Source organism: Cupriavidus sp. WGlv3 (assembly GCF_023952475.1).
In the GTDB taxonomy this organism is placed as follows: domain Bacteria; phylum Pseudomonadota; class Gammaproteobacteria; order Burkholderiales; family Burkholderiaceae; genus Cupriavidus; species Cupriavidus phytorum.
On record NZ_JALHRX010000017.1, the window covers coordinates 57,672 to 115,342 of the forward strand.

Sequence of the window (57,671 nt, forward strand, 5' to 3'; positions counted from 1 at the left end):
GAACCCGCAACCAGCCATTTGCGTGCAATTACGCGCCCGAGCAATTGCCGGAAGCGGTTGTAGCGCGGCGTATCGTAGATCGCTTCGTGGCCACCCTCGACCTGCTTGAAGTCGGGCAGCATCTTCACGCCCAGGTAAGGTGTGAACACCACGGCGACAACCCATGACGCAATCAGCGCAATGCCGACGATCCAGAACATGTTGCTGGTGTATTCCCCCGCGGTGGATCGGGCAAAGCCGTTGGGCATGAAGCCGACCGCGGTCACCAGCGTGCCCGACAGCATGGGCGCGGCGGTATGTCTCCACGCATAGGCCGAAGCCGCCACGCGGCTATAGCCCTGTTCCATCTTCACCACCATCATTTCGATGGCGATGATGGCGTCGTCGACCAGCAGGCCCAGCGCCAGGATCAGCGAGCCGAGCGTGATGCGGTCGAAGTTCTTGCCTGTGGCGGCCATCACCACGAACACCACCGCCAGGGTCAGCGGCACCGCCGCGGCCACCACCAGCCCCGCGCGCCAGCCCATGCTGACGAAGCTGACCAGCATCACCACCAGCAGCGCGGCGAAGAACTTGAGCATGAACTCGTCGACGGCGGCGCTGATGTTGACCGCCTGGTCCGTGACCTTGGTCAGGCTCATGCCGAGCGGCATGTCGGCGTTGATGGCGCGGACCTCCCGGTCCAGCGCCTTGCCCAGGTCCAGCCCGTTCCAGCCTTCGCGCATCACGATGCCCAGCAGCAAGGCAGGCTGCCCGCCGTTGCGCACCATGAAGGTGGCCGGGTCTTCGTAGCCGCGCCGGACGGTGGCAAGGTCCGACAGCTTCAGGGTGCGGCCCTGCGACACCACCGGCGTATCGCGGATCTTCTGCAGCTTGTCGAACGCACCATCCAGGCGGATGAAGACCTGCGGCCCTTTCGTCTCCACGGAGCCTGCGGCGGTCAGCGCATTCTGGCTGTTGAGGGCGGTGAATACGTCCTGCGGGCTCACGCCCAGTGTCGCCAGGCGCTCATGGGAAAACTCGACGTAGATGCGCTCCGGCTGCTCGCCGATGAGGTTGACCTTCTTCACGCCCGGCACGTGCAGCAAGCGCTGGCGCAGTGCCTCAGCGTCGCGCACGAGCGCGCGCTGCGGCTCGCCCTCTGCCTTGAGCGCAAACAGCGCAAAGGTCACGTCCGCATATTCGTCATTGAGCAACGGCCCGATCACGCCGGGCGGGAGGTTGGCCACCTCGTCGCCGGCTTTCTTGCGGGCCTGGTAGAACTCCTGCTGGACTTCGGCTGGCGGCGTGCTGTCGAGCAGGCTCAAGGTGGTGAACGCCAGGCCGGGCCGCGTGTAGGTTTCGGTGCGGTCGTACCAGCGCAGTTCCTGCATGCGCTTTTCGATTTTCTCCGCCACCTGGTCCTGCATTTCCTGCGCGGTGGCGCCGGGCCAAGCGGTGATGATGGTCATCACCTTCACGGTGAAGGCCGGGTCCTCCGCGCGGCCCAGCTTGAAGAACGAGACCACGCCTGCCAGGGAGATCAGGCAGATCAGGAACAGGGTGACGGCGCGCTCGCGCACGGCGAGTGCCGACAGGTTGAAACGGCCCTGGCTCACAGTCGCACCCCCGCCACGGCCGCTGCGGCACCCTGACCCGCCACGCGGACTGCCTGTCCTTCGCGCAGAAGTTGTGCGCCCAGCGCGACGATCCGGTCCCCTTGCCTGACCTGCCCTGCAACCCGGGCATCTTCGTCGCCGAGGCGCATGATGGTGACGGACCGCCACGACACCCTGGCCGGATCGCCGTGGATGACCCACACGCCCGGACCCTTGCCGGCATCGAACACGGCGCCCAGCGGCACCTGCAGTTCGCCTTGAGCGGCGGCAGGCCGATCCGCGAGCTGGATCGTGACGGTGGCACCCAGCGGGGCGTTGGCCAGTTCGCCCTCCAGCACATAGCGCGCTTCGAAGGTGCGGGTCAGCCGGTCCGCAGCGTCTGACAGTTGCCTCAGCTTCGCCATTACGCCGGCGCTTTCCTTGCCGAAAAGCGTGGCCTGTGCGACCGAGCCGAGCGCTGGCCGCAAGGTTTCAGGCAACTGGACCACGGCTTCACGGCGGCCTGCGTGGGCCAGCCGCACGACGGCCTGCCCTGCGTTGACAACCTGGCCGGGCTCGGCCAGCGTTTCCATGACCACGCCGTCGCCATCGGCAACCAGCTCGGCGTAGCGGCTGGCGTTGCGTGCGACATCGGCCTGCGCTTGCGCCGCGCTCAACTGGGCTCTGGCCGCGTCCGCCGCGGCCTTGGCCTGGTCATAGGCCGAGGCGGAAATTGCGCCCGTTCCGCGCAGATCGCGGTAGCGGGCCTCGTCTTCGGCGGTCTGTTGCGCGCGTGCCCGTGCGGCAATCACGGCGTCTTGCTGCGCCTGCGCGGCGAGCTTCAGGTCGACCGGGTCGATACGCATCAGCGGCTGCCCGCGCCTGACGGTCTGGCCGGCATCCACCAGCCGTTCCAGCACCTTGCCAGGCACGCGGAAGCCGAGATCGCTCTGCACCCGGGCCGCGACGATTCCCGTGAACGAACGCGACGCGGAAGCGACCGGCTGAACCAGCGCGGCCCGCACCAGCGGTGCCTCGCTACGAGGATCGGCAGTGGCCGGGTCGCCGCAAGCGCTCAAGGCGAGCGGCAACGCACAGGTAACGGCAGAGGTAACAAAGCGGCGCGAAAGCATGAAAGCCCCATCGACAAAAGGTCTGAGCTTTCATTCTTGTTCCAGTGACTAATTTAGTCAATAGTCACAGACGAAATATCTGCGCCTCAGGGAGAAAGGCTGCGCAGCACCAGGCTGGAAAGCAACCCGGGCGCACTTTCCGTGTGATCGAAGCTGTGCTGCAACAGCAACGGGTTCATGTACGGCCGCATCACCAGATAGATCGCCGTGGTGGCCTCATCCAGCGGGGTCTTGCGCTCGAAGTCTCCGCTCTCCCGGCCTTGCTGCAAGACATCGCGCAGCAGCCTCTGGATGCGTTCCTCGTAGGCGATCACCGCTTGCCAGCGCTCGGTCGCCGCCGACGCAGCGATCTCGTACAGCTTGCGCTCGTGCGAAAACAACCGAAGGCTGGCCTCGGTCAAGGCCTTGAACATGCGGCGGAGCTTCTCCGGCGGCGAGTCGGCAGCCGCCACGGCGGCATTCACCTCGGCCTCGATCTCGCGCAGGCAGTTGGCGCAGATCATCTCGCCAATGGCCTGCTTGGACTCGAAGAACTTGTAGATGTACGCCTTGGAGAAGCCGATGGCCTTGGCCAGGTCGGAGACGGCGGTCTTCTCGTAGCCGTAGCGGCTGAAGTGCTCGGTGGCCGCAGCGACGATCTGGTCGCGCACATCGTGGTCCGCCGGACCGCGGGCGGAGACGGGGTAAGGAGTGGCTTTCATGGGCACCAGCTTACGCGAGTCGCGATGGTTGAACAACTTGTGACCGTTTTGTACTATAGTCACTAAAATTCAGATTCCGCTGGAAGAACCAATGTTGCCAAAGCGTTCCTTTGCCGCCCTCTTCGCTGCCAGCCTGGCAAGCGCTTGTGCCGTCGGCCCGGACTTTGTGAAGCCCGACGTACCGGTCCCGCAGCGATTCCAGGGCCAGACCGCAGTCGACCAGCGAACGGCCGGTCCCACAGCCGATCTGTCCAGGTGGTGGGCCGGCTTTGGCGATGCGCAACTGACGCGGTTCGTACAACTCGCACTGGAACAGAACCTGGACCTGGCGCAGGCCTTCGCCCGCGTCACGCAAACCCGTGCCGGCCTTGGGGCAGCCAACGCCGCCCTGCTACCCTCCGGCAATATCACCGGCCAGGCGGCACGGGCATACCAGTCCGTCGAAACCCCTCTGGGCCGCGTGCTGAGTGCGACGCCGGGCTTCGACCGCTACGGCAACGCTTTTGAAGCCGATGCCAGCGCAAGCTGGGAGCTGGACGTATTCGGCGGCCTGCGCCGTGGGCGCGAGGCGGCCCTGGCCGACTACCAGGCTTCCCAGGCGGGCGCGGTCGCCACGCGACTGGCCGTGGCCGCACAGACTGCCGATATCTACATCGCCATCCGCGGCTTGCAGACGCGACTGAAGGTGGCGCGCCACCAGGCGCAGACGCAGCAGGATTTGCTCTCCACCGTCAACCTGCTGTACGGCAAGGGACTGGCGGCCGAGCTTCAGGTCAGGCAGGCCGAAGGCGCGCTGGCGCAGGTTCGCGCTGCCATCCCGCAGCTCGAAGCAGCCCTCGATGCGGCCATGAACGCGCTGGACGTGATGCTCGGCTCGCTGCCGGGCACGCATCGGGCTGAATTTGCGCAAGGCGCGGACATCCCAATCGCGCCGCAACTGACAACGACCGGAGCGCCTGGCGAGTTGCTGAGACGCCGCCCCGACCTGATCGTCGCCGAGCGTCGGCTGGCGGCTGCCAACGCGCGCATCGGCGTCGCCATGGCGGAGTACTATCCGAAGTTCTCGCTCGGCGGCCTGCTGGGCAGTGCCACCTCGTTGGGTGCCGGAAGCCTGTTCGGCAGCGGCGCCAGCCAGTTTGCCGGCGTGCTCGGCCTGCGCTGGCGCCTGTTCGATTTCGGCCGCATCGATGCGCAAATCGACCAGGCCAGGGGCCAAGAGGCAGAGATGCTCGCCGCGTACCGGCTCGCCGTGCTGCGCGCCGCGGAAGACGTGGAAAACGCCTTCTCTGCGCTGGTCAAGCGCGAGGAGCAGGCGGCCGTGCTCGCGCAAGGCGTGGACTCGCTTGGCCGCGCCCGGAATGCTTCGTTTGCCGCCTACCAGAAAGGCGTCGTCAGCCTGATCGAAGTCTTGCAAGCCGATGACAGCCTGTTGCGCGCGTCAGATGCGCGCGCGCAGGTGCAAGCGGAGGCGGCGCGCGCGGCCGTCGCGGCATTCAAGGCGCTGGGCGGTGGCTGGCAGCCGGACGAATCGGCAGCCGTTGCCAGCAACTAGCCCGCATACGGCAGCGGATCCCCGCGCAACGCACTCCGCCTTGGCTGCGGGTCACAGCGACTTCAGATACTCCGCCAGGTCGGCAATATCCTGGCTGCTCAGCCCCAGTCCCCGCTTGGTGTTGTAGGTCGTCACGACATCCGACAAAGTCGCCGCGGAGCCGTCATGGAAATAAGGAGGGTGTTGCCATGCCCCCTTGAGCGGCGTGGTCCGGTATTGCTTGGTTGCGGAGCGCGAGGCATAGCTTGGGCTCTCGGGTTCCGCCATCGAGTCGGCGGGCGGGTGAAGGAGCGAGTTGGCATCGGTAAATGCCGGGCCACTATGGCATGTGGCGCACCGGCCCGCGCCTTCGAAGAGAGCCTTGCCCCGCAGTGCCGCCACAGGGTTGAAACTGCCAGCCGGTGGCGGCGGAGCGCCCAGGGACAGCTGATACGCTTGCAGGGCCGGAAGCTTGCTGGTGACAAGGTCCACCGAGCCGTTCGTGATGGAGATATTCAGGCGCGGTTCGGATACGGAGCCAAGGCCGCCCATCTGGGAGACGGCGACATACCGGTTCCAGTACATGATGTCTTCGCCATCGCCGGTAAAGGTAATGCGATGAATGCCGGCCAGCCCGAAGGCGGGCGGTATCACGACCGGCTTGCTGAGGCCGTCGATATTGTTGCGAGGGTCATACTTGCCTGCCCCCCAGGCGTTGAGGACCTTTTTCATGGCCTCGTCAATGGCCGGGGACAGCGCGATGATGGCGCCGGGATTGAGATCCCGGTTGGGCCATCCGTCCAGCCGCTTGCCGATGCCCGGCGCGAACGAGTTGTCCACCGTCGAATGACAGAGCGCGCAGGTAGTGCCGACGCGGGTCAGCCTGTCGACCCCATTGACGGTCTCGACGGTCCCCTGGAGGCCGACGACCGCGTTCAGTTTCAGCAGCGCCACCGTCGTAGCCGGGCTCTTGAGGTCGATCGTGCCATTGCGGATCCCGTTTGCGATAGCCTCGGGCAAGGCCTCGGCGTCCACCTTGAGGCCGACGGAGAATGCGGTCAAGGGATCCACCGAGCTGGCGATGACCTCGTGCATCCTCAGCTGATCGGTCCACTTCGCTTCGTCCCCGAAGGTGTCGAAGCGAAAGATCTGCTTGCCCTGCTCGACCAGGGCCTTCTGCGCCGCTTCCGTGCTGGCCGCATCCGTTCCTCCCCCTCCAGAACTGCCGCCACATGCCGCGGCCGCCCCCACTGCGGCTGCCGTGATCAGTGCATTGGCCAGCCTCCGTCCAGCCATCTGCTGCCTCGCTGGCTGCCGCAGCGGTACCGGCTGCACTTCCGTTTCAGGTGTCAGTGCGGAGAGTTGCTTTTTCATGATCGACGTCCTTGTCAGGATGAGATGCGGCAACTGAAATAAAACAACCGACAGGTCTCCGACGGCAGTCGCTCGAATTTGTCCGTTGCATAGGCGTTAGACGTTGGCAGACGCCGGTAGGTGACACGAGGCCTGGGCCACATTGCGATGGGTCGTGGCTGCGTGCATTTGCCTATGATTGCTGACGCGTGGTTCGGCCCCAGGCGAGGGACGGCAGACGGGTATGCGCCCAGTCGACTGTCACCTTTTGGTAGCTGTGCCGTCTAATGATCTGCAACGGGAAAGGAGCCAGATCTCCAAATGGACAAGAACCGGGATCTCAGGCCGCCCATGCCGTCTGGCGCCAATGCCACCACAGACGCCGAACTGGTTGCCAGCGCCCGCGCCGGCGCCGCGTCTGCCTTCGAGGCCATCATGCGGCGCAACAACCGTCTGTTGTTCCGTACGGCCCGTGGCGTGGTTGCGGACGATGCCGAAGCCCAGGATGTCGTGCAGGAAACCTACCTGCGCGCCTTTACCAGCCTGGATTCGTTTCGCGGCGAGGCCGCGCTGAGCACCTGGCTGGCACGCATTGCCATCAATGTCGCCCTGACTGCGCAGCGCAAGAGACGCCGGCTCTTCCAGATCGAAGCCCGGAGCGAAGAGGAAGATCTTCCTGGCGGACTTTTACAGGAGAACATGATGTCCTTCCGCGCCGCTGACGACGAATCACCTGAAGCCATGGCCGAACGCGGCCAGGTGCGGGAACTGCTGCAGCTTGCGGTCGAAAAGTTGCCGCCGATCTACCGCTGCGTGTTCATCCTGCGGGCCGTTGAAGACATGAGCGTAGAGGAAACGGCTTATTGCCTTGGCGTTAGCGGCGACGTGGTCAAGACGCGCTTCCTGCGGGCCCGCATGATGCTGCGCGAATCCTTGGCCGCAGAGGTAAGGCCCTATCTGCAGGGCACGTTCAGTTTTGCCGGCGCGCGTTGCGATGCGGTGGTCAATCACGTGTTCACCGCCCTTGGCGAGCGCGGGCTGGTCCGATCGCAATGACGACCAGGCGGCCTGTCTTGGGCAGATTCCCCAGACCGTGAAAGGGCCAGCCCCATGCCGTTGATGGCGAGTCGGGGCTTCTTAAGTAATGAAACATTGCCCCGCCCGTGCCATGCCCTCGGAGTGACGCCGGCCCATCCGGGTCTTTGGCTTTGCGAATCCGGCCTAGTATGGAAGTGGTATGGCTCGGTGTATTGGGGTGGGTATGCTCAGGCACGATCCATGGAATATGCTGCAGCGCGAGCGGGAACAGCTGGGCGCCAGAAGCATGCCCTGGCGAACTTGATGACGATCTGGAGACTGCCGTGAAAAAGCTGGCCTTCGTTGCCGCCCTTTCGCTAAGCGTTGTGGCCCTGGCGCAGGGCGGTCGTTACGGCTCGCCTCCAACGCCAGGGACCGACACTGGCAGGCGCGCGGAACCTTCGGCGCAGGCTGCCAGCGATGCCGCCGGCCAGGGTGCGAAAAAGGCAGACAGCAAGGTTGACCGCAGTCCGGGGCGTGCTGGCAACAACCAAGGCGCATCTGCCGCAGCAACGCACAGGCACCCTGCTTCGGCACCCGAGAGTCGGCCTTGATGTGCTGAGGGGTTATGGTCACCGCCGGAACCACAGCAATGACAGACTACAAGCAGCGATCAGCAGCACAACTGACGTCCCGGCCAGCAAAGAACTGATTTCGGTCTGCCTGCGTTCGAGCGCGAAACGGGCGCTAAGCTGCCGATATACCCGCGTCAGATCCGCGGCCGAGCCGGCCAGGAAGTACTCGCCAGCAGTCAGCGTCGCGACCGTGCGCAAAGTCGGCTCATCGAGTTGCATGAAGGAGGACTGGGTCGACACCTCTTGGCCGTGCGGGGTACCGTAGCCTACGGTATAGACGCGAACCCCACGCTGGGCAGCCATGCGCGCGGCGTCTAGCGGATCTGGCCCAGTGGTCCGGCGGCCATCGCTGAGCAGGATTACCACTCCGTGCCGATAAGAGCCGGGCATCGTCGGTGGCTGTTCCAGTTCGCGCTTGCGAACGGCGTCCGCCGCAGCAGCTTCAGACCGCGTTCTTCCACCAGGTCCCGGAGCTAAGGTCTCGCCGCGGAAAAGGATAGCTTCCAGGTCGATGCCATCATCGTCGGGAAACAATACCGCCAGGGCCTGGATCAGTCCGCTGCCTGTCGCCGTGCCGTGTTGGAGTTGGAAGCGATCGATCGCATCGAGCATATCCTGACGATTGTCGGTTGGAGGCTGTACTACGGTGGCCGTGGCGGCAAACGAGACAATGCCCAGACGCACGCTTGCAGGCAGTCCGATGACCAGATCTCGTGCGGCCTGCTGCGCGGCACTGATCCGATTGGGCGCCACGTCGGTTGAATTCATGCTGAGGGAGGTATCGACAGCCAGTACCACTGTGATGATGTCTGACGGCAGGGTGATGGTCGCGGCAGGACGGGCGCACGCCAGCAGGGCCGCCCCCAACGCCAAGAGAAAAAGCACCGGCGGGATGTGACGCCGAAGGCGTAGGCTGTGCCCCAACGCGGCGCGCGGCAGAGCAAGACTGCCGTACAACAGAGCAGCTTTCTTGCGCCGTGCCATCAGGTAGAGGTAAGCACCTGCTAGCAAAGGGAGAAAGCACAACAGCCAGAGCAATTGCGGCCAGAGAAACTGCATGCCGTACTCCATGGCGCGTTGATAAAGCGATGATACTGCAGGCTTATGCGCCAGGAACAATGAGAATGTTTTCCGATCGGCAACGAAATGCGCACGAAAGGAAACTTACCGCACACGGAGTTCCGGCCTCTTCCCACCGTTTGTCGCGATAGCATTTTTTCGACAATCGCTTCGCCCGGTGCCGGCGCGAGTTCGCAAGGGTCCATGCCGCGTGCTGTGGGGCGCGGGCAAGCGGAACCGGGTCGGCAGATCGTTCAGGCTTTTAGCGGCGCACGGCCAGCCTCGGGACGCTTCTCCAGCACGATTGGCGCGACGAATAACGGGACCGCCATCGAGGCGGCATGCCGGGCGCATTGCTGCGCGCAGGGAAACGCTGAAAGCGCAGTTACGAATCTACTGCCGCATCGCCACGGCGCCTAACCTGCTAAGTATCGGCGTCCGGGCCGATCCAGTGGAGAGCACCATGTACCGTTACCGCTTCTGCATTTCTTTTGTCGGCTGGATTTCCATGGCAACCCTCAATATCGGGCTGGCGCTCGCGCTCTGCCGCAGCGGCGTGATCTGACCGGTCCCGCCGGTGTGACCGCCGCGCCGGACGCTTCCTGCGGCCGGCAACGCGCATGCCATGGGCTCCCGCCAGCTTGCGCAGTACGCGTATCAGCCAGTCACGAACGAGACGAACTCGTCCAGCTCCAGCTTGCTGAGATCCATGTTGTTCTCCGGCATGCTGTTGTCCGCATAGCCCAGCGACATGCCGGCCACGATCATCTCCTCGCCGGTAATGCGAAGGCCTTCGCGAAGCACTGCTGATTGCAGCGACCAGATCTGCTGCGGACAGGTATCCAACCCCCGCGCGCGCGCGGCCAGCATGATGTTCTGCAGAAAGCAGCCATAGCAGATGAAGCTGGCCCATTCCAGGCGCCGGTCCATGGTGAAGATCAGCCCCACCGGCGCATCAAAGAAGCGGAACTGCCGTTCGACGTCGCGCCGGCGCCCGACGATATCGCTCCTCTGAACGCCCTGCGCATCGCCCAGCATGCCGCGAAACGTATTGAAGCGCGAGGAAAACGGCGCCGGCAGTTCCTTGGGAAAGAACGGGTACTCGGGCGCAAGTTCCGTGGGCGCGGCGCGATACGCCTCGACCGCCGCTGCCGTGATCTTGTCGCGCGCCGCTCCGGTCAGCACATAGCAGCGCCAGGGCTGGGTATTGCTGGAACTCGGCGCGTATTTCGCGACGGACAGGATGTCCCTGACCGTCTCGACCGGTACCGGCCGGTCAAGGAAGCCGCGCTTGCTGTGGCGTCCGCGGATCAGCGCTTCCGTCAATTGGATTGCCTCCATCTTCATGTCTCCGTTCTAGTGGTGGGGTCGCTACGCTGGAAACGATCATAGATATCTCCCCTGCCTTGTGAAGACGGCAAGCCTGGAAAGCTCCGTCCGGAAACCACGAACGACCAGCGCCTGTCCGCGCAGCTCCGGCGTCCAGATTCCTGAACGCTGCGTTGCGCAATCTCGCGCGCACGCGCGCGGCCGATTGGCCTATCTTCCTACACGGATCAGAACCCCCGATCCCATACGAAAACACGGTGGAGATGTGGAATGAACCAGTTGAAATGCCTGCCGCAGGAAGAGATTGTCTGGGGACTCGACGTGCTGAAGACCGTCGCAGCGACCATGGGGAACTACGGCATCCGCCGCCCGATCACGTTCACCGTCGAGTTCCTTGACGCCGTGAACCGCGAGCACCTGCAGCCTGCCATTGGCGACAGCGTAGGCACCTTCACCGGCCTGCCGCCGCACGTTCCCGATTTCGCCGTGCAGGACGGGCTGCGCGCCTGCATCGGGGCCCGTGCCGAATCGATCATCGCGCTCGGCGGCGGCTCCGTGCTCGACGCCGCCAAGGCGGTCTCTCACCTGCATTTCCAGCAGACCGGCCGCTACCTGCCGATTGCGGCGATTCCGACCACGCTCTCGGGTTCGGAGTTCTCCCACTACTTCGGCGTGACCGAGACCGACGGCCCGCTCAAGTTCAAGCGCAGCCACGCCGTCCGCGAAACCACGCCGAGGCTGGTGGTGCTCGATCCGCGGATGATCGTCGACACCCCGCGCATGCTGCTGCTGAGCTCGGCCATCAAGGGCATCGACCATGCCGTGGAAGGCATGCGCCGGGTCGACGTGGATCACCCTCACGCCATCCTCGCCGCCAGGGGCGTGGAGCGCTTCCTGGCCGTGCTCGAGAAGTGGCCGCGCAAGCTCGAAACGCGCGAGGCTATTGCGGGCGGCCTGGTGTCGACCGACGACCTGCTGCAGCTTCAGCTCGCCGCGTGGCAGTGCTATTTCTATCCCGCTTCGGTGATCTACGGCCTGAGCCATCGCATCGGGCATATTCTCGGCGGGACCTTCGGCGTCCCGCACAGCCTGACATCCTGCATTGCGCTGGCGCCCGTCATCCGCGCCTGCGCCGGTGCCTATGGCCGCAAGCTCGAGATTTTCTCCCTGGACCGTGGCAGCCACACGCCCGCCGCCTTCCTCGCCAACCGCATCGAAGCAGCCGTGGACACGCTGCAACTGCCGAGCCGGCTCGGCGAGCTCGATTTCGACCGGGCCCGGCTGCCGGAGATGGCGGCGCTGCTCAGGCAGAACTATCCCGCCGAAGTGAGCGACCTTGGCGACAACGCAGGCACCAGGCTGGATGCATTGCTGGAGAGTCTGTGGTAATGACCCGCCAGCCCTCCGACAGCTTCCCGCAACCCGCCGGCCTGCGCAACGCCCTCGAGGCCCTCGCCACCGGGCAGATCACCGCGACAGGCTTGGCCGAAACGGCACTCCGCCGCGCGCAGGCCAGCAAGCAAGCGCTCAACGCGTTTGCCGCCATTGACGGGGAACGGGCCTTGCAGGCCGCGGCGGCAAGCGACCGCCGTTACCGCGAAGGCAGCCAGCGTCCGCTGGAAGGCCTGCCGATCGCCATCAAGGACCTGATCGACACCAGGGGCATCGAAACCCTGTACGGATCGGCGGCCTGCCGCGGCAACGTTCCCGCTGCCGATGCCGACATCGTGAAGATGCTGACGGCTTGCGGCGCCATCGTCATCGGCAAGACCACCACCCACGAATTTGCTTGGGGCGTGACCACTGCCAGCCCCAGCTTCGGCGACACCCTGAATCCCCTCGACCATGCCCGCATTCCCGGCGGCTCCAGCGGCGGCGCCGCCGCGGCGATCGCACATGGTGCGGTCATGGCGGGCGTGGGCACCGATACCGGTGGCTCGGTGCGGATTCCGGCCGCGCTGTGCGGTGTCGTCGGCTTCAAGCCGACGCTCGGCACGCTGTCCACGCGCGGCGTGTTTCCGCTGGCGCCCACCTGCGACCATGTCGGCCTGCTGGGCGCACAGGTCGACGACGTGCGGGTGCTCGCCGATGCAATTGGCATCGGGACTTCCCGAGCCGCCGCCAGGATTTCCCCTCGCCTCGGCATCGTCCGGCACATCGCGCCGGTGCCGCTGAGCGCGGAGATCGCCAGCGCTTTCGAGGGGGCAGTGCAGCACCTGGCCCAGGACTTTGCCTGCGAGGACCTCGGCGGGACCCGACGGTTCGACGCCATGTTTGACACCGTGTTCGATACCTTCGCGGCCATCGTCCTGATCGAGGGCGGCATCGAGCATCTGCGCCGCCACGACTGGAATCGCATCGCCGCGTATTACAACCCGGAAACGGTCGACCGGCTCAGGCGCGCGCAGGCCATGGACCTGCGCGCCTATGCGGCGGCCCAGCAGGCGCGGCGGGAGTTCACGGCGCGGCTGCATGCAGCGATGTCGGAAATCGACTTTCTCGTGCTGCCGACCTGTCCTTGCACCGCCCCGCGCCGCGACGCCGGCACGGTCGGCATCGGCGACTGGACCGGCACGGTCCGCGAAGCCCTGATGACCTACACCGCCCCGTTCAACCTCGCCGGCTTTCCCGCCATCTCGATTCCCCTGCCGTCCCGCCACGGCGGCCTTCCGGCGGCATTGCAGATCGTCGCCAGGCCCGGCGACGACGGCGCGCTGCTGCGGGTCGCGCAGCAGATGGAGTCGTTGCTGGGGACCGCCGGTGCTGCACCAGACTTGCCCTGACCACCACCGATCCCACCACCACGAGGAGACCAGCATGAACGACACCGTCAAGCCAGCATCCCTGGCGCCGGCAGAAGCGCCCGCCGGCCATACGCCATACAGCGACTGGTTGCAGACCGACCTGCTCCACTCGCTGCAGCATCCCGTCAGCGACCATCCCGGCGAGCAGGCCTGGATCGTGTCGGCGCAGGTATCCGAGCTCTACTGGATGCTGATCATCAAGGAAATCCAGGCCGCGCAGGCGCAACTCCGCGCCGACGACCTGGCCGGGGCCTGCCGCACGCTGCGGCGCGTCGTCGCCCACCACGAGCCGCTCAATGCCACTTGGCGCTCCATCGCGTGGATGACGCCGGTCGACTTGCTCGCCATCCTGTCCTGCGTCGGTCCCAGGTACGGCAAGGACAGCGCCCTCCAGGGCTGGACCTTCCGCCAGATGGTCTACCTGCTTGGCATCAAGCAGGGCGAGCACCTGCAGCACTTCCTGCCTCAACCCCGGCGCTGGCAGCAACTCAGCCAGGCGCTGGCCGCGCCGAGCCTGTACGACGACGTGCTTGCGCACCTGAACCGCCAGGGCTTCGCCGTGCCGGCGCCGGCTCTCGAGCGCGATTTCAGCGTGCCTTATACGCCGGACCAGGCGGTCGAGCAGGTCTGGCGCGATGTCTACGCTGATCCGGACCAACACCGCGACTTGCAGCAGCTCGGCGAAACGCTGGCCGATATCGCGGAGGGCTTTTGCGCATGGAAGCACCTGCACCTGATGGCAACGCGCCGTACGTTCGGCGCCCGGCCTGCCTACTTCGGCACCGAAGGCATTGCCTGGCTGCTGCCAACCATGAACGAGATCCCGTTCCCGGAACTGTGGTCCGCGCGCGGCTTCATCGGCGATCCGCCCGCGGTGTGCCCGCACGCCCGCGGGCAGCAAGGCGCCCGGGAAACGGGTCGGCATAGCTGACCATCGAGCTGGAACAAATCCATGCGCAATGAATTCATAAGCAACCTGGCCGCCTGCGCCCGTGCTGCCATCGCCGATCCCGCACGGATCACCATCGTCGGAAATGATGCCCAGCCCCGCTTCGAGCTGTTCCATGCGGCCAGCTCCCTGTGCTCCCAGAAGGTCCGCACGGTGCTGTTCGAGAAGCAGTTGCCGTACCGATCGAACGACATGCTGATCCTGAGCGCGATGGGGCCGGACGGCATCATTCCGGCAGAGCACTATCACCCGCCCTACGTCCGCCTGCGGCTGGTAGCTGGCCTGGAAATCGGGCGCGACTTCGTCAGCGGCTATAGCGGGCGCCCTTCCGTGGACACCGACGGCTTCGATCCCTGTGCGGTGCCGTTGCTCGTCGACTACGAAGCCTCCCGCGTGATCGCGGATTCGCGGCGGATCTGCTGCTATCTCGACGCGGTCTCGCGCACGCCGGTCCAGCTCCTGCCCGACGCTGACCAGGCGCGCGCCGCGGTGATGCGCCAGGTGCAGATCGTCGACCAGATGCCGAACGGCGCCCTGCTCTATGGCTCGCATCCCGACGCCGACCGGCGGCCAGACGCGCTCAAGGTGGTAATGGAAACGGTCTACGACCACAAGATCGCAGCGATCGAGGCCATGATCGCCGACCATGCCGAAGACGCCGAACTCGTGGCCGCTTACCGCGCCAAGCTCTCCAAGGAGCGAGGTGGCCGGGCGGTCCGCCGCGATGCCGCATTCCAGCGCGCCGCGCGCCATCACGTCGACGGTGTGCTGAAGGAGCTGGACCGCACCCTGCGGGCATCAGCGGGGCCGTATGCTGCCGGACACGCGTTTTCTCTGGGCGATGTGCTGTGGGGTGTCAACCTGGTGCGGCTGGCGTACCTCGGGCTCGCGCCGATGTGGGACGACCTGCCCAATGTTGCCCGCTATGTCGAGATGCTGGCCAAGCGCCCTTCGCTTTGCAAGGAAGCGGTCCGCGCCACCCTCGACTCGCTGCCGCCATCGCAAGCGATGGATGGCCTGGGAACCTGCATGGAGGCGGCGCCGGCCTGAACGGCAGCCACCGCGTCATCGCTTGTGCCGATGAAGAAAAAAGGGCGGAGACTGCGAGTCTCCGCCTTTTTTTTGCGCTCGGGCCTTATTTTCAGGCTGCCATCGGCTCCCGCTCGGCATGCAGGGCACGGGCGACCGTCGTCACCCTGCGCCCCTGGTACCGTGCAACCTCGAGATGATCGTCATCGGGCTTCACGGTGTCACGGTGCGAGACATGCGTCGCGCCGTACGGGGTACCGGCCTTGAACATCGCCGCGTCGGCATAACCCAGCGGCACGATGATCAGGCCCAGGTGGGCCATGGGCGTGTAGGCCGCCAGCAGCGTGGCTTCATTGCCGCCGTGGCGCGAAGATGTCGTGCCGAACACCGAACCAACCTTGCCGTTGAGCTTGCCCGCGAACCACAGGCCGCCAAGCCCGTCGATATAGGCCTTCAGTTCGGTCGAAATGCTGCCGAATCGCGTCGGCGTGCCGAACACGATGGCGTCGGCCCACTCGGCATCGGCCTCGCTCGGCGCCTCGTATTTCGCGTTCATCTCGGTGGCGTTCTCGAGCCAGCCCGGCGCCTGCCGCATGACGTCGGGCCCGACCACCTCCCGCGCACGTCGCATGCGGACTTCGGCGCCGGCCTCGAGGGCTCCCTCGGCGACGGCCTTGGCCAGCGCTTCGGTGGAGCTGTTGCGTGAATAGAAGACGATCAGTACCTTTGGCTTGCGCATGTCGATCTCCGGCAATGTCATGCAGAAATGGGCTCGAGCCGGCCCAGCAGCTCATCCTTGCGCTCCACCAGCCAGGGCGGGAGCTGGAATTCCTCGCCGAAATGGCCAGGTTCTTCATCGATGGCGAAGCCGATGTCGGTGGTGGTCGCCTCGAACATCACGCCGCCGGGCATCTTGAAGTACATCGAGCGGAAGTAGTTGCGGTGCACCGACTCGGAAGTATCGATGTAGCCCAGTGCGAACAGCTTTTCCTTCAGGATCGCCTGCTGTTCGACGTTGTCCACGGCGAAGGCCACATGGTGGATGGTCCCTTCGCCGTAGATCGACGAGCCCTGGTGCCGGTCCGGCTCATGCAGGAACTCGACCACCGTGCCCGGGCCGCCGGTGTAGGTCTCGAAGCGATAGTACGGACCCGCCTGGCCAACGTTGCGGAAGCCGATCGCTTCGCTCATGAAGCGGATCGATTCGGCGACATCGCGCAGCGACAGCGTGATGCTGTGCACGCCGCGGATGGCATGGGCCGCGGGGATATCGCTGGCGACGCAAGCCGGACGCGGGTCGAGATCCGTTTCGACGAGATCGAACTCGATGCCGCACGGGTGCTGGAAGCGCTGGCGGCGCTCGCCGAAGCGCTCGACCATCTCGCTGTCATACGGCACGCCCATGGCATCGAAGCGGCTGCGCCAGAACTCGAGCGAGCCCTTGGGCACCGAGTAGTTGATGACCCGCACCTGGCCCGATCCCTGGCGCGCCATGACCCCGCGCTGGCGGAACGGGAACGACGTCACCAGCGTTCCCGGATCACCATTCGCGTTGCCGTAGTACAGGTGATAGATGGGATCCTCGCCGTCGAGCAGCACGGTCTTCTTCACGAGGCTCTGCCCGAGCAGCTTGACGTAGAAGTCCACATCCTCCTGCGCGTGCCGCACGCCGGCGGTCAGGTGATGAAATCCCTTGAGCATTGTCATTGTCCTCTCCATTGTGAAATAGGCATGTGGAAACAGCGCAGAGCCGCTCCTGCGCAACAGCTTATGACGGCGGCTTCCGCTTGGGCAGCCATCGGGGTTGTACGCAGGGTTCGGCAAACTTGGACAATGGCGCGCTGCCGGGCCTGGCGCGTCGACCGGGTGGAAAACTGCCCCGGCGGCCGGAGCGCAAACGCGCCGGAGCGCCAAGGGCTTGCCCGGGTGGCAGCGCGCTGCGGCCCTGGAGTATGATCCGCGTCACCCTCTCGCTTCCCGACCATCGCCGCCGCCATCGGAATGGCCGGCGAGCCTCCATGCCATGCTCGACCTAAAGGACGTCTATTACTTCGTGCAGGTGGTCGACCGTGGTGGCTTCACCGCGGCCGGCGAAGCACTCCGGTTGCCGAAGTCAACGCTGAGTCACCGCGTCAAGGAATTGGAAGCCTCGCTGGGCGTGCGGCTGATCAACCGGACCTCGCGTCAGTTCGCGGTGACCGAGGTGGGTCAGGAGTTCTACCAGTACGCCATGGCGCTGATGCGCAGCGCCGAGCTTGCCGAGGAAGCCATGCGTCAGCGGCTGGCCGAGCCGAGCGGCGTGATCCGCGTAACGGTGGCCGTGGACATTGCCCAGTTCGCGCTGCGCCACGTCCTGCCGACCTTCCTCGCCGACCACCCCAAGGTAAGGATCGAAGAAACTGCCACCGACAGGATCGTGGACATCGTCGGCGAGGGCTTCGACCTGGCGATCCGGGGACATGTCGGCCAGCTGCAGGACTCCAATCTGGTCCAGCATCCGCTGGCCAGGACGCCGTGGCATCTGTTCGCGGGCCCCGGCTATCTCGAACGCACTTCCGTGCCGGCACAACCCGGGGAACTGGCGTCTCACGCCATCATCGCCATGGCGGGCAAGGCCGCGTCGCAATGGCAACTGCAAGGGCCGGACAAGTGCGTGGCCACGGTCCCGTTTGAACCGAGATTCCTCAGCAACAGCCTGATCTCGCTGAAAGAGGCGGCGTGCGCCAACGTGGGCGTCGCAGCGCTGCCGGTATACGCCTGCCAGGCGGAGCTGAAGGCCGGCTCGCTCAGGCAGATATTGCCGGAATGGATTGCGGCGGACGCTCGCATTACTGCCCTCATCCCCTATCGCACCGGCTTGCTTCCGGCGGTCCGCACGCTGGTGGACTATCTCGCGGTGGTGTTGCCAAAGGTGACGGCGTTCGACCACAACTGAGCCTTTCGGTACGCCAGGTCATTTGGTGCGATGCCATCATATGGTGGCCGCTGCCCTCATGAGGCTGTCGGCGGCGCTGAAGCGATTGAGAAGTGCGACCATAAGGTAAAGCTAGCAACCTTCGCTCCCGGCGAAGATCTGCGCGCTAACTGAGACCGGTGGCAGTGGTTGCAATACTGCAAGCAGCGCTTTGACATTGAGGGCAAGCCAACCGATGCCCCCTCGATGGCCGTGCACGACAAGGGTACGGGGTCTGCTTCGAAGTTCGGTACCGCACCTGCGTGCCCTACGCCGATTCCGGGCCGCTGTCCGCCAAGCTTCCGAAGAAAGGAATCCTGAAGACATATAAGGGCTTCCCGCACGGCATGCCAACCACGCACGCGGAGGTCATCAACGCGGACCTTCTGGCCTTTATCAAGGCCTGACAAGAGCAAGGCGGAGGGGAGCGCTGGTGGCGCAAGATCTCCTCCCCCGCTGCGTAGCAATCACGATGAAACGTCTGGATGTGCAGGCACCGTGAATTGGACGACTGCGCCGCGGGGGAGGTTCTCTCCCACCCACAAGCGGCCGCCATGTGCGTCGATGATCGACCGGCAGATCGACAGTCCCATGCCCAGGCCGGCAGGCTTGGTCGTGTAGAACGGCGCGAACAGGCGCTCGGCATCCTGCGGCTCAAAGCCTGCTCCCGAATCGCTCACTATCACGCGCACGCAGTCAGCCTCGTGTTTCCCCGTGCTGATGACCAATTGCCGTACGCCGTCGCTGACGCTGCCCATCGCCTCGAGCGCGTTGAGGATCAGGTTGAGGAGCACTTGCTGCAGTTCGACCCGGTCGCCTTCGATGCATGGCAAACCGTCCACAAGGCGCGTCTGTACCGAAGCGCCAACCTTCGTGGCTTCGCCACGGGTCAGCTCGATCACCTCGCGGATCGCCTCGTTGATGTCTACCGGCTCCTTGCGCGGCGGCGCCTTCCGGATCAGCTGGCGGATGCGGCCGAGCACGTCGCCGGCCCGGTTGGCATCCTTGATGATGCGGCCCAGCCCTTGCGCGGCCTCGTCGATGTTCGCAGGCCGGGCGCTCAGCCAGCGCAGTGCAGCCTGGGCGTTGGTCAGGGTCGCGGCGATCGGCTGGTTGACTTCGTGGGCGATCGAGGCCGTGAGCTGTCCCATGGTCGCAACGCGGTTCGCGTGTGCCAGTTCGGTCTGCACCTCCCGATAGCGCCGCTCGCCCTCGCGCACTCTTTGCTCGGCCTGCTTGCGCTCGGTCAGGTCCAGCACGAACGCGACGCCTTCCTTGCGGCCGGCTTCGAAGGTGGCCAACCCGACGATGACAGGCACACGGCTGCCATCCTTCCTGATGTACTCCTTTTCGTAGGGCCTGGCGCGCCCCGTCTTGCCGACCTCTGCCAGCGCCTGTTCGCTGCTGGCCAGCAATTCCGGCGGCGTCAGGCCTCGCCAGCTCATGCGGCCCGAGACCAGATCCTCGCGCGCATATCCCACCATGTCCAGGAACGCATCATTGGCGTCAAGAATGTTGCCGCCGGCATTCCATACGATGATGCCGATGATGTTGGCGTCGACCAGGCGCCGGATTTTCGCTTCGCGTTCCGCCAGGTCGCGGTACAAGCGCGCATTCTCCAGCGAGATCGCGGCCTGCGATGCCACCAGCTTCAGCACGGCGATGCGCGCCGGGCTGAACACGCGCGCGGTCAGATTGTTTTCGAGGTAGAGTGCGCCGGTGAGCATGCCCTGGTTCATCAACGGCAAGCAGAGAATGGACCGTGCGCGGTGCTGTCGGATGTAAGGATCTTCGGCAAACGACGGCTCGGCCGCAGCATCGTCGAGAAAGACGCTTTCGCCGGTGCGCAGCACATGGAAGAGGACAGACTCGGGCAGCATTTCCGCGCTCACCGGCATGTCGTGCCGCAGCAACCGCGTTGCGTCCCTGCCGGTGACCACTTCCGCCGCAATCCGTTGCTCGCCGCCATCCGACCGGATCAGCACGCCCCGTTCGGCGCCGGCCTGCTCGATGGCCGTGCGCATGACCATATCGATCAGCTTTTCCAGCACGATGTCGCCCGAGGCGGCCTGCGACACCTTGATCACGGTCGCCAGGTCGAGGTGTTCGACGGGTGTCGCGATCGTGCTGGTCGGGCCGGGCACGGGCTCTGCCGTCCTGAGGCGCGGATGCATCTCCTCGAGTTGACGCACCTTCCCGTCGGCTCCCCAACGCAGGTAGCCATGGCGGGCCTTGCTGAGGTACAGATGCGCGATGTCCTCGAATTCACGCGCGGCATAGAACCGCGCAGCCAGCTCGCTGGCAAGCGCCTCGTTATGGACAAAGCCGCTTTTTTGCGCCGAGCGGATGGCCTGCTCATAGTGCTGTTCGGCATCGACCACGCGGCCTTCGAGGCGGGCAATCTCGGCACCGACCAGCGCGGCGCGGTCCGCGAAATTCTCCGGACAGTGTTGCGCCCAGACCTGAAGCTGGCGGTGATGCTCGGCCATTGCTTCCATGTGTTGCGGTCGCTCTTCGACCGGAATAGCCTCGCACCACGCAGCACGCGCCAGCGCGCCGTAGAAGTGGTATTCCGCTTCTTCAAAGAACGAGGATGCGACCCGAAGCAGCTTTTGCGCCTTCGACGCGGCATCCAGGCCCGTTGCAAAGTCGCCGGCGAGATAGCGCGCCTGCAATTTTCGGGTCCAGTAAAAGCATTCGGCGAGCGCCAGGTCGTTGCTGCTGGCCAGATGGTCCTCGGTACGCCGCTCGTCGAACTGATCGTCGTCGAAGCAGCCGAATTTTCGTGAGAAGCCGCGCAGCATACGCACCAGAGCAAGCTGCGTGTCGATGAAATCAACGACCAGGCCGAACCTCACCTTCTCGGCATAGGCCCGCCCTTGTTCGGCTTCGCGTTGCACCTCAGGCAGCGGCTCGCCGGCGAAGAGCAGGTCCGAGTTGAGGTTGTTGCCCGCGAAAGCGCCATACGCGAGGTCGCCTATCCGGTTGGCCGCGGCGAATGCGCGGCGCAGTAGCTCACGGCAAGTCCGTACCGGCTTCAGCCACCGCACGACAAAAATCGAGAAGCAGAGAAACGTCTTGGCCTCGAAGCGCCGGAGCCCGCGCCGGTCCACCAGTTCGCAGCCGAGCAGGCCGAAGCGGTATCCGGCCTGGTAGTCGCCGAAGCGCTGCCCGGCAACCCTACCGACATTGGCGAAGAGCACGCACGATGCATCGCAGATGCCCCTTTCGATGCTAAGGCTGACCGCCTTGCAGATCGTCAGGCACGTCAGGTTCACGTCCGTCTGCACCGCCGGCGCGAAGAGCTTGCTCAGCGCCTCGACCGTGCCTAGAGACTCCGCGTCATCCATCAGCGGCAAATCGATCAGGTCCTCGATGCCTCGCTTGCCGAGCTGAGTCCAGATGCGATCGTATTCCTGTCGCACCGCGTCGTCGCTCGGATGGGCCGACCACTCGATGCCGGCATGCCGGAGGTAAGCCAGGCATACCGCGACCGCGCGGTCACTGCGATCCAGCACCAGATAGACATCCAGTTGCAGACACGCGACCAGCGCCTTTTCGACCATGGTCGTAGCGCGCTCCGAGATCGCTGCCAGGCGCTCGTCGGCCACCGACAACTGCCCGGTCAGGAATTCGCACTCGGCACGGTTGAGAGCCAGTGCAAAGCTCAAGCCATGGCGGTGCTCCCAGCGATCGTCGCCCAGTAGGTCCGCGCCGGTGACCAGATAGGTCAGTGCAGAGGCATAGGCCGTCGACGCCTTGGCGCGCTGGCCGGCAATTAGATTGAATTCGGCCAGTTGCTCGCGTTCGGCCTGATCTGTGATCAGCGAGGCGCCACGATTGAGCTGCCCCACGATTTCAAAGATCGCCTCTTCGCGCTTCTCCGTGCAGGTTTGTGCAGCGAGCAGCCGCCCGATCCGCAGATGGATCTCGGTGCGAGAGGCCTCCGGGATCTGCGAATAAGCGGCCTCGTGAACGCGATCGTGGATAAATTGGTACGAGCCTTCCGACCGCTCGACCAGCTCCTGGCGGACCGCCTCCCACAACGCCGTGTGAACCTGTGGCGCGGGCATGTCGAGAACGGTCGATAGTGTTGCAATCTCGGCGACGTTGCCGAGACAGGCAAGCTGGTGCAATGCCCGCTGCGTCTCGGCCGGCAGGCGGGCCAGCTTGACGACCATCAGGTCCACGACATTGTCGGTGTAGCCCTTGGCATGAATGCGGTCGGCATTCCAGCACCATTGCCTCGCGTCATGATCGAAGGCAAGCAGATCCTCGTCGACCAGCGCGTGCAGGAACTGGATCACGAAGAACGGATTCCCCGCGGTCTTGTCATGTACCAGTCGCGCCAGGGGGGCGATGCGCTCCGGCTCACTGTGCAATGCCTCCGCGACCAGCTCTGTGATGTGCTTGCCGCCAAGCGGCGCCAGGGTGATTTGCTCGATCCTGGCGCCCGCGTCGCGGATCGCCTGGAGCTTGCGCGTGAGCGGATGCGTGGCATCGACCTCATTGTCGCGATAGGCGCCGATCAACATCAGGTGGCGCAGTTCCGAACGGGTCAGCAGGTGCTCGAGCAGGTCGAGCGTTGCCGCGTCGAGCCATTGCAGATCGTCCAGAAACAGGGCGAGCGGATGCTCCTCGCGCGCAAACACGCCGATAAAGCTGCGGAACACGAGCAGGAAGCGGTGTTGTGCCTGTTGTGGCTCGAGCACGGGCACCGGTGGCGGCTCGCCGATGATGAGCTTCAGCTCGGGAATCAGGTCGGTCATCAGCCGGGCGTTGGGCCCAAGCGCCTCCAGCAACGCCCCGCGCCAGCTCGCCAGTTCCGCGTCGCGCTTGCCCAGCAGCGGCCGCACCAGGCCCTGGAATGCCTGCACCAGGGTCGAATAGGGAATGTCGCGCTTGTACTGGTCGAACTTGCCGGATGCGAAGATGCCCCGTGGCGGCACCAGCACCTTGTGCAGTTCATTGACGACCGAGGATTTGCCGATGCCGGAATAACCGGAGACGAGCACCAGCTCCGGCGTGCCGCTCTTCAGAGTCCGATCGAACGCTTCGATGAGGATACCGACCTCGCGCTCCCGGCCGTACAGCTTCTCCGGAACAAGCAGCTGGTCGCGCGTGCCGTGCTCGTCCAGCGGGAACTCGTCAACACGGTGCTGTCGCTCCCAGTCTGCCAGACAGCGCTGCAGGTCATGTTCGACCCCGGCGGCGGTCTGGTAGCGCTCCTCGGCAGTCTTGGCCAGCAGCTTCATGACGACGTGCGATACCACCGTGGGAATGGAATCGATCCGCATGCTGGGCGGCTCCGGCTTCCTGGCGATATGGCAGTGCACCCACTCCATCGGATCAGCGCCCGTGAACGGCAAGGTGCCGGTCAACATCTGGTACAGCGTGACGCCGAAAGCATAGAGATCGCTGCGCGAATCGATCGAACGGTTCATGCGTCCGGTCTGCTCTGGCGCCATGTAGGCCAGCGTGCCGGCGATGGTCTCGGGCGGCTCCGGGGCCTGCCGCTCGCGCGGCAGCCGCGAGGCCAGGCCGAAGCCGGTGAGCCGAACCCTTCCGTCGGCGCAATTGACCACGATATGGGTGGGCTTGAGATCCTTGTGAATCAGGCCGCGCTGGTGCAGCTTGACCAGCGCTGCGGCAATTCCGGCCGCGAGCCGCAGGCATTGGCCGATTTCCATGGGCGCCCCGAGCAGGCGCGCAAGCGGCTCGCCGGAGGGGTCCTCGAGCACCAGCAGGTTCCGACCACCCTCCCGCACCAGTTCCAGCGGCCGCAACGCCCACGCGCCATCGAGGTCGTCCTTCAGGCCGAATTCGTGGGCCAGGCGGTCAAGGCTGGCGGGCGTGGGTTGCTCCGCGGCAGACAGCGCAAGCAGCACGTGATGGTCATCGCCCTCCCCGGGGCGCCGCCCCCGGCAGAAGACGCGCTCGCCGTCCTCCCACAAGATTTGCAGGCTCAGGCTGCTCACCATAGGCGCCGAAACCATGTGTAGGTTCATCTCGCACTCCGAAAGAGGCTTCTGCCCAGCGTCAGGCTGGAGACGAACGCCACATTCGTCCGACATAACGGGCAAGATACGCTCAAAGAGCCTTTCGCCCCGGCGTTACTGCAGTACCGTGCGCCTCCTTAGCTTACACCTCGGCGCCGCGCCACCATGGGATTAGCGCGTCGGCCCATAATGACCGCCAGCACACCTTACGATAACGGTGCCCGGACGCACGGAGCGATCAAACGACCACAAAAAAAAAAGACCCAGATCGCTCTGAGTCCTTGATTCGCGCTGGCAGAGCGGTGGTGGGTGCTGAGGGGTTCGAACCCCCGACCTACGCCTTGTAAGGGCGCCGCTCTACCAACTGAGCTAAGCACCCGCTCGACCATCGCAGGCTGTCTGCCTGCAAACTTGCTGAACGCTCCGCACCTCGCGGCAGCTGCCGTGGTTTGCGTTGCGAGGGCGCAAGTTTAATACATGTGATTTCGATTTGCCAAGGCCCGCGCGGACAAAAAAAACGCCGCCGGGCATCGCTGCCCTGCGGCGTTTTGTTCATGCGGCCGAGGCGTAGTCAGTGGTGCAGGCGCTCGACCTTGGCCGTGGCCTTGTCGGCCACCTCGGCGGGCTTGGCGTCTTCTTCCGGCAGCGCCTCGGGCTTGCGCTCGAGCGCCAGTTCCAGCACCTTGTCGATCCAGCGCACCGGCACGATCTCGATGGCGTTCTTGACGTTGTCCGGGATCTCGGCCAGGTCCTTGACGTTTTCCTCGGGGATCAGCACCAGCTTGATGCCGCCGCGGTGGGCTGCCAGCAGCTTCTCCTTGAGGCCGCCGATGGGCAGCACCTCGCCGCGCAGCGTGATCTCGCCGGTCATGGCGACATCCGCGCGCACCGGGATGCCGGTCAGCACCGACACCAGCGCCGTGGTCATGGCACCGCCCGCAGACGGGCCGTCCTTGGGCGTGGCGCCTTCGGGCACGTGGATGTGGATGTCGCGCTTCTCGAACATCTCATCCGTGATGCCCAGGCGGCGTGCCCGCGAACGCACCACCGAGCGCGCGGCCTCGACCGATTCCTTCATCACGTCGCCCAGCGAACCGGTGCGCGTGATGTTGCCCTTGCCCGGCATGATCGCGGCTTCGATGGTCAGCAGGTCTCCGCCCACCTCGGTCCACGCCAGGCCAGTCACCTGGCCCACCTGGTTTTCCTTGCCGGCCAGGCCGAAGTCGTACTTGCGTACGCCCAGGAACTTGTCGAGGTTGTCCGAATCGACCTTGATCGTGCCCGACTCCTTCTTCAGCAGCAGCAGCTTGACCGCCTTGCGGGCAATCTTGGAGACCTCGCGTTCGAGCGAACGCACACCGGCTTCGCGCGTGTAGTAGCGGATGATGTCGCGGATCGCCGCATCGGTGACCTCGATCTCGCCCGGCTTCAGACCATTGTTCTTGATCTGTTTCGGCAGCAGGTAACGCGTGGCGATGTTGAGCTTCTCTTCCTCGGTGTAACCCGACAGGCGGATCACTTCCATACGGTCGAGCAGCGGCGGCGGAATGTTCAGCGAGTTCGACGTCGCCACGAACATCACGTCGGACAGGTCGAAGTCGACCTCGATGTAGTGGTCCTGGAACGTGTGGTTCTGTTCCGGGTCCAGCACCTCGAGCAGCGCCGACGACGGATCGCCGCGGAAATCCTGGCCCATCTTGTCGATCTCGTCGAGCAGGAAGAGCGGATTGCGCACGCCAACCTTCGACAGGCTCTGCAGGATCTTGCCCGGCATCGACCCGATGTAGGTACGGCGGTGGCCGCGGATCTCGGCCTCGTCACGCACGCCACCCAGTGCCATGCGCACGAACTTGCGGTTCGTCGCGCGCGCCACCGACTGGCCGAGCGAGGTCTTGCCCACGCCGGGAGGCCCGACCAGGCAGAGGATGGGTGCCTTCACCTTGTCCACGCGCTGTTGCACCGCGAGGTACTCGAGAATGCGTTCCTTGACCTTCTCCAGGCCATAGTGGTCTTCATCCAGCACGCGCTCGGCGTTGGCGAGGTCGTTGTTGACCTTGCTCTTCTTGCGCCACGGCAGGTTCACCAGCGTGTCGATGTAGTTGCGCACGACGGTGGCCTCGGCCGACATCGGCGACATCAGCTTGAGCTTCTTGAATTCGGCGTCGGCCTTCTTCTTGGCTTCCTTCGGCATGCGCGCAGCCTTGATGCGCTTGTCGAGTTCTTCCAGGTCGGCGCCTTCTTCGCCCTCGCCCAGTTCCTTCTGGATGGCCTTGACCTGCTCGTTCAGGTAGTACTCGCGCTGGCTCTTCTCCATCTGGCGCTTGACGCGGCCACGGATGCGCTTTTCGACCTGCAGGATGTCGATCTCGCCCTCGAGCTGCGACAGCAGGCTTTCCAGGCGCTCGGTCACGTTGACCATCTCCAGGATCTTCTGCTTCTGCTCGAGCTTGATCGGCAGGTGCGCGGCGATGGTATCCGCCAGGCGCCCGGCCTCGTCGATGCCCGACAGCGAGGTCAGGATCTCCGGAGGGATCTTCTTGTTGAGCTTCACGTACTGGTCGAACTGCGACACGATCGCGCGGCGCAGGGCCTCGGTCTCGGCGCTTTCGCCAGGTGCGGGCGGCACGGGCACGGCTTCGCACATGAAGTGCGAATCGTCCTCGCTCACCTCGCGGATGTTTGCGCGCTGGGTGCCCTCGACCAGCACCTTCACGGTACCGTCGGGCAGCTTCAGCATTTGCAGGATATTGGCGATGCAGCCGACCTCGTACAGGTCGTCGGCGGTCGGCTCGTCCTTGGCCGCCGTCTTCTGGGCTACGAGCATGATGCTCTTGCCCGCCTCCATCGCAGTCTCAAGCGCCTTGATGGACTTTGGGCGTCCCACGAACAGCGGGATCACCATGTGCGGAAACACCACCACGTCGCGCAGCGGCAACAGTGGGAGGCGAATCGGCTCGGCCGGGAGGAGTTGTGTTCCGGACATCATTTTCCCCAAGTCAGTCATTTAAGGCGTAAATTGGGCCGCCCGAATCGATTACAAGATACGTGCCAATCGATTCATCAAGGCAGGCAGATGCCGCTACCTGCACTTGGTGGCCCCTCTGAAACAGCATACCCGCGTTTCCTCCCTCTCGTCGGTAGAAATAAACAAAAAAAAGCCGCTCGCTTCTACGCGAACGGCCTTTTCCGCCCTGCTGCCCGTGTGGTGCCGACCTCTGACCACTCTGGCAGGCCTCGCGTCAGTTAGACCCTGCCACCTTGGGCTGCTGCTCCTCATACATCAGCAGCGGCGGTGCATCGCCGTTGATCGTATTTTCATCGATCACCACCTTTTGCACGCCCTTGTAATTAGGCAAGTCATACATGACGTCCATCAGCGACTGCTCCAGGATCGAGCGCAGCCCCCGGGCACCGGTCTTGCGGCGGATCGCCTTGCGGGCGATGGCGCTCAGCGCACCCGGACGGATTTCAAGCTCGACGCCTTCCATTGCCAGCAGCTTCTGGTATTGCTTGACCAGCGCATTCTTGGGCTCGACCAGGATCTGCATCAGCGCGGCCTCGTCCAGCTTGGCCAGCGTTGCCACTACCGGCAGGCGGCCGATCAGTTCGGGAATCAGGCCGAACTTGATCAGGTCTTCCGGCTCGGTCTGCGGCAGCACTTCGCTGACGTCGCGCTCTTCCTTGCTCTTGACCTGCGCGGCAAAGCCAATGCCGGTCTTGTCCGAACGCTGCATGATGACCTTCTCCAGGCCATCGAAGGCGCCGCCGCAGATGAACAGGATGTTGGTCGTGTCCACCTGCAGGAAGTCCTGGTTCGGATGCTTGCGGCCACCCTGCGGCGGCACCGATGCCATGGTGCCTTCGATCAGCTTGAGCAGGGCCTGCTGCACGCCCTCGCCGGACACGTCGCGCGTAATTGACGGGTTGTCCGACTTGCGCGAGATCTTGTCGATCTCGTCGATGTAGACAATGCCGCGCTGCGCCTTCTCGACTTCGTAATTGCAGTTCTGCAGCAGCTTCTGGATGATGTTCTCGACGTCCTCGCCGACGTAGCCGGCTTCGGTCAGCGTGGTCGCGTCAGCGATCACGAACGGAACGTTGAGCAGGCGCGCCAGCGTCTGCGCGAGCAGCGTCTTGCCCGAGCCGGTGGGCCCGATCAGCAGGATGTTGCTCTTGGACAGCTCGACGTCATCCTTCTTGCCGAGGTGCTTCAGGCGCTTGTAGTGGTTGTAGACCGCCACGGCCAGGATCTTCTTGGCCTGTTCCTGGCCAATCACATACTGGTCCAGGCTTTCGCGGATCTCGTGGGGCGTGGGCAGGTCGGAGCGCGCGGCCGCGGCGGCGTCTTTCTCGGATGCCGTGGCCTCGTCGCGAATGATCTCGTTGCACAGGTCGATGCATTCGTCGCAAATGAACACCGACGGGCCGGCAATCAGCTTCTTGACCTCATGCTGGCTCTTGCCGCAGAAGGAGCAGTACAGAAGCTTTTCGCTGGATGAACCTTTTTTGTCCGCCATAGGAATCAGTCACTTTTGCAGTGCGCACACCGCGGGGCGACAGGCTCCTCGGCGATACGCTTCAAACGCATCATACGCCAAAACAATTGGCACCACCGGCGGTTCCCCCCGGCTGTGGGGCGAAGGCCCCGTTTCACCGGTTCCGATGCAAAAAACGAGGCACGGGGCCTCGTTCCGGTGTAGCCTTCGCCATTTGAGCCCAGCCGATGTGGCCGGCCGCCGTCGCACCACAGGGCACGGCGACGTGCCGCATCAGCCGCGGCGGGCGAGCACCTTGTCGATCAGGCCGTAGTCGACCGCCTGGTCGCCGCTCATGAAGTTGTCGCGATCGGTGTCGCGCGCAATCTTCTCGACCGGCTGGCCGGTCACTTCCGACAGGATGGTGTTGAGCCGCTCGCGCAGGTACAGGATCTCGCGCGCCTGGATCTCGATGTCCGAGGCCTGGCCGCGCGCGCCGCCCAGCGGCTGGTGGATCATGATGCGCGAGTTGGGCAGCGCCGAACGCTTGCCCTTGGCACCCGCCGCCAGCAGGAAGGCGCCCATGCTGGCCGCCATGCCCATGCACAGCGTCGACACGTCCGGCTTGATGAACTGCATGGTGTCGTAGATGGCCAGCCCCGCCGACACCGAACCGCCCGGCGAATTGATGTACAGGGACACGTCCTTGTCGGGGTTCTCGCTTTCCAGGAACAGCAGCTGTGCCACCACCAGGTTGGCGGTCTGGTCGTTGACCTCGCCCACCATGAACACCACGCGCTCCTTCAGCAGGCGCGAGTAGATGTCATAGGCGCGCTCGCCCCGGCCGGACTGCTCGACGACCATCGGCACCAGCCCCAGGCCCTGGGTTTCCAGTGCCGAAGCCTGCGTGGTGGCGAGACGGTCAAGCAAATCATTGCGGGTCATGCATGTTCTCCATGGATTCGTCGGATCGCAAGGCAATCCGGGTAACTCGGGAAGTTCCGGCCCCGCACCGTGGCGCGGGGCTGCCGGTCACTTCCGGCCTCAGGCTTGCTGCTGGTTGCCTTCGGCGGTGAGTTCCTCGAAGGACACCTTCTTGTCGGTGACCTTGGCCTTGCCGCACACGAAATTTACCACGTTGTTTTCGAGCACGTAGGCTTCCATTTCGGCCAGGCGCTGCTGGTCGCCGTAGTACCAGCGCATGACTTCCTTCGGGTCCTCGTAGCTCTTGGCGAAGTCCTCGATCTCGGCCTTGATCTGGTCGGCCTTGGCTTCCAGGCCGTTGGCCTTGACGATCTCGGCCAGGATCAGGCCCAGCTTGACGCGGCGCTCGGCCTGCTGCGCGAACATCTCGGCCGGGATCGGCATGTCCTTGGCGTTGGGCATGCCACGCTGCTCCAGGTCGCGGCGGGCCATTTCCACCAGGCGCTCCTGGTCCTGCTCGATCAGGGCCTTGGGCACGTCCAGCTCGCTCGCCTTCAGCAGCGCTTCCATGACCTGGTCCTTCAGCATGGCGTGCGTGCGGCGCTTCACTTCGCGCTCGAGGTTCTCGCGGATGTCGGCGCGCATCTTGTCGACGCTGCCGTCGGCGATGCCCAGCGACTTGGCGAAGGCTTCATTCACTTCCGGCAGGTGGGCCCACTCGATCTTCTTCAGGGTCACGGTGAACTCGGCGGTCTTGCCGGCCACTTCCTTGCCGTGGTAGTCGGCCGGGAAGGCCAGCGGGAAGGTCTTGCTTTCGCCAACCTTCAGGCCCAGCGCGGCCTGCTCGAACTCGGGCAGCATGCGGCCTTCGCCCAGCACGAACGGGAAGTCCTCGGCCTTGCCGCCGGCGAACTCTTCGCCGTCGATCTTGCCGACGAAGTCCAGCGTCACGCGGTCGCCGTTCTGCGCGGTGACGTCGGCACCGCCGTCGCCATGCTCGCCGGCTTCGCCGCGGGCGTGGTAGTGCACGCGCTGCTTGCGCAGGATGTCGATGGTCTTGTCGACTTCGGCGTCGGTGATCTCGGTGCCGGTGCGGGTGACTTCGGCCGCCGACAGGTCGCCGATGGTCACTTCCGGGTACACCTCGAAGGTGGCGTCGAACGCCACTTCATCCTCGCCCACGCCTTCGTTCTTGATCTCGAACTTGGGCTGGCCGGCAACCTTGACGTCCTGTTCCTTGGTGATGTCGAAGAACTTGCGCGCGGCCTTGTCGAAGCGGACTTCGAACTCGACCTGCTGGCCGTATTGCTTCTCGACCATCTTCATCGGCACCTTGCCCGGACGGAAGCCCGACATCTTCACGGTCTTCGACAGGCGAACCAGGCGCTCCTGCTTTTCCTTCTCCACTTCGGCCTTGGGGATGGCCAGGGTCACCTTGCGGTCCAGCTTGCCGAGGTTCTCAATCACGTTCGACATGGTCGTAGATCCAATCCAGAAATGTAGTTGTGTTCGTAGGTGCTGCCGTCTTGTACGCGTACCGCCCGCTTTACCGCCACAGCGCCGTCGCGACAGGACGGCCAGGGCAGCGCACCGGCGAACGGAAAGCTCCGCGCAAACGGAAAACGGGGATTATCGCACGGTTTTGATTCGCTTCCGGCAGATTTTGCCCGGAACGCGCCGCAACCCTGCGGCCCCCGCTACGCCACGATGCGCCGCGCTACGCTGCCTGCCCATGGCGCAGTGCGCGCAGCAGCAGGCGTGCCGGATCCACCGCATCGGCCAGCTCCGACTCCAGCGGCAACGGCTCGCCTTCGATCTGGCTGGCCAGCAGTTCCGCGCCCAGCGCGGCCCAGGTGAGCCCGCGCGAGGCATAGGCCAGCGCCACATAGAGCCCGGGCAGGCGCGGCAGGTCGCGCAGGTGTGCGCCGCGCAGCGATGCCGCCTGCGCCACCGCGGCGGCCTCGTCAGGCACTTGCCCGATCAGCGGCAACCGGTTGTGCGTGACCGTGCGCACGCCGACATAGCCCGACAACGTGGCGGGATCGAGCGAGGCCACCGCGCCGGCCTGGTCCGGCAGCAGCCCGGCCAGCCTGGCCAGGTTGGCGGCGTGGATTGCCGGCTGCGCCACCAGCGGGCCGGTGTCCTCGTCATAGCTGGAGCCGACGCGGCCGCTGCCGTCGGCGGCACGCGGCAACAGATAGCCGGCACCGGTCACCACGCAGTCGGGCCAGCCACCGAGCGCGTCGACCTGCGCGGCCGCCAGCGTGGTCAGCTGCCCGCGCACGCGGCGCAGGGTCCAGTGTTGCTGCGGCAGCAGTTGCTGCGCCTCATGTGCGTTGGCCAACACCAGCACCGGTGCCGACGCCAGCAAGGCGCCGTCCTGCGCGAGTGCCTGCCATTGCCCGTCGACGCGCGCGATCGCGCCGACCCGGCAGCCGAAGCGCGTCGTGACAGCATCGCCGGCGCGCGCCAGCTGCGCCGCGCAGATGTCCGGCGGCGCGACCCACCCGCCCTGCGGGAACCAGAGGCCGCCGCGCGGCACGCCGGCGTGGTGCGCCGCGGCCGCCTCGGCGGCGCTCATCCAGCGCACGAAATCCTGCGGCAAGCCCATGGCGTCCAGCGCGGCGCGCTGGGCCTCGCCTTCGGCCTCGTCCGCGCCGATCTGCAGCACGCCGCAGCCGTGCCAGCCGACCGGATGCCCGGCTTCGGCCAGCGCCGCCCAGGCGCGCAGCGCGTACTGGTTGCCGGCACGCGACAGCCGCGACAGCAGGCTGTCGTCGGCCGACACATGCGCATGCATGGCCGCGGCACGATGCGCCGAGGTCTGCCGCGCCGGTCCTCCGTGGGCGTCGAACAGGGTCACGCGCCAGCCGCGCGCGGCCAGCCGCTCGGTCACGGCGCAGCCCGCCAGCCCGGCGCCGATCACGATGGCATGGCGCTCGGCCCATTGCGCCGGCAACGGCGGCGCGTGGCGGCGCGATTTCCATTGCGGGCGAAAGCGCGCGACCGTCATGTCGCGCTTGCCGCCAAAGCCGGGCACCTTGCCGACCTCGAAGCCGACCTCCTTCAGCCCGCGCCGCACAAAGCCCGCGGCGGTATACGTCGCCAGCGTGGCACCGGGACGCGCCAGCCGCGCCAGGCCGCGGAACACCGGCACCGACCACATCTCGGCATTGCGCGCCGGCGAGAAGCCATCAAGGTAGAAGGCGTCGGCACCGGCGGCCAGCCGCGGCAGCATCGCTTCGGCGTCGCCCAGCGCCAGCGTCAGCACCACGCGGCCCTGGTCGAATGCGAGCCGGTGCAAGCCCGGCAGCGCCAGCGGCCATTGCGCCTGCAGCGCCTGCGCCAGCGGCTGCAACTCGTCCAGGCTGGCATGCAGTTGCGCCAGCCCCTCACGGGTGAACGGATGCTTTTCGATCGAGACGAAATGCAGCGTGTCGCAGCGCTGCGGATCGTCGCGCCACGCCCGCCAGGTCGCCAGGAAATTCAGTCCCTGGCCGAAGCCGGTTTCGACGATGACGAACTGCCGCCGAGCGGCCCATGCCCCGGGCAAGCCATTGCCGCCGAGGAAGACGTGGGCGGCCTGCGCCAGGCCGCCTTCGGTGCTGTGGTAGACGTCATCGTAGCGGGGCGAATACGGAGTGCCCTCGGCCGACAGGATCGGCTCGGCGGGCTCGAGTGCGCGCGGCATGGATGGAAAACTCTGTGGAAGCGAATTGCCCCGGCCAGAGCACCACGGGCGTGGGAGAGGCCAGGAAGAGCAACTGGCGGCGGATGGTAGCATAGCGGCCTTGCCGCGGACCGCCTCGCCGTCCGCCTCCCATCTTGCGCCGCCACGGCGCCCTGCTCCACATGCTCAGCTATCGTCACGCCTTCCATGCCGGCAATCACGCCGATGTCCTCAAGCACGCCGTCGTGGTGCAACTGCTCGAGCACCTGGCGCAGAAGGACAAGGCGTTCTGGTACATCGACACCCATGCCGGCGCCGGCCTCTATGCGCTGGACCACGCCTACGCGCAGAAGAAAGCCGAATTCGAGACCGGCATCGCGCCGCTGTGGCGCGCCGCCGCAAGCGGCACCGAACTGCCGCCGATGCTGGACGAATACCTGGACCAGGTGCGCGCGCTCAACCCGGACGGCAACCTGCGCCACTACCCGGGCTCGCCCTGGCTGGCCTGGCAGATGCTGCGCGAGCACGACCGCTTGCGGCTGTTCGAATTGCACAGCACCGAGATCCAGGTCCTGCGCGACAACTTCCGCGGCGCCGGGCGCCGCGTGATGCTGTACGACGGCGACGGCTTCGGCGGTATCAAGGCCATCCTGCCGCCGCCGCCGCGGCGCGCGCTGGTGCTGGTCGATCCGTCGTACGAAGACAAGCAGGACTACGCACGCACCGTGCAGACCGTGCGCGACGGGCTGGAGCGTTTTGCCACCGGCGTCTACGCGGTCTGGTACCCGCAGGTGCAGCGGCGCGAAGCGCTGCAGCTGCCGGTGCAGCTGAAGGGCCTGCCGCTCAAGAGCTGGCTGCATGTGACCCTGACGGTCAAGCGCCCGGTCGAGGGCGGGCTGGGCCTGCACGGCAGCGGCATGTTCATCGTCAATCCGCCGTGGCGGCTGCAGGAGTCGCTGCGGCAAGCCATGCCGGTGCTGGCCGACCTGCTCGGCCAGGACGACGGCGCCGGCTTCACGCTCGAAGCCGAGGAGCGCTGAGCCGGCGCACCAGCCAGTCCAGCGCCAGGGCCGCGGCTACGCCGACCGTGTCGGCGAGCAGGTCGAGCCAGTCGGCCTCGCGGTAGCCGGTCTGCCCCTGCAACAGCTCGATCACGCCGCCATACGCGACCAGACCCAGCCAAAGCGGCCAGCCACGTGCGGCGTAGGCGCGTGCGCCCAGCAGGCCAAGCAGCGCAAACCCGAGCGCGTGATTGGCCTTGTCCCAGCCGGTGGTCGGCAGCGGCTGCGTCGGCGGCATCAGCGACAGCGCCAGCATGGCGGCGGCGCAGGCCCAGAACAGCAGGCGCCAGCGCAGCGGGGTCAGGGTCGGAACGGCAATCATGGGCGGGGACGAAGGTCTGGACAGCCGACAATATAGCCGCACGGGCCCGCCAGGGCGGGCAGTCGCCACGGGGCTGGATTCCCCCCGCGCCTTGCGCTACAATCCGCAACCTCGTTGCACTGCGGGCTGCCGGCGGCAGATCCGGCAAGAAGACGGCAAAGGCGGGCACTTCCAGCCGCCTTTTTTGCTTTCGTCTCCGGCAACGAGCATCGCGGCCGCCCGCCCGGGCAGCGCCGCAAGGACCGCGAGGGTGGCGAAATTGGTAGACGCACCAGGTTTAGGTCCTGACGCCAGCAATGGTGTAGGGGTTCGAGTCCCCTCCCTCGCACCACCCGCCTGCCAAGTGGCGGGCTGACAACCTTCCCCATTTCAGGCTTCGATTGGCCACGCGACTTTCGTCTGCGTGTCGAAACGATGACGCGCGCGTTCCGCGGCGCTTGGCGCAGGTGGTAGAACACCTGAGTGGCACCGCCTTTCGCGGACCCGTGCGGCGATCTATGCTGAAGATGTCGGAGCCGCCGTGCGCACTACGCAGGTGGTGCCCGGCATGATCACCTCAGCCCTGATTGGAGGGCATATGAAATTCCCTGCCTTGCTGTTGGCAGCGTCGATGGCCGCTGGCTGGACATCGTTCGCACAGGCCGCCGGATGCCAGTACGACATGCAGTGCAAAGGTGAGCGGATCTGCCACCACGGGCAATGCGTCTATCCCGAAGTGGAAGAGTCGGCTGAAGCGGGCGGTCCACCAAAGGCCGGTACTGCCGCAGCGGCTGCCGCGCCGGCGGCGGAGGTGACTCCGGTACCGACCACTTCGGTAACCCCGAGCGCCCCAGCCACGATAACCGGCACCACGATCAAACGCAGCCCCAACCCGCCACCGCCGCGCGGCTGCTGCACCGTGGCCGGCAAGCTGAAGCTGTCGCCGGCCTCGGCGTCGGATACCAGCCTGGCCAGCGGCGACGCATGCCAGGGGCTGACCGCCTCCGGCAAGCCGGTTCCCGGCACGATCTGCAACTAGGCGCAGGCCTGGTGCAGTAGCGCAGGACCCTGGCGCCGGCCGTCACGCGGCCACGGCGCCCGGTCCGTCTTGGGGCCGCCGCACGCGGAACCATGCCGCGTACAGCGCCGGCAGGAACAGCAGCGTCAGCACCGTGGCGATGATCAGCCCGCCCATGATGGCCACCGCCATCGGCCCCCAGAACATCGAGCGCGACAGCGGGATCATCGCCAGCACGGCCGCGGCGGCCGTCAGGATGATCGGGCGGAAGCGGCGCACCGCGGCTTCGACGATGGCGGTCCATTGCGGCACGCCGGCGCGGATGTCCTGCTCGATCTGGTCGACCAGGATCACCGAGTTGCGGATGATCATGCCCAGCAGCGCGGTGATGCCCAGCTGCGCCACGAAGCCCATCGGCGCACGCAGCAGCAACAGCGTGGCGGCGGCGCCGATCAGCCCGAGCGGGCCGGTCAGGAACACCATGGCCGCGCGCGAGAAGCTGTGGAGCTGCAGCATCAGCAGCGTGAAGATGATGAAGATGCACAGCGGCAGCTGCGCCGCGATCGAGGCCCCGGCCTTGCCGCTCTCCTCTTCCGCGCCGGCCACGGTGATGCGGTAGCCTGGGGGCAATTGCGCGCGCAGCGCGTCCAGCTTCGGGTTGATCTGCGCGGTGACGGTCGGGCCCTGGATGCCGTCGACCACGTCGGCCTGCACGGTCACGCCGAAGTCGCGGTTCTCACGCCAGACCACGCCGGGCTCGGAGCGCAGCGTCACGCGCGCCACCTGCGTCAGCGGCACCACGCGCCCGCTGCTGGCCGGCACCAGCATGTTATTCAGGTCCGAGATCGCGTCGCGCTCATTGCGCGGCGTGCGCATCAGGATGTCGATCAGCTTGTCGCCGTCGCGGTATTGCCCCACCGGCACGCCGCTCAGCACCGTCTGCGTGACGCGGGCGATGGCCTGGGTGGTCACGCCCAGCGCGCGCGCCTTGTCCTGGTCGATCTCCAGGCGCAGCATCTTGACGTTCTCGTTCCAGTTGTCGTTGACGCCGATGGTGTTGGGGTTGGCGCGCATCTCGGCCTTGACCTGGTCGGCCAGCCGGCGCACCGCGGCGGCGTCCGGGCCGATCACGCGGAACTGCACCGGATAGGCCACCGGCGGCCCGTTTGGCAGCAGCTTGACGCGCCCGCGCAGGTACGGGAACTCGGCATCGAGCAGCTGGATGACGCGGCGGCGCAGCGCGTCGCGCACTTCGGTGCTGGCCGGCATCACGATCACCTGCGCCACGTTGGTCTGCGGGAAGATCTGGTCCAGCGGCAGGTAGAAGCGCGGCGCGCCGGTGCCGACGAAGGTGGTCAGGCTGGCGACGTCGCGGTCCTTGCCGATCCGTTGCTCGAAGCGTTTGGCTTCGGTCTCCATCTGCGCGAAGCTGGTACCCTCCGGCATCCACAGCTCCACCATCAGCTCCGGGCGGCTGGAATCCGGGAAGAACTGCTTTTCGACGAACTTGAAGGCGTAGATGCCCAGCGCGAACGCCACCAGCGTGATCGCAATCACCAGCTTGCGCCAGGTAACGCACCAGTCCACCAGCCGGCGGAAGCGCGCGTAGAACGGCGTGTCGAAGACCTCGTGGGCCGCGCCCGCGCCCGGGGCGCGGGTCTTGAGCAGCAGGTAGCCCAGGTAGGGCGTGAAGTAGACCGCGGCCAGCCACGACAGCACCAGCGCCAGCGCCGTCACCGCGAAGATGGCGAAGGTATACTCGCCCACCGTCGAACGTGCCAGCCCTACCGGCAGGAACCCGGCCGCGGTGATCAGCGTGCCGGTCAGCATCGGCATCGCGGTCGAGGTATAGGCAAAGGTGGCGGCCTCCATCTTGGAGAAGCCCTCTTCCAGCTTGCGCACCATCATCTCGACCGCGATGATGGCGTCGTCGACCAGCAGCCCCAGCGCCACGATCAGCGCGCCCAGCGAGATCTTGTGCAGGCCGATGCCGAAGATGTTCATGAACAGGAACGTCACCGCCAGCACCAGCGGGATGGTCAGCGCCACCACCAGGCCCGGGCGCACGTCGAGCCGCAGCGGCCGCGTGTGCAGGCCGAGCGAGACAAAGCTCACCGCCAGCACGATCACCACCGCCTCGATCAGCACCCGCACGAACTCGCCGACCGAGCGCTGCACCGCCTCGGGCTGGTCCTGCACCTGGTCCATCTCGATGCCAACCGGCAGCTGGCCGCGCAGCCGCTCGAAGGCGCTGCGCAGGTTCTTGCCCAGCTCGATGATGTCGCCGCCCTTCTGCATCGAGATGCCCAGCCCGATCACGTCCTTGCCGTTGAAGCGCATGCGCTGCTGGGTAGGGTCGACATAGCCGCGGTAGACGTCGGCGATGTCGCCCAGACGGATATTGGCGATGCCGTTGGGTCCGCGCAGCACCAGGTTCTCCAGGTCTGCCACGCTGGCGAACTGGCCCGACAGGCGCACCTGCAGGTTATCGCTCGGGGTCACCAGCACGCCGCTGCCGGTCAGATTGTTCTGCTGCGAGATCTGATCGGCGATGGCGTTGATGTCCAGGCCCAGCTGGGCAAAGCGCGCCTGGTTGAACTCGATGTAGACCTTCTCGTCCTGCAGCCCGATCAGCGACACCTTGGCCACCGACGGCACGCGCAGCAGTTCCTGGCGCACCAGGTCGGCGTATTCGCGCAGCTCCTTGTAATTGAAGCCATCGGCCGAGAGCGCGTAGATGGTGCCGTAGACGTCGCCGAACTCGTCGTTGAAGAACGGCCCGCGCACGCCGGCCGGCAGGGTCTGCTGGATGTCACCGATCTTCTTGCGCACGGTGTACCAGACCTGCGCAGTCTCTTTCGCGGGCGAGGTGTCCTTGAGCTGGAAGATCACCGTGGTCTCGCCGGGCTTGGAGAAGCTGCGGATCTTGTCCGCATAGGGCACTTCCTGCAGCTGGCGCTCGATCTTGTCGGTGACCTGGACCGCGATCTGCTCGGCGGTGGCGCCGGGCCAGAACGCCTGCACCACCATCACGCGGAAGGTAAACGGCGGGTCCTCGTCCTGACCGAGCTGGAAGAATGCCAGCAGGCCGCCGAGCAGCAGCACTACCAGCAGGTAGCGGGTCAGCGGCTGGTGTTCGAGCGCCCAGCGCGACAGGTTGAAGCGGGAATGGTCCATCCGCTTACCCCTGCTTCGGGGTGGCGGCCGATGCCGGCGCGACCATCTGCAGCGGTCGCACCTTCTGTCCCGGGCGCAGCAGGTGCACGCCCGCGGTGACGATGGTCTGGCCCGGCGCCAGGCCCTGGCGCACCTCGATCTCGTTGCCGAAGGCCTCGCCCAGCGTCACCGCCACCGGCTTGACCGTGCCGGAGGGGGCATCGTAGACCCAGACCATGTCGCGGCCCTGCTCCTGCAGCAGCGCGGTCAGCGGCACGCGCAGCGCCGGCGCGGCGCCGTTGCGCACGAAGGTCACCACCGCGGTCATGCCCAGCTTGAGGTCGGCGGGCGGATTGGGCACGCTCACGCGGGTGGCATAGGTACGCGTGACCGGGTCGGCCGCGGCGGCGATCTCGCGCACGCGGCCGGGCAGCGCGCGCTGCGGCTCGGCCCAGGTATGGACGGTGACGTCGGTCAGGCCGCGCAGCAGGCCGACCTGGTCCTCGGGCAGGCCGATCGCCACTTCCTTCTCGGCCGTCTGCGCGACCCGCACCACCGGCTGGCCGGGGGTGACCACCTGGCCCACCTCGGCGTCGATGGCGGTGACCACGCCGTCGGCGTCGGCATGCAGCACGGCATAGGCGGTCTGGTTGGACTGGCTGCGCAGCCCGGCCTGCGCCTGGCGCAACCGCGCTTCGGCGGCATCGAAACTGGCCTGGCGCCGGTGCTGCTCGGCGGCGCTGATAAAGCCCTTGGCGAACAGGTCGTTGTAGCGCTTCAGGTCCGCCGCGGCGAGGTCGCGGTCGGTGCGGGCGGCCTCGAACTGCGCGCGCGAGCCGGCTTCGGCCAGCGACAGGTCGGCCGGGTCCAGCCGTGCCAGCGGCTGGCCCTTGCTGACCACGGCGCCAACATCCACCAGCCGCGCGGCGATCTTGCCGCCGACGCGGAAGCCGAGCCGCGACTCCACGCGCGGGCGCACGTCGCCGGAAAACTCGAAGATGGTCTTGCCGCTGTGCGGGCTGAGCTGCATCATGCGCACCGGGCGGATCTCCGGCGCGGGCTCGGGCGCCTTGCCGCAGCCCACCAGGACCAGCGCTCCGGCCAGCGACAGCGCCGCCACGGCCGTGCCGCGGCCGGGACGCCTGGCCTGCCGGCGCGGCGCGGTGACGGCGGGGGTGACTGGGGTATCTGCAGCCGCAACTTCCGGCACTTGGCAAAGCACTGGCATCGGTAGGCAACGATTCGGAATGGGTACAACTGCTGGGCGGGCCGCGCTCCACCATGGTTCACGCCTGCCGATCGGGCAGGCAAGGGTGGCAGCCTGACGGTGGGCAGCGGGTGGCCGGCGGGTGGCCGGACGCCGGCACGGGCGCTAAATAACTTGCCGGTCAGTAATATAACGACCGCCCCGGGGTGCGTCAAACGGCAGGCGACGAAACGTCTGGAAGGAAGCTTCAGCGGCGCTCCGGGGCGGCCAACTGCGCCGGACGCGCCCGGGCCAGCCCGGCCGCGATGCTACAATCCGGCGCGCCGCGACGCGGCTGCCCCCATCGGCCTGGCACCCCCGCTTGTCTGCGATTTACCGCGGATTCCCCGCGGTTTCCACATTTCTTCGACCCGAGACCGGCGTGACGCCCGATCAGTATTGCCAAGAGAAAGTCGCCCAGAGCGGCTCGAGCTTCTATTACAGCTTCCTGTTCCTGCCGGCCGAGCGCCGCCGCGCGATCACCGCGCTGTACGCGTGGTGCCGCGAAGTCGACGACGTGGTCGACGACACCCATGACGCCGGCCTGGCGCACCAGCAGCTCGACTGGTGGCGCGCCGAGCTGCGCCGCCTGTTCGACGGCGCGCCGACCCACCCCACCACCCAGGCCCTGCAGCCGCATGTCGCCAGCGCCGGCCTGAGCCAGGCCGAGATGGCCGAGGTGCTGGAGGGCATGGAAATGGACCTGACCCAGACCCGCTACCTGGACGAGGCCGGCCTGGCGCGTTACTGCCACTGCGTCGCCGGCGTGGTCGGCACCCTCAGCGCGCGCCTGTTCGGCTACACCGATCCGCAGACGCTGGTCTTTGCCGAAAAGCTGGGCCAGTCGCTGCAGCTGGTCAATATCCTGCGGGATGTCGGCGAGGATGCGCGGCGCGGGCGCATCTACCTGCCGGTCAATACGCTGCAGCAATTCCAGGTACCGGCTTCCGAGATCCTCAAGGGCGAGCATTCCGGTCGCTTTGTCGCGCTGATGCAGTACCACGCCGGCCGGGCCCGCGCGCTGTACCATGAGGCGCTGGCGCTGCTGCCGCGGCAGGACCGTCGCGCCCAGCGCGCCGGCCTGCTGATGGGCGCGATCTACCACGCGCTGCTCGACGAACTCGAAGCCAGCCAGTTCCAGGTGCTGAACCAGCGCATCGCGCTGACGCCGCTGCGCAAGCTGTGGATCGCCTGGAAGACCTGGGTGCGCAACAGCTAGCGCGCGGACTACGCCGCCTTTTCCGACCACCTGTCCCAAGCCGTACCGCCATGACGCAGACCTCCGCCTCCCTCGGCGACACCATCCTCGCCCATGCCGACGAACTCGCCCGCTTCTCCGACATGGAGGACGGCCTGACCTGCGCCTACCTGACGCCCGCCCACCGCTCTGCGCAAACCCGGCTGGCGCAGTGGATGGAAGCCGCCGGCATGCAGGTGCGCATCGATGCCATCGGCAATGTGATCGGCCGCTATGCCGCCGATCCCGCGTTGCACGACGCGCCCGTGCTGCTGACCGGCTCGCATTTCGACACCGTGCGCAATGGCGGGCGCTATGACGGCCGGCTTGGCATCCTGCTGCCGATCGCCGTGCTCGGCGCGCTCAACCAGGCCGGCATCCGCCTGCCGTATCACGTGGACGTGGTGGCCTTCGCCGAGGAAGAAGGCCTGCGCTTCAAGACCAGCTTCCTGGCCAGCAGCGTGCTGGCCGGCCGCTTCGACGCCGCGCTGCTCGAACGCCAGGATGCGGACGGCATCAGCTTGCGCGAGGCGCTGGCCGGATCCGGCCTGCCTGGCGCCGGCGAGCTGCAGGCGCTGCGCGACGCGGCGCTCGATCCGGCCTCGCTGCTGGGCTTTGTCGAAGTGCATATCGAACAGGGTCCGGTGCTGCTGCACCATGAGTTGCCGTTGGGCGTGGTCACGCAGATTGCCGGCAGCAGCCGCTTCTCGGTGCGCGTCGAAGGCCTGGCCAGCCACGCCGGCACCACGCCGATGGGCATGCGCCGCGATGCCGCGGCGGGCGCGGCCGAGATGATCCTGCTGGTGGAGCAGCGCTGCGCGGCGGCGCCGACGCTGGTCGGCACCGTGGGCCAGTTGCAGGTGCCGAACGGGTCGAGCAATGTCATCCCCGCGGCCTGCACCTTCTCGATGGACATTCGCGCCGGCGAGGACGCCATCCGCGAGGCCGCCATCGCCGACATCGTCGCCGGCATCGCGCAGATTGCCGAACGCCGCGGCCTGAGCGCGCAGGTGGAGCGCGTGCCGCCGGTCAACAACGCGCCATGCGCGCGCTGGCTGATGGATCAGTTCGGGGCGGTGCTGAAGAAGCGCGGACTGCAGGCGTTCGAGCTGCCGTCCGGGGCCGGCCATGACGCCATGATGATGCAGCGGGTCACCGACGTGGCGATGCTGTTCGTGCGCTGCGGCAACGGCGGCATCAGCCACAACCCGCTGGAGACCATCACCGCCGCAGATGCGCAGCTGGCCGCCGAGGTCTTCGTGGATTTCCTGCGCCACTTCCAGCCGCGCGGCTAGCCGCCCTGGTAGATGTCGCGTCCGAAGTCGTAGAGATTCTTGCGCAGCCGGCGGCGTTCGTCCGGCGACAGCCGCGAGCCGCCGCGTTCCTCGCCGCGCCGGCGCTCGGCCTCGCGCTGTTCGGCGCGATGGCGCTCGGCACGGGCGCGCGCTTCGCGCTGGCTGTTGCCCGGATCGCTCGCCTGCGCCGACGGGTAGCGCTTGAGCAGGTTGGCCATACCCGCCGATTGCGCCAGCGCCGTCCCGCCCGGCATGCACAGCGCCAGCACGGCCAGCGCCAGCGCAAGGCATGCGCCGGCGATACCATGCTGCGGATGCCCGTGCCGGGTTCGGTTCACTTTCATTGATAATGGCGGTCTTGGCTTCGCCAAAAGGCAGCGGTTGGACTGCCTTGAAGCCGGGAATTCCGGTACCCCGTCCGGCACCGCGGCCTCTGCAAGCTTTGCGCCAGCGGGCGCTGGACGGGCTGGCGGAAGCCGTGGATTCGTCCGGCGAAAATGCGTGGAAAACTGCCGCGCACGACGCCGAAATGGACGGATTGCGCAGTGTAATCGCACGATTGATGCACACTGCCATACCACGGGGTAAAGTATGTAACGTTTTGTTAAGCCATTTTGAGCGAAAGCGATAGTCGCTAAGATACCGCCATGGAAAATACCAGCCACAAGATTCTTGTCGTCGACGATGACCCGCGTCTGCGCGATCTGCTGCGCCGCTATCTGGGCGAACAGGGTTTTACCGTGCTGGTGGCGGAGAACGCCACCGCGATGAACAAGCTCTGGCTGCGCGAGCGTTTCGACCTGCTGGTGCTGGACCTGATGATGCCCGGCGAAGACGGCCTGTCGATCTGCCGCCGTCTGCGCGGCGCCAACGACCAGACCCCGATCATCATGCTCACCGCCAAGGGCGAGGACGTAGACCGCATCGTCGGCCTGGAGATGGGCGCCGATGATTACCTGCCCAAGCCGTTCAACCCGCGCGAGTTGATCGCGCGCATTCACGCGGTGCTGCGCCGCAAGGGCCCGGCCGAAGTGCCCGGTGCCCCGTCGGAAACGCCCGAGACCTTCGCCTTCGGCGACTTCGTGCTGAACCTGGCCACGCGCACGCTGACCAAGAACGACGAGGAAATCACGCTGACCACCGGCGAGTTCTCGGTGCTGAAGGTGTTCGCGCGCCATCCGCGCCAGCCGCTGTCGCGCGAGAAGCTGATGGAAATGGCGCGCGGCCGCGAATATGAAGTGTTCGACCGCAGCCTGGACGTGCAGATCTCGCGCCTGCGCAAGCTGATCGAGCCGGACCCCAGCAACCCCCGTTTCATCCAGACGGTGTGGGGCCTGGGCTACGTCTTCATTCCCGATGGCGTGAAATAACCGAGTGCGGCCGCTGTTCCTATCGTGGCGACCGTAATCGGCCGTACCGCAACGCGGTTCTTTGGTTCGCTGTTCTGGCGGACCTTCATGCTGATCGCCCTGCTGCTGGCCATCTCGCTGGGCATCTGGTTCCAGAGCTACCGGCTGTTCGAACGCGCCCCGCGCGCGCAGCAGATCGCCATGCAGGTGGTCAGCGTGGTCAAGCTGACGCGCGCCGCACTGCTCTATTCCGATCCCGCACGGCGCCGCTTCCTGCTGCTGGACCTGGTGCAGAACGAAGGCATCAAGGTCTATCCGCGCGAGAAGGACGACGACTTCGCCGCGCCCACCGCCAACCCGTTCCTGACCTCGCTGGTGCAGCAGGAGATCCGCAGCCGCCTGGGCGAGGACACCGTACTGGCCACCACCGTCAACGACATTCCCGGCGTGTGGGTCAGCTTCGAGATCGAGGGCGATGACTACTGGGTGGCGATCAGCCCGGAACGCTTCGAGCGCGTGCCCGGCATCCAGTGGCTGTGGTGGAGTATCGCCGCGCTGCTGCTGTCGATCATCGGCGCGGCCTTTATCACCGCGCGCGTCAACTACCCGCTCAAGCGGCTCGCCAACGCCGCGCGCGCCATCGGCGCCGGCGGCGACCCGCCGCCGCTGCCCGAGCATGGCGCCAGCGAAGTGGCGCTGGCCAACCACAGCTTCAACCAGATGGTGCGCGACCTGCGCCAGCTCGACGACGACCGCGTGGTGATGCTGGCCGGCATCTCGCATGACCTGCGCACGCCGCTGACGCGGCTGCGGCTGGAAACCGAGATGTCGCCGATGGACGGCACCACGCGCGACGCCATGATCGCCGACATCGAGCAGATGGACGCCATCATCGGCCAGTTCCTCAACTACGCGCGCCCGCCGCTCGAGACGGTCGAGCCGGTCGACCTGTCGGCGCTGGTGCACGATGCCGTCGGCGTCTATGCCGCGCATGACGACGTGCGCGTGCATGTGCGCGCCAACGCGCCGGTGATGGCGGTGGCCAACCGCATGGAGGTGCAGCGCATCCTCGACAACCTGGTCGAGAACGCGCGACGCTATGCCAAGGACGAGCAGACCGGCATGGCGGTGGTGGAAATCTCCACGCGCGTCGACGACAAGGAAGCGGTGCTGACCGTGGCCGACCACGGCAACGGCGTGCCCGACGGCCAGCTGTCGCTGCTGACGCGGCCGTTCTACCGGCTCGACGCCGCGCGCAGCGAGGCCAAGGGCGCGGGGCTGGGCATGTCCATCGTCAACCGCATCATGCAGCGCAACGGCGGCCGGCTGCTGCTGGCCAACCGCGCCGCGCCGGCCACCGGCCTGGTGGTCAGCGCGTGCTTCCGCCGCGCCTGAGCGGCGCACTGACAGGTTTTCGACAGCCGCTGATAGCTTCCTGAAAGGCATTTGACAGGGCAATGACAGGGGCGCGGCGCACACTGGCGCCCGTCATCAGGCCCGCGGCAACTCCCCTCCCACATGGCGCGGCCCGCGCGCGCCTGGCTGATACCTCCCCACAATCATGCCGCCGGATCGCACCGGCGGTGCCTGAGAGACAGCCATGTCAGAGACCACCGCAGCGTCCGCCGGCTCGCAGCACGGGTTCCGCACCGTGTTCCGCGTCGTCAGCGGCAACTTCCTGGAAATGTACGACTTCATGGTGTACGGCTTCTACGCCGCCGCCATCGCCAGGACGTTCTTCCCGAGCGGCAACGAGTTTGCCTCGCTGATGCTTTCGCTCGCCACCTTTGGCGCCGGCTTCCTGATGCGGCCGCTGGGCGCAATCGTGCTGGGCGCGTATATCGACCACCACGGCCGCCGCAAGGGGCTGATCATGACGCTGGTGCTGATGGCCATGGGCACGCTGCTGATCGCCTGCGTGCCGGGCTATACCAGCATCGGCGTGGCCGCGCCGCTGCTGGTGCTGGCCGGCCGGCTGCTGCAGGGCTTTTCCGCGGGCGTGGAGCTGGGCGGGGTCTCGGTCTACCTGTCCGAGATTGCCAAACCCGGGCGCAAGGGCTTCTATGTCGCCTGGCAGTCGGGCAGCCAGCAGGTGGCAGTGATCTTCGCCGGGCTGCTCGGGGTGATCCTGCACGCCACGCTGGCGCCGGCGCAGATGGACGAATGGGGCTGGCGCATCCCGTTCCTGGTCGGCTGCCTGATCGTGCCGTTCCTGTTCCTGATCCGCCGTTCGCTCGAAGAGACCGAGGCCTTCAAGGCGCGCCAGCACCGCCCCGCGATCAGCGAGATCTACCGCTCGATGCTGGAGAACTGGCGCATCATCCTGGCCGGCTGCATGATGGTGGTGATGACCACGGTGTCGTTCTACATGATCACCGCCTACACGCCGACCTTCGGCAAGACTGTGCTCCGGCTCGACGACACCGACAACCTGATCGTCACCATGTGTGTGGGCCTGTCCAACTTCATCTGGCTGCCGCTGATGGGCGCGCTGTCGGACCGGGTCGGGCGCAAGCCGCTGCTGCTGGGCTTCACGGTGGCGACGCTGCTGACCGCGTATCCGGCGGTGTCGTGGCTGGTGGCCGAGCCGTCGTTCGCGCGGCTGCTGATGGTGGAGCTGTGGCTGTCGTTCCTGTACGGCAGCTATAACGGCGCGATGGTGGTGGCGCTGACCGAGATCATGCCGCCCGCGGTGCGCACCACCGGCTTCTCGCTGGCGTACAGCCTGGCGACCGCGCTGTTCGGCGGCTTCACGCCGGCGATCTCGACCTACCTGATCCACGCCACCGGCAACAAGGCCGCGCCCGGGCTGTGGCTGATGTTCGCCGCGCTGTGCGGGCTGGTCGCCACGCTGGTGATCTTCCGCGCGCGCCGCGGCAGCGAGGCGGCGATGCAGGCGGCTTGATTTCCCCGCGACCGTCACCAAGTTGCCATGTGTGGTCTCTTCGTGCCATGGCATACTGCCCCATCGCATCGGCGGCGCTGGCGCGACGCGACGCGCCACATGCTTTGCCATGCCTTTGCCTATCGGGCCGTTTGAGAATATCAATTAGCCCGGGCCCGGATGATGACGCATAATCACGTTTTGTCGCGGTACGCCGCCGCAGCAGCCGTCTCACCGGCCCCACCCGGGGCACGCGGCAGCGGCACCGCTCTCATTGCAACCGTATCAGGAGAAGTCTATGAAGACCGTTGGTGACAAGCTCGAAGCCTTCCAAGTCGTCGGTGTCAAGCCGGGTTTCAACAATCACGAAGAGAACGGCCAGTCGGCTTTCGAAGACATCACTGAGAAGTCGTTCGAAGGCAAGTGGAAGATCATCTACTTCTACCCGAAGGACTTCACCTTCGTGTGCCCGACCGAAATCGTGGCCTTCGCCAAGCTGAACGGCGACTTCGCCGACCGCGATGCGATCGTGCTGGGCGGCTCGACCGACAACGAGTTCGTCAAGCTGGCATGGCGCCGCGAACACAAGGACCTGGCCAAGCTGAACCAGTGGCAATTCGCCGACGTGACCGGTTCGCTGATCGACCAGCTGGGCGTGCGTGACCACGCTGCCGGCGTGGCCCTGCGCGCAACCTTCATCGTCGACCCGGAAAACACCATCCAGCACGTTTCGGTGAACAACCTGAACGTCGGCCGCAACCCGGACGAAGTCCTGCGTATCCTGGACGGCCTGCAGACGGACGAGCTGTGCCCGTGCAACCGTGCCGTTGGTGGCGCCACGCTGTAATTTGCCATCAGTCGCCAGACGCCGTGGCGATCCGCGGAGGGCCCCGCCCTCCGCATCAAAACCCGCTTGCGCGGGTTTTTTGAGCCCCGCTCGATAGGAGAAATAAATGGAATTCCTCAGCACGATTAAGAACCTCATCCCCGACTACGCCAAGGACATCCGCCTGAACGTGGACGGCACCATCGCCCGTTCCTCGCTGGAAGGCAACGATGCGGTCGGCGTGGCGCTGGCGGCGGCATTCGCGGCGCAGAGCAAGGTGCTGGTGGATGCCATCCGCAATGCCGGCGTGCTGTCACCCGAGGAAACCAACGGCGCGCTGACCGCGGCCGCGCTGATGGGCATGAACAACACCTGGTACCCGTACGTCGAAATGGCCGACGATCCGGACCTGGCCAGCCAGCCGGCCGGATTGCGCATGAACGCCTACGCCACCCATGGCGGCGTGGACAAGCGCCGCTTCGAGATGTACGCGCTGGCCGCATCGATCGTGGGCAAGTGCCACTTCTGCGTGAAGTCGCACTACCAGCTGCTGAAGAACGAACAGGGCATGACCGCGCAGCAGCTGCGCGACGTCGGCCGCATTGCCGCGGTGATCGTGGCCGCGGCCAACGTCATTGCGGCCCAGTAAGCGGCCCAGTAAGCGGCCCAGTAAGCGTCCCATTAAGCGGCCCAGTAAGCGGCCCAGTAAGCGTCCCATTAAGCGGCCCACTAAGGCATCCGCGCGCCCCCGCACCCTCCCTGGCGGCCCGGCAATGGGCGCCGTAGCACAACAGCCGGCAGCTTCCCATCGGAACTTGCCGGCTGTTCCCATCCTGCAACCGTCATGGCCTGGTCCTGCGCGGGCGCGGCGATCCGCCTACAATCCAGGCAGGAACCGCTCTTTCAGCCCTGCCATGACCCTGCCTTCGCCGACTTCCCCCCGCTTCCACTACCGCCTGGCGGCGGTGCATGACTGGGGCGATATCGCCGCCGTCACGCAACAGGCCTACGGGCAATATGAACTGGCCATCATGGAAGATTGCCGCGCCTCGTTCCAGCGCGGCATGCAGGCCGTGCTGGCGACCAGCCACCCGGACATGGAATGGTGGGTGGCGGAGACCGATCACGGCATCATGGGCGCGGTGCTGTTCTGCCACCCGGGCGCGACACTGCCGGCGCTGGACGGCAGCACCATCACCTTGACCCAGCCCGAGGCGCGGCTGCTGTCGGTCAGCCCGCAGGCGCGCGGCCTGGGGTTGGGGCGCACGCTGATGCAGATCTGCATCCAGCGCGCGCGCGATATCGGGGCGTCGACGCTGGTGGTGCGCACCATGCCGGAAATGGCGTCGGCCAACCGGCTGTGCCAGCAGATGGGTTTCACCAAGCGCACCGAGGCCGGCGCGCGCAGCGGCGCGATGGCGCGGCTGATCGACTACACCTACGCCATCCCGCCCGAAGACCCGGCGCCCGACGCGCCGCGCCCCTGAGCTCAGTCCTGCGCGTCCGCCACCGAGGCGCGCCAGAGCAACACCGCGGCCTGCGCCACGATCCCTTCCTGGCGCCCTTCGAAGCCCAGCTTTTCGTTGGTCTTGGCCTTGACATTGCAGCGCCCGGGCGCGATCGCCAGGTCGTCGGCCAGGTTGGCCACCATCGCCCCGATATGCGGCGCCAGCTTGGGCGCCTGCGCAATCACCGTGGTGTCGACATTGCCGATCTCATAGCCGGCCTCGCGCACGCGGCGCGCCGCCTCGCGCAGCAGCGCGCGGCTGTCGGCGCCGGCGAACTGCGCGTCGGTGTCTGGGAAATGGCGGCCGATATCGCCCAGCGCGGCGGCGCCGAAGAGCGCGTCGGTGACCGCGTGCAGCAGCGCATCGGCATCGGAATGGCCCAGCAGGCCACGGTCGTGCGGGATCTCGACCCCGCCCAGGATCAGCTTGCGGCCGGGCACCAGCGCGTGGACGTCATAGCCCTGTCCCACCCGGATATCGAAAGGCATCATGCGGTCATGCTCCTTTGGTGTGGTTGCCCAGCAGCACTTCGGCCAGCGCGAAGTCCTCCGGGTAGGTCACCTTGAAATTGCGCAGCGAGCCGTTGACCAGCCGCGGATGCAGGCCCAGGCGCTCGATCGCGCTGGCCTCGTCGGTCACCACAGCGCCGGCCGCCATGGCGTCCTGCAGCGCCTGGCGCAGCACGCCCAGGCGGAACATCTGCGGCGTCTGCGCCTGCCACAGCCCTTCGCGCGGCACCGTGGCGCCGATGCGGGCATCGTCCTGGGCGCGCTTCAGCGTATCCGGCACCGGCACCGCCAGGATGCCGCCGATGGCGGCGTCCGGATCGTCGTCGCCGTCGCTTTCCACCGCGCGCACCAGCGCGTGGACCATCGCCGGAGTCAGGCCCGGGCGCGCGGCATCGTGCACCAGCACCCAGTCGGCGTCGGTCGCGCCCAGCTGCGCCAGGTGGTGCAGGCCCGCCAGCACCGACGCATGGCGGCTGTCGCCGCCGACAAAGGCGGTATCGAAGCGCAGCCCGGCAAAAGCGGCCGCGCCGAAGCGCGATTCCAGCGGCATGTCGTCGGGCGCCAGCACCAGCGCGGTGGCGTTGATGGCGTCGCACGCCGAAAACGCCGCCAGCGCGTACCAGATCATCGGGCGGCCGGCCACGGTCTGGTATTGCTTGGGCACGGCACCGCCGGCGCGGCTGCCGGTACCGGCACAGGGAATCAGGGCAAAGCGGCGAGCGGACACAGGATCGGCGTGGAGTGAAAAGAAGCGCGGGACTGCCGGCCGGCCCGGCAAGAGGTGGGCGGCAAACGGACGGCAAACGGGCGGCAGCGGGACAACCGGTGCGCATTCTATAATACGGCCCTTGCCGGTCGCCATGCCGCTTCGCCTTAACCGGCAGGGCGCCGCCGGCACCTGAAGTCCCCGGTTCCGACCCCCGCCCGCAATGCCGGCGGGGCGTCGTCGTTTTGAACGCCCCCTGCCGACATGCCTGACGCCACGCCCGCCTTTCCCTTTGTCAACCTGCCGCTGGTCAAGCCGGGGCTGCGCCACAGCGTGGCCGGCCTGCGCGGCTCGGCCGATGCGCTGGCGGTGGCCGCGTACGCGCGCCAGCACCGGGCGCGCGCGCCGATGCTGGCGGTGGTGTGCTCGCATGCCGTCGATGCGCAGCGCCTGGCCGAGGAAATCCCGTGGTTCGCGCCGGAGCTGCGCGTGCGCCTGCTGCCCGACTGGGAAACCCTGCCCTACGACAGCTTCTCGCCGCACCAGGACCTGGTCTCCGAGCGTCTGGCGACGCTGCACGACATCCAGACCGGCCAGTGCGACGTGATGCTGGTGCCTGCCACCACCGCGCTGTACCGGCTCGCGCCGCCGGCCTTCCTGGCCGCCTACACCTTCTTCTTCAAGCAGGGCGAGCGGCTCGACGAGGCGGCGCTCAAGGCGCAGTTCACGCTGGCGGGCTACGAGCATGTCAGCGCGGTGATGCGGCCGGGCGAATACAGCGTGCGCGGCGGCCTGATCGACCTGTACCCGATGGGCTCGGCGCTGCCATACCGCATCGACCTGTTCGGCGACGAGATCGAGACCATCCGCGCCTTCGATCCGGACACGCAGCGCAGCCTGTATCCGGTCAAGGAAGTGCGGCTGCTGCCCGGGCGCGAGTTCCCGCTCGACGAAGCCGCGCGCACCGCCTTCCGCGGCCGCTGGCGCGAAGTATTCGAAGGCGACCCCACCAAGTCGCCGATCTACAAGGACATCGGCAACGGCGTGCCGTCGGCCGGCATCGAGTATTACCTGCCGTTGTTCTTCGAGCACAGCGCCACCGTGTTCGACTACCTGCCCGCCGACACCCAGCTGGTGTTCGCCGGCAACATCGACGAGGCCATCCGCCGCTTCTGGGCCGACACCACCCAGCGCTACAACTTCATGCGCCACGACCGCGAGCGCCCGCTGCTGCCGCCCGCGGACCTGTTCCTGTCGGAGGAGCAGTTCTTCGTCGCCGCCAAGCCGATGGCGCGGCTGGTGCTGCAGGTGGAAGCCGGCGCGGAGCAGCCGGCGTTCTCGGCCATCCTGCCCGACGTCGCGGTCAACCGCCGCGCCGAAGACCCGCTGGTCAACCTGGAGTCGCTGCTGCTCGACCAGCAGACCCGCGTGCTGATGTGCGCAGACTCTGCCGGGCGGCGCGAGACGCTGCTGCAGCTCTTTGCCGAAAGCGGCCTGCGCCCGCATCCGGTCGACGACTTTGCCGCGTTCCTGGCGGGCGACGCGCATTTCTCGATCGCGGTGGCGCCGCTGCAGAGCGGCTTTGCGCTGCCGCAGGCACGGCTGGCCTTCGTCACCGAAGCCGAGCTCTACGCCGGCACCGCGCGCCGCACCGGGCGCCGCAAGCAGGAGCAGGCTTCCGCCGTCGATTCGATGGTGCGCGACCTGGCCGAGCTGAAGATCGGCGATCCGGTGGTGCACAGCGAGCACGGCATCGGCCGCTACCAGGGCCTGGTGACGCTCGACATGGGCCAGGGCGACGAAGAGTTCCTGCACCTGGACTACGACAAGGGCAGCAAGCTCTACGTGCCGGTGCACCAGCTGCACGTGATCTCGCGCTACTCGGGCGCCGATCCCGATACCGCGCCGCTGCACCACCTCGGCTCCGGGCAGTGGGACAAGGCCAAGCGCAAGGCCGCGCAGCAGATCCGCGACACCGCCGCCGAACTGCTCAACCTGTACGCGCGCCGCGCCGCGCGCGAGGGCTTCGCCTTCCCGCTCTCACCGAAGGACTACGAGACCTTCGCCGAGAGCTTCGGCTTCGAGGAAACCCCGGACCAGGCCGCCGCGATCGCCGCGGTGATCGCCGACATGACCTCGGGCAAGCCGATGGACCGGCTGGTCTGCGGCGACGTCGGCTTCGGCAAGACCGAGGTGGCGCTGCGCGCGGCCTTCGTCGCCGTGCTCGGCGGCAAGCAGGTGGCAATGCTGGCGCCGACCACGCTGCTGGCCGAGCAGCATTTCCAGACGCTCTCCGACCGCTTTGCCGAATGGCCGGTGCGGATCGTCGAGCTGTCGCGCTTCAAGACCAAGAAGGAGATCGACGCCGCCATCAAGCAGATCAACGAGGGCAGCGTCGACATCGTCATCGGCACCCACAAGATCCTGTCCGACCAGGTCAAGTTCCAGCGCCTGGGCCTGGTCATCATCGACGAGGAACACCGCTTCGGCGTGCGCCAGAAGGAAGCGCTGAAGACACTGCGCGCCGAGGTCGACATCCTGACGCTGACCGCCACGCCGATCCCGCGCACGCTGGGCATGGCACTGGAAGGCCTGCGCGACTTTTCGGTGATTGCCACCGCACCGCAGAAGCGGCTGGCGATCAAGACCTTCGTGCGGCGCGAGGAAGACGGCGTGATCCGCGAGGCCATCCTGCGCGAGCTCAAGCGCGGCGGGCAGATCTACTTCCTGCACAACGAGGTCGAGACCATCGAGAACAAGCGCGCAAAGCTCGCCGAGCTGGTGCCCGAGGCGCGCATCGCGGTGGCGCACGGCCAGATGCACGAGCGCGAGCTGGAGCGCGTGATGCGCGATTTCGTCTCGCGTCGCGACAACATCCTGCTGTGCACCACCATCATCGAGACCGGCATCGACGTGCCGACCGCCAACACCATCCTGATCCACCGCGCCGACAAGTTCGGGCTGGCGCAGCTGCACCAGTTGCGCGGCCGCGTCGGGCGCTCGCACCACCAGGCCTATGCCTACCTGCTGGTGCATGACGTCGACGGCCTGACCAAGCAGGCGCAGCGCCGGCTCGAGGCGATCCAGCAGATGGAGGAACTGGGCTCGGGCTTTTACCTGGCCATGCACGACCTGGAAATCCGCGGCGCCGGCGAGGTGCTGGGCGACAAGCAGTCGGGCGAGATCCACGAGATCGGCTTCCAGCTCTACACCGACATGCTCAACCATGCGGTCAAGGCGCTGAAGGCCGGCAAGGAGCCCGACCTGATGGCGCCGCTGGCGGCGACCACCGAGATCAACCTGGGCACGCCGGCGCTGCTGCCCAACGACTACTGCGCCGACGTGCACGAGCGCCTGTCGCTGTACAAGCGGCTGGCCAATTGCGAGACCCCGGAGCGCGTCGACGACATCCAGGAAGAGCTGATCGACCGCTTCGGCCGCCTGCCGGCGCAGGCGCAGGCGCTGGTCGAGACCCACCGGCTGCGCATCGCCGCGGCGCCGCTGGGGGTGCGCAAGATCGACGCCGGCGAAGCCACCATCAGCGTGCAGTTCGTGCCCAACCCGCCGATCGATGCGATGCGCATCATCGACCTGGTGCAGAAGAACCGCCATATCAAGCTGGCGGGTCAGGACAAGCTGCGCATCGAGGCCAAGATGCCGGACGTGGCGGTGCGTGCGCAGACCATCAAGCATACGCTGCGGCAACTGGCGTAGGGCCGATGGCGGGCGTGCATGGACGCGGCGCGCGGCCGGGTGTAGCATCGATTCCTTAACAAGTTAGCGATACCGCCCCATGCCGACCCAAGCCGCCTCCGCCGGACCTTCCCGCCAGCCTGTCCCTGAAACCGCCGCGCGCGGCCGCGCGCTGGAATGGACCCAGCGGCTGGTGGCCTACGACACCACCAGCCGCCATTCCAACCTGGGACTGATCGAGTCGGTGCGCGACCATTTCCTGGCCAAGGGGTTGAAGCCGCATCTGAGCTACAACCCGCAACGGGACAAGGCCAACCTGTTCGTCACCGTGCCCGCGGCCAACGGCGCCACCAACGGCGGCATCGTGCTGTCCGGCCATACCGACGTGGTGCCGGTGGACGGCCAGGCCTGGACCACCGACCCGTTCAAGCCGGTGGTGCGCGACGGCAAGCTGTACGGCCGCGGCACCTGCGACATGAAAGGCTTTATCGGCACCAGCCTGTCGCTGCTGCCGGCCATCCTCGAGGCCCGGCTGCGCGAGCCGGTGCACTACGCGCTGTCGTTCGACGAAGAGATCGGCTGCATGGGCGCGCCCTACCTGCTGGCCGAACTGCGCGAGCGCGGCGTGACTCCCGGCGGCTGCATCGTCGGCGAACCCACCAGCATGCGCGTGATCGTCGCGCACAAGGGCATCAACGCGTACCGATGCTGCGTGCGCGGGCAGGCCGCGCATTCGTCGCTGACGCCCCGCGGCGTCAATGCCATCGAATACGCGGCGCGGCTGATCTGCTTTATCCGCGACATCGCCGACGAGTTCAAGGCCAACGGCCCCTACGACCAGGCCTTCGACGTGCCCTACACCACCGCGCAGACCGGCACCATTCAGGGCGGCATTGCGCTGAACACGATCCCGGCGCTGTGCGAGTTCGTGTTCGAGTTCCGCAACCTGCCGGGCGTCGATCCGGAAGCGATCTACGCGCGCATCCAGGCCTATGCCAACGACGTGCTGCTGCCGAAGATGCGCGCCGAACATGCCGATGCCGACCTGACGCTGAGCAAGATCGCCGCCGCGCCGTCGCTCGACGTGGCCGAGCAGGAAGCCATCACGCAGCTGGTGCGAGCGCTGACCGCGGACCGCGACACCAACAAGGTGGCCTATGGCACCGAGGCCGGGCTGTTCCAGCGCGCGGGCATTCCGGCGGTGGTATGCGGGCCTGGCGATATCCAGCAGGCGCACAAGCCGGACGAGTTTGTTTCACTGGACCAGCTTGCCGCGTGCGAGGCCTTTCTGCACAAGGTCGTCGACAGCTTGCGCGTGGCGGCCTGAGAGCCCAGTTCTGCCGCGTTGCGTGCCCGCCGAAGGCACGCGGCGCGGCGCACCTCCGGCCAGGCATCCGGCATGGCCTCAGCACTGCCAGCATCAAACCAACAATAACGAAGGAGATCCTGCATGGCTGCACGTCGCACCGCATCCCGTTCCACCACCCGCTTCGCCCTCGCCGGCCTGGCGCTCGCCGTCGGCCTGCTTTGCAACACCGCGCAGGCGCAAGCGCCGGCCGTACCCAGCGGCGCCGATGCGCTGCACGCCCAGATCGAGACCCGCGCCAAGGCTGTCGAAAAACAGCTGATCGCCTGGCGCCGCGATATCCACCAGCATCCGGAACTGGGCAACTACGAGACCCGCACCGCAAAGCTGGTGGCGGACCACCTGCGCAAGCTCGGCATGGAGGTAAAAACCGGCGTGGCCAGGACCGGCGTGGTCGGCGTGCTCAAGGGCGGCAAGCCCGGCCCGGTGGTGGCGCTGCGCGCCGACATGGACGCGCTGCCGGTCAAGGAGCGCGTCGACGTGCCGTTCGCGTCGAAGGCCAAGGGCCAGTACCTGGGCAAGGAAGTCGACGTGATGCACGCCTGCGGCCATGACACGCACGTGGCAATTCTCATGGCCACGGCCGAGGTGCTGGCCGGCATGAAGGACCAGCTGCCCGGCTCGGTCAAGTTCATCTTCCAGCCGGCCGAGGAAAGCCCGGCCGACTTCGAGCCCAATGGCTCGAACATGTGGGGCGCCAAGCAGATGGTCGCCGAGGGCGTGCTGGACCACCCCAAGGTCGACGCGATCTTCGGCCTGCACGTCACCAGCGGCATCGAGTCGGGCAAGCTGGGCTGGCGCAGCGGCGCGTCGATGGCCGCGGCCGACCAGTTCTGGATCGACGTCAAGGGCCGCCAGACGCACGGCGCGCGGCCGTGGGGCGGGATCGACCCGATCGTGGTGGCGTCGCAGATCGTGATGGGGCTGCAGACCATCCAGAGCCGCCAGGTCAATGCCATGCTGGAACCGTCGGTGATCACCGTGGGCACCTTTCACGGCGGCAACCGCATGAACATCGTGCCGGAAAAGGTCGAGATGATGGGCACCATCCGCACCTATGACGAAGGCATGAAGAAGGACATCCATGCCCGCATGAAGCGCACCACCGAGGCCATTGCCTCCAGCGCCGGGGCCGAGGCGAATTTCCGCGTGGTCGAGCTATACAACGCCACCATCAACCAGCCGGCGCTGACCGAGAAGATGGCGCCCACGCTGCAGCGCGTGGCCGGCGACGGCAACTGGATGATCACGCCCAAGGCCACCGCCTCCGAGGACTTTTCGTTCTACCAGGAGAAGGTGCCGGGCTTGTTCTTCAATCTCGGCGTGACGCCCAAGGGGCAGGACGTGACCAAGGCGCCGTCGAATCACTCGCCGGAGTTCTATGTGGACGAGCCGGCGCTGATCAACGGCGTGCGCGCCCTGTCGAGCCTGACCGTGGACTACATGGTGATGGCGCAGCGCTGATTCGCCCGGGGGCGCGGCGGGGGGCTACAATAGCGCTTTTGCCGCGTAGCAGCCCCCGCCTTGCCGACGACCGCGCAAGCGCCCGATTTTCGCCCGTCATGCCCCTGATCCTGCAGAGCCTCGCCCCGCTTGCCCCCGCCGACCTCGACACCGCCCGCACCCTGGCCCGCGCTTCCGCGCTGGTGCCGCGCAGCGACACCGTGGCCGTGGCCGAGGACTGCGCGCCGCTGACCCCGGCACTGCGCGACGCGCTGGACGACTTCTGCGGCCCGCGCGCGATCGACTGGGCAGTGGTGCCGGCCGGGCGCAAACTGTCCGACTTCCGCCTGGTGGCGATGGACATGGACTCGACCCTGATCACGATCGAGTGCATCGACGAGATCGCCGATTTCTGCGGCCTCAAGGCCGAGGTTTCCGCCATCACCGAAGCCGCCATGCGCGGCGAGATCACCGACTTCAACGAAAGCCTGCGCCGCCGCGTCGCGCTGCTCAAGGGGCTGGACGCCGCCGTGCTGGAGCGCGTCTATGCCGAGCGCCTGCGACTGTCGCCGGGCGCCGAGCGCATGCTCGAGACGGTGCGCGCGCTGGGCCTGAAGACGCTGCTGGTGTCAGGCGGCTTCGTGCACTTCACCGACCAGCTCAAGCCGCGCCTGCAGCTCGATTTCACCCGCGCCAACACGCTCGAGATCCTCGACGGCAAGCTGACCGGCAACGTTGTCGGCGAGATCGTCAACGCCGACGTCAAGGCCCGCACCGTGCAGGAAATCTGCGCGCAGATCGGCGCCACGCCGGACCAGGCCATCGTCATGGGCGATGGCTCCAACGACCTGAAGATGATGGCCGTGGCCGGGCTGTCGGTGGCGTTCCGCGCCAAGCCGGTGGTACGCGCGCAGGCCAGCGTCGCCTTCAACCAC

At 66.6% G+C, this 57,671-nt stretch carries 41 protein-coding genes, 2 tRNA genes and 1 pseudogene (2 of these 44 cut by a window edge); 23 read left to right on the forward strand and 21 right to left on the reverse strand.

The genetic code is table 11. From position 1 onward, the window contains the following. The 3 genes from MKD38_RS23585 to MKD38_RS23595 form a co-directional block, all read right to left on the reverse strand. Nucleotides 1–1,598, reverse strand: the 5' portion of a protein-coding gene (locus MKD38_RS23585) for an efflux RND transporter permease subunit (protein WP_252680581.1). It extends 1,537 nt beyond the left edge of the window; only the first 1,598 of its 3,135 coding nucleotides appear in the window; its start codon is at nucleotides 1,596–1,598; its stop codon lies off the left edge, out of view. Then, complete coding sequence (locus MKD38_RS23590; RefSeq protein WP_252680583.1) at nucleotides 1,595–2,710, reverse strand: efflux RND transporter periplasmic adaptor subunit; 1,116 nt, start codon at nucleotides 2,708–2,710, stop codon at nucleotides 1,595–1,597. Before MKD38_RS23590 ends, MKD38_RS23585 begins: the two co-directional genes overlap by 4 nt. An 86-nt stretch (nucleotides 2,711–2,796) precedes the next feature. Next, entirely contained in the window at nucleotides 2,797–3,411 is a 615-nt protein-coding gene (locus MKD38_RS23595; RefSeq protein ID WP_252680692.1) for a TetR/AcrR family transcriptional regulator, read from the reverse strand. Between the two features lie 91 nt (nucleotides 3,412–3,502). On the opposite strand from MKD38_RS23595, the gene MKD38_RS23600 reads away from it, so the two are divergent. Next, a complete protein-coding gene (locus MKD38_RS23600; RefSeq protein WP_252680585.1) occupies nucleotides 3,503–4,963 on the forward strand; it encodes an efflux transporter outer membrane subunit in 1,461 nt (486 codons plus the stop codon). A gap of 51 nt (nucleotides 4,964–5,014) precedes the next feature. On the opposite strand, the gene MKD38_RS23605 is transcribed toward MKD38_RS23600, so the two are convergent. After that, complete coding sequence (locus MKD38_RS23605) at nucleotides 5,015–6,316, reverse strand: c-type cytochrome (protein WP_252680587.1); 1,302 nt, start codon at nucleotides 6,314–6,316, stop codon at nucleotides 5,015–5,017. A 300-nt stretch (nucleotides 6,317–6,616) separates the two neighbouring features. Here MKD38_RS23605 and MKD38_RS23610 point away from each other — a divergent pair, with 300 nt between their 5' ends. Further along, nucleotides 6,617–7,351, forward strand: a complete 735-nt coding sequence (locus MKD38_RS23610; RefSeq protein ID WP_252680589.1) for an RNA polymerase sigma factor — start codon at nucleotides 6,617–6,619, stop codon at nucleotides 7,349–7,351. Nucleotides 7,352–7,944: 593 nt separating this feature from the next. On the opposite strand, the gene MKD38_RS23615 is transcribed toward MKD38_RS23610, so the two are convergent. Both MKD38_RS23615 and MKD38_RS23620 read right to left on the reverse strand, forming a co-directional pair. Beyond that, the gene (locus MKD38_RS23615) at nucleotides 7,945–9,006 is read right to left on the reverse strand and encodes a VWA domain-containing protein (RefSeq protein WP_252680591.1); all 1,062 of its coding nucleotides are present in this window, start codon (nucleotides 9,004–9,006) and stop codon (nucleotides 7,945–7,947) included. Nucleotides 9,007–9,663: 657 nt separating this feature from the next. After that, nucleotides 9,664–10,347 carry a nitroreductase gene (locus tag MKD38_RS23620; protein WP_252680593.1) on the reverse strand — a complete coding sequence of 228 codons (684 nt, stop codon included), beginning with the start codon at nucleotides 10,345–10,347 and terminating at the stop codon, nucleotides 9,664–9,666. A 258-nt stretch (nucleotides 10,348–10,605) separates the two neighbouring features. Between MKD38_RS23620 and MKD38_RS23625 the strand changes: the two genes are divergently transcribed. Genes MKD38_RS23625 through MKD38_RS23640 form a run of 4 tightly spaced genes read left to right on the forward strand, consistent with a single transcriptional unit; the run spans nucleotide 10,606 to nucleotide 15,138 of the window. Then, nucleotides 10,606–11,724 (forward strand): iron-containing alcohol dehydrogenase, encoded by a 1,119-nt coding sequence (locus MKD38_RS23625; protein ID WP_252680595.1) that lies wholly within the window; start codon nucleotides 10,606–10,608, stop codon nucleotides 11,722–11,724. Beyond that, nucleotides 11,724–13,118 carry an amidase gene (locus tag MKD38_RS23630; protein ID WP_252680597.1) on the forward strand — a complete coding sequence of 465 codons (1,395 nt, stop codon included), beginning with the start codon at nucleotides 11,724–11,726 and terminating at the stop codon, nucleotides 13,116–13,118. Before MKD38_RS23625 ends, MKD38_RS23630 begins: the two co-directional genes overlap by 1 nt. A gap of 34 nt (nucleotides 13,119–13,152) precedes the next feature. Further along, nucleotides 13,153–14,070, forward strand: coding sequence for a tryptophan 2,3-dioxygenase (locus MKD38_RS23635; RefSeq protein ID WP_252680600.1), 918 nt, complete (start codon nucleotides 13,153–13,155; stop codon nucleotides 14,068–14,070). Between the two features lie 21 nt (nucleotides 14,071–14,091). Then, nucleotides 14,092–15,138: a glutathione S-transferase family protein gene (locus tag MKD38_RS23640; RefSeq protein ID WP_252680602.1), complete on the forward strand. Its 1,047-nt coding sequence runs from the start codon at nucleotides 14,092–14,094 to the stop codon at nucleotides 15,136–15,138. A 91-nt stretch (nucleotides 15,139–15,229) separates the two neighbouring features. On the opposite strand, the gene wrbA is transcribed toward MKD38_RS23640, so the two are convergent. Further along, nucleotides 15,230–15,856: an NAD(P)H:quinone oxidoreductase gene (gene wrbA / locus MKD38_RS23645; protein WP_252680604.1), complete on the reverse strand. Its 627-nt coding sequence runs from the start codon at nucleotides 15,854–15,856 to the stop codon at nucleotides 15,230–15,232. A 17-nt stretch (nucleotides 15,857–15,873) separates the two neighbouring features. Further along, a complete protein-coding gene (locus MKD38_RS23650; RefSeq protein ID WP_252680606.1) occupies nucleotides 15,874–16,824 on the reverse strand; it encodes a ring-cleaving dioxygenase in 951 nt (316 codons plus the stop codon). A gap of 316 nt (nucleotides 16,825–17,140) precedes the next feature. Between MKD38_RS23650 and MKD38_RS23655 the strand changes: the two genes are divergently transcribed. Together MKD38_RS23655 and MKD38_RS23660 are read left to right on the forward strand one after the other, a co-directional pair. Further along, the gene (locus MKD38_RS23655; RefSeq protein ID WP_252680608.1) at nucleotides 17,141–18,052 is read left to right on the forward strand and encodes a LysR substrate-binding domain-containing protein; all 912 of its coding nucleotides are present in this window, start codon (nucleotides 17,141–17,143) and stop codon (nucleotides 18,050–18,052) included. Between the two features lie 281 nt (nucleotides 18,053–18,333). Beyond that, nucleotides 18,334–18,477, forward strand: a pseudogene (locus MKD38_RS23660) (alpha/beta fold hydrolase); the annotation flags it as partial. Nucleotides 18,478–18,537: 60 nt separating this feature from the next. On the opposite strand, the gene MKD38_RS23665 reads toward MKD38_RS23660, so the two are convergent. The 7 genes from MKD38_RS23665 to mnmC form a co-directional block, all read right to left on the reverse strand. Next, the gene (locus MKD38_RS23665) at nucleotides 18,538–24,078 is read right to left on the reverse strand and encodes a trifunctional serine/threonine-protein kinase/ATP-binding protein/sensor histidine kinase (RefSeq protein WP_252680610.1); all 5,541 of its coding nucleotides are present in this window, start codon (nucleotides 24,076–24,078) and stop codon (nucleotides 18,538–18,540) included. Nucleotides 24,079–24,372: 294 nt separating this feature from the next. Beyond that, nucleotides 24,373–24,448 (reverse strand) — tRNA-Val (locus MKD38_RS23670). A 192-nt stretch (nucleotides 24,449–24,640) separates the two neighbouring features. Then, nucleotides 24,641–27,052 carry an endopeptidase La gene (lon, locus tag MKD38_RS23675; RefSeq protein WP_062799032.1) on the reverse strand — a complete coding sequence of 804 codons (2,412 nt, stop codon included), beginning with the start codon at nucleotides 27,050–27,052 and terminating at the stop codon, nucleotides 24,641–24,643. Between the two features lie 256 nt (nucleotides 27,053–27,308). Continuing rightward, nucleotides 27,309–28,586 carry an ATP-dependent Clp protease ATP-binding subunit ClpX gene (gene clpX / locus MKD38_RS23680; protein ID WP_012352668.1) on the reverse strand — a complete coding sequence of 426 codons (1,278 nt, stop codon included), beginning with the start codon at nucleotides 28,584–28,586 and terminating at the stop codon, nucleotides 27,309–27,311. Nucleotides 28,587–28,838: 252 nt separating this feature from the next. Further along, on the reverse strand, nucleotides 28,839–29,489 hold the full coding sequence (gene clpP / locus MKD38_RS23685; RefSeq protein WP_011615108.1) for an ATP-dependent Clp endopeptidase proteolytic subunit ClpP: 651 nt from the start codon (nucleotides 29,487–29,489) through the stop codon (nucleotides 28,839–28,841). A gap of 99 nt (nucleotides 29,490–29,588) precedes the next feature. Beyond that, nucleotides 29,589–30,944 (reverse strand): trigger factor, encoded by a 1,356-nt coding sequence (tig, locus tag MKD38_RS23690; RefSeq protein WP_116330704.1) that lies wholly within the window; start codon nucleotides 30,942–30,944, stop codon nucleotides 29,589–29,591. Between the two features lie 241 nt (nucleotides 30,945–31,185). Beyond that, the gene (mnmC, locus tag MKD38_RS23695) at nucleotides 31,186–33,159 is read right to left on the reverse strand and encodes a bifunctional tRNA (5-methylaminomethyl-2-thiouridine)(34)-methyltransferase MnmC2/FAD-dependent 5-carboxymethylaminomethyl-2-thiouridine(34) oxidoreductase MnmC1 (protein WP_252680613.1); all 1,974 of its coding nucleotides are present in this window, start codon (nucleotides 33,157–33,159) and stop codon (nucleotides 31,186–31,188) included. Nucleotides 33,160–33,320: 161 nt separating this feature from the next. Between mnmC and MKD38_RS23700 the strand changes: the two genes are divergently transcribed. After that, a complete protein-coding gene (locus MKD38_RS23700; RefSeq protein ID WP_252680615.1) occupies nucleotides 33,321–34,178 on the forward strand; it encodes a 23S rRNA (adenine(2030)-N(6))-methyltransferase RlmJ in 858 nt (285 codons plus the stop codon). Here the strand turns inward: MKD38_RS23700 and MKD38_RS23705 are convergent. Next, complete coding sequence (locus tag MKD38_RS23705; protein WP_252680617.1) at nucleotides 34,153–34,521, reverse strand: VanZ family protein; 369 nt, start codon at nucleotides 34,519–34,521, stop codon at nucleotides 34,153–34,155. The genes MKD38_RS23700 and MKD38_RS23705 overlap by 26 nt on opposite strands. Nucleotides 34,522–34,765: 244 nt before the next feature. On the opposite strand from MKD38_RS23705, the gene MKD38_RS23710 reads away from it, so the two are divergent. Beyond that, a tRNA-Leu gene (locus MKD38_RS23710) sits at nucleotides 34,766–34,852 on the forward strand. Nucleotides 34,853–35,098: 246 nt separating this feature from the next. Then, entirely contained in the window at nucleotides 35,099–35,539 is a 441-nt protein-coding gene (locus MKD38_RS23715) for a hypothetical protein (RefSeq protein WP_252680619.1), read from the forward strand. A gap of 42 nt (nucleotides 35,540–35,581) precedes the next feature. On the opposite strand, the gene MKD38_RS23720 is transcribed toward MKD38_RS23715, so the two are convergent. Together MKD38_RS23720 and MKD38_RS23725 are read right to left on the reverse strand one after the other, a co-directional pair. Beyond that, the gene (locus MKD38_RS23720; RefSeq protein ID WP_252680621.1) at nucleotides 35,582–38,695 is read right to left on the reverse strand and encodes an efflux RND transporter permease subunit; all 3,114 of its coding nucleotides are present in this window, start codon (nucleotides 38,693–38,695) and stop codon (nucleotides 35,582–35,584) included. Between the two features lie 4 nt (nucleotides 38,696–38,699). After that, on the reverse strand, nucleotides 38,700–39,902 hold the full coding sequence (locus tag MKD38_RS23725) for an efflux RND transporter periplasmic adaptor subunit (RefSeq protein ID WP_252680623.1): 1,203 nt from the start codon (nucleotides 39,900–39,902) through the stop codon (nucleotides 38,700–38,702). A 400-nt stretch (nucleotides 39,903–40,302) separates the two neighbouring features. Here MKD38_RS23725 and hpnD point away from each other — a divergent pair, with 400 nt between their 5' ends. Together hpnD and MKD38_RS23735 are read left to right on the forward strand one after the other, a co-directional pair. Then, nucleotides 40,303–41,139, forward strand: a complete 837-nt coding sequence (gene hpnD, locus MKD38_RS23730) for a presqualene diphosphate synthase HpnD (RefSeq protein ID WP_111519829.1) — start codon at nucleotides 40,303–40,305, stop codon at nucleotides 41,137–41,139. A 50-nt stretch (nucleotides 41,140–41,189) separates the two neighbouring features. Continuing rightward, entirely contained in the window at nucleotides 41,190–42,452 is a 1,263-nt protein-coding gene (locus MKD38_RS23735; protein WP_252680694.1) for a Zn-dependent hydrolase, read from the forward strand. Here the strand turns inward: MKD38_RS23735 and MKD38_RS23740 are convergent. Further along, complete coding sequence (locus MKD38_RS23740; protein WP_092317244.1) at nucleotides 42,449–42,796, reverse strand: hypothetical protein; 348 nt, start codon at nucleotides 42,794–42,796, stop codon at nucleotides 42,449–42,451. The genes MKD38_RS23735 and MKD38_RS23740 overlap by 4 nt on opposite strands. Nucleotides 42,797–43,099: 303 nt before the next feature. On the opposite strand from MKD38_RS23740, the gene ompR reads away from it, so the two are divergent. The 6 genes from ompR (at nucleotide 43,100) to MKD38_RS23770 (ending at nucleotide 48,998) form a co-directional block, all read left to right on the forward strand. Further along, nucleotides 43,100–43,822 (forward strand): osmolarity response regulator transcription factor OmpR, encoded by a 723-nt coding sequence (gene ompR / locus MKD38_RS23745; RefSeq protein WP_010810107.1) that lies wholly within the window; start codon nucleotides 43,100–43,102, stop codon nucleotides 43,820–43,822. A gap of 24 nt (nucleotides 43,823–43,846) precedes the next feature. Then, complete coding sequence (locus MKD38_RS23750) at nucleotides 43,847–45,196, forward strand: ATP-binding protein (RefSeq protein ID WP_252680625.1); 1,350 nt, start codon at nucleotides 43,847–43,849, stop codon at nucleotides 45,194–45,196. Between the two features lie 205 nt (nucleotides 45,197–45,401). Continuing rightward, the gene (locus MKD38_RS23755; protein ID WP_252680627.1) at nucleotides 45,402–46,706 is read left to right on the forward strand and encodes an MFS transporter; all 1,305 of its coding nucleotides are present in this window, start codon (nucleotides 45,402–45,404) and stop codon (nucleotides 46,704–46,706) included. Between the two features lie 277 nt (nucleotides 46,707–46,983). Continuing rightward, nucleotides 46,984–47,532, forward strand: coding sequence for a peroxiredoxin (locus MKD38_RS23760; RefSeq protein ID WP_252680629.1), 549 nt, complete (start codon nucleotides 46,984–46,986; stop codon nucleotides 47,530–47,532). A gap of 106 nt (nucleotides 47,533–47,638) precedes the next feature. After that, complete coding sequence (locus tag MKD38_RS23765) at nucleotides 47,639–48,160, forward strand: carboxymuconolactone decarboxylase family protein (RefSeq protein WP_010810111.1); 522 nt, start codon at nucleotides 47,639–47,641, stop codon at nucleotides 48,158–48,160. Between the two features lie 265 nt (nucleotides 48,161–48,425). Then, a complete protein-coding gene (locus tag MKD38_RS23770) occupies nucleotides 48,426–48,998 on the forward strand; it encodes a GNAT family N-acetyltransferase (protein ID WP_252680631.1) in 573 nt (190 codons plus the stop codon). 2 nt (nucleotides 48,999–49,000) lie between these two features. On the opposite strand, the gene ispF is transcribed toward MKD38_RS23770, so the two are convergent. Together ispF and ispD are read right to left on the reverse strand one after the other, a co-directional pair. Then, nucleotides 49,001–49,510 carry a 2-C-methyl-D-erythritol 2,4-cyclodiphosphate synthase gene (ispF, locus tag MKD38_RS23775; protein ID WP_252680633.1) on the reverse strand — a complete coding sequence of 170 codons (510 nt, stop codon included), beginning with the start codon at nucleotides 49,508–49,510 and terminating at the stop codon, nucleotides 49,001–49,003. Nucleotides 49,511–49,514: 4 nt separating this feature from the next. After that, nucleotides 49,515–50,255, reverse strand: coding sequence for a 2-C-methyl-D-erythritol 4-phosphate cytidylyltransferase (ispD, locus tag MKD38_RS23780; protein ID WP_252680635.1), 741 nt, complete (start codon nucleotides 50,253–50,255; stop codon nucleotides 49,515–49,517). A gap of 243 nt (nucleotides 50,256–50,498) precedes the next feature. On the opposite strand from ispD, the gene mfd reads away from it, so the two are divergent. From mfd to serB, 4 genes are all read left to right on the forward strand, one after another. Continuing rightward, nucleotides 50,499–53,948: a transcription-repair coupling factor gene (mfd, locus tag MKD38_RS23785; RefSeq protein ID WP_252680637.1), complete on the forward strand. Its 3,450-nt coding sequence runs from the start codon at nucleotides 50,499–50,501 to the stop codon at nucleotides 53,946–53,948. 79 nt (nucleotides 53,949–54,027) lie between these two features. After that, on the forward strand, nucleotides 54,028–55,254 hold the full coding sequence (gene argE / locus MKD38_RS23790) for an acetylornithine deacetylase (RefSeq protein WP_252680639.1): 1,227 nt from the start codon (nucleotides 54,028–54,030) through the stop codon (nucleotides 55,252–55,254). A 123-nt stretch (nucleotides 55,255–55,377) separates the two neighbouring features. Further along, nucleotides 55,378–56,757 (forward strand): amidohydrolase, encoded by a 1,380-nt coding sequence (locus MKD38_RS23795; protein ID WP_252680641.1) that lies wholly within the window; start codon nucleotides 55,378–55,380, stop codon nucleotides 56,755–56,757. Between the two features lie 98 nt (nucleotides 56,758–56,855). Further along, nucleotides 56,856–57,671, forward strand: the 5' portion of a protein-coding gene (serB, locus tag MKD38_RS23800) for a phosphoserine phosphatase SerB (protein WP_252680643.1). 39 nt of this gene lie beyond the right edge of the window; the window shows 816 of its 855 coding nt (coding positions 1–816); the start codon lies at nucleotides 56,856–56,858; its stop codon lies beyond the right edge, outside the window.

What these genes read in the sequence shown, in the direction of transcription:
- MKD38_RS23760 (WP_252680629.1), top strand. Translation starts at nt 46,984, where the DNA reads ATGAAGACCGTTGGTGACAAGCTCGAAGCCTTCCAAGTCGTCGGTGTC.
- clpP (WP_011615108.1), bottom strand. Translation starts at nt 29,489, where the DNA reads ATGACCCGCAATGATTTGCTTGACCGTCTCGCCACCACGCAGGCTTCG.
- tig (WP_116330704.1), bottom strand. Translation starts at nt 30,944, where the DNA reads ATGTCGAACGTGATTGAGAACCTCGGCAAGCTGGACCGCAAGGTGACC.
- MKD38_RS23590 (WP_252680583.1), bottom strand. Translation starts at nt 2,710, where the DNA reads ATGCTTTCGCGCCGCTTTGTTACCTCTGCCGTTACCTGTGCGTTGCCG.
- MKD38_RS23635 (WP_252680600.1), top strand. Translation starts at nt 13,153, where the DNA reads ATGAACGACACCGTCAAGCCAGCATCCCTGGCGCCGGCAGAAGCGCCC.
- MKD38_RS23605 (WP_252680587.1), bottom strand. Translation starts at nt 6,316, where the DNA reads ATGAAAAAGCAACTCTCCGCACTGACACCTGAAACGGAAGTGCAGCCG.
- MKD38_RS23705 (WP_252680617.1), bottom strand. Translation starts at nt 34,521, where the DNA reads ATGATTGCCGTTCCGACCCTGACCCCGCTGCGCTGGCGCCTGCTGTTC.
- MKD38_RS23620 (WP_252680593.1), bottom strand. Translation starts at nt 10,347, where the DNA reads ATGGAGGCAATCCAATTGACGGAAGCGCTGATCCGCGGACGCCACAGC.
- ompR (WP_010810107.1), top strand. Translation starts at nt 43,100, where the DNA reads ATGGAAAATACCAGCCACAAGATTCTTGTCGTCGACGATGACCCGCGT.
- clpX (WP_012352668.1), bottom strand. Translation starts at nt 28,586, where the DNA reads ATGGCGGACAAAAAAGGTTCATCCAGCGAAAAGCTTCTGTACTGCTCC.
- ispF (WP_252680633.1), bottom strand. Translation starts at nt 49,510, where the DNA reads ATGATGCCTTTCGATATCCGGGTGGGACAGGGCTATGACGTCCACGCG.
- MKD38_RS23770 (WP_252680631.1), top strand. Translation starts at nt 48,426, where the DNA reads ATGACCCTGCCTTCGCCGACTTCCCCCCGCTTCCACTACCGCCTGGCG.
- MKD38_RS23700 (WP_252680615.1), top strand. Translation starts at nt 33,321, where the DNA reads ATGCTCAGCTATCGTCACGCCTTCCATGCCGGCAATCACGCCGATGTC.
- MKD38_RS23655 (WP_252680608.1), top strand. Translation starts at nt 17,141, where the DNA reads ATGCTCGACCTAAAGGACGTCTATTACTTCGTGCAGGTGGTCGACCGT.
- MKD38_RS23735 (WP_252680694.1), top strand. Translation starts at nt 41,190, where the DNA reads ATGACGCAGACCTCCGCCTCCCTCGGCGACACCATCCTCGCCCATGCC.
- mfd (WP_252680637.1), top strand. Translation starts at nt 50,499, where the DNA reads ATGCCTGACGCCACGCCCGCCTTTCCCTTTGTCAACCTGCCGCTGGTC.
- MKD38_RS23625 (WP_252680595.1), top strand. Translation starts at nt 10,606, where the DNA reads ATGAACCAGTTGAAATGCCTGCCGCAGGAAGAGATTGTCTGGGGACTC.
- MKD38_RS23640 (WP_252680602.1), top strand. Translation starts at nt 14,092, where the DNA reads ATGCGCAATGAATTCATAAGCAACCTGGCCGCCTGCGCCCGTGCTGCC.
- MKD38_RS23615 (WP_252680591.1), bottom strand. Translation starts at nt 9,006, where the DNA reads ATGCAGTTTCTCTGGCCGCAATTGCTCTGGCTGTTGTGCTTTCTCCCT.
- MKD38_RS23765 (WP_010810111.1), top strand. Translation starts at nt 47,639, where the DNA reads ATGGAATTCCTCAGCACGATTAAGAACCTCATCCCCGACTACGCCAAG.
- MKD38_RS23610 (WP_252680589.1), top strand. Translation starts at nt 6,617, where the DNA reads ATGGACAAGAACCGGGATCTCAGGCCGCCCATGCCGTCTGGCGCCAAT.
- MKD38_RS23720 (WP_252680621.1), bottom strand. Translation starts at nt 38,695, where the DNA reads ATGGACCATTCCCGCTTCAACCTGTCGCGCTGGGCGCTCGAACACCAG.
- MKD38_RS23650 (WP_252680606.1), bottom strand. Translation starts at nt 16,824, where the DNA reads ATGACAATGCTCAAGGGATTTCATCACCTGACCGCCGGCGTGCGGCAC.
- MKD38_RS23795 (WP_252680641.1), top strand. Translation starts at nt 55,378, where the DNA reads ATGGCTGCACGTCGCACCGCATCCCGTTCCACCACCCGCTTCGCCCTC.
- MKD38_RS23740 (WP_092317244.1), bottom strand. Translation starts at nt 42,796, where the DNA reads ATGAAAGTGAACCGAACCCGGCACGGGCATCCGCAGCATGGTATCGCC.
- wrbA (WP_252680604.1), bottom strand. Translation starts at nt 15,856, where the DNA reads ATGCGCAAGCCAAAGGTACTGATCGTCTTCTATTCACGCAACAGCTCC.
- MKD38_RS23595 (WP_252680692.1), bottom strand. Translation starts at nt 3,411, where the DNA reads ATGAAAGCCACTCCTTACCCCGTCTCCGCCCGCGGTCCGGCGGACCAC.
- MKD38_RS23600 (WP_252680585.1), top strand. Translation starts at nt 3,503, where the DNA reads ATGTTGCCAAAGCGTTCCTTTGCCGCCCTCTTCGCTGCCAGCCTGGCA.
- MKD38_RS23715 (WP_252680619.1), top strand. Translation starts at nt 35,099, where the DNA reads ATGAAATTCCCTGCCTTGCTGTTGGCAGCGTCGATGGCCGCTGGCTGG.
- argE (WP_252680639.1), top strand. Translation starts at nt 54,028, where the DNA reads ATGCCGACCCAAGCCGCCTCCGCCGGACCTTCCCGCCAGCCTGTCCCT.
- MKD38_RS23725 (WP_252680623.1), bottom strand. Translation starts at nt 39,902, where the DNA reads ATGCCAGTGCTTTGCCAAGTGCCGGAAGTTGCGGCTGCAGATACCCCA.
- MKD38_RS23665 (WP_252680610.1), bottom strand. Translation starts at nt 24,078, where the DNA reads ATGAACCTACACATGGTTTCGGCGCCTATGGTGAGCAGCCTGAGCCTG.
- lon (WP_062799032.1), bottom strand. Translation starts at nt 27,052, where the DNA reads ATGTCCGGAACACAACTCCTCCCGGCCGAGCCGATTCGCCTCCCACTG.
- MKD38_RS23755 (WP_252680627.1), top strand. Translation starts at nt 45,402, where the DNA reads ATGTCAGAGACCACCGCAGCGTCCGCCGGCTCGCAGCACGGGTTCCGC.
- mnmC (WP_252680613.1), bottom strand. Translation starts at nt 33,159, where the DNA reads ATGCCGCGCGCACTCGAGCCCGCCGAGCCGATCCTGTCGGCCGAGGGC.
- MKD38_RS23630 (WP_252680597.1), top strand. Translation starts at nt 11,724, where the DNA reads ATGACCCGCCAGCCCTCCGACAGCTTCCCGCAACCCGCCGGCCTGCGC.